This is a genomic window from Wolbachia endosymbiont (group A) of Phasia obesa, from assembly GCF_964028125.1.
Taxonomy (GTDB): Bacteria; Pseudomonadota; Alphaproteobacteria; order Rickettsiales; family Anaplasmataceae; genus Wolbachia; species Wolbachia pipientis.
The window spans coordinates 1-57,671 of the sequence record NZ_OZ034764.1 but is presented as its reverse complement, the minus strand read 5'-3'; the positions used below and the strand labels follow the sequence as shown (position 1 = coordinate 57,671).

The 57,671-nt window shown below is 34.7% G+C and carries 51 protein-coding genes, 3 tRNA genes and 2 pseudogenes; 20 read left to right on the top strand and 36 right to left on the bottom strand.

Annotated features, from left to right (window positions below):
* The first annotated feature begins 493 nt into the window (after positions 1 to 493).
* From ABWU29_RS00280 to petA, 3 genes are all read left to right on the top strand, one after another.
* A tRNA-Val gene (locus tag ABWU29_RS00280) sits at positions 494 to 566 on the top strand.
* A 52-nt stretch (positions 567 to 618) separates the two neighbouring features.
* Entirely contained in the window at positions 619 to 3,327 is a 2,709-nt protein-coding gene (gene gyrA / locus ABWU29_RS00275; protein ID WP_141456691.1) for a DNA gyrase subunit A, read from the top strand.
* Between the two features lie 86 nt (positions 3,328 to 3,413).
* On the top strand, positions 3,414 to 4,013 hold the full coding sequence (gene petA, locus ABWU29_RS00270) for a ubiquinol-cytochrome c reductase iron-sulfur subunit (RefSeq protein WP_015589439.1): 600 nt from the start codon (positions 3,414 to 3,416) through the stop codon (positions 4,011 to 4,013).
* 9 nt (positions 4,014 to 4,022) lie between these two features.
* Here petA and priA read toward each other — a convergent pair whose 3' ends face one another.
* Positions 4,023 to 6,365, bottom strand: a complete 2,343-nt coding sequence (gene priA / locus ABWU29_RS00265; RefSeq protein ID WP_015589438.1) for a primosomal protein N' — start codon at positions 6,363 to 6,365, stop codon at positions 4,023 to 4,025.
* A gap of 144 nt (positions 6,366 to 6,509) precedes the next feature.
* On the opposite strand from priA, the gene ABWU29_RS00260 reads away from it, so the two are divergent.
* Positions 6,510 to 8,294 (top strand): hypothetical protein, encoded by a 1,785-nt coding sequence (locus ABWU29_RS00260; protein WP_141456689.1) that lies wholly within the window; start codon positions 6,510 to 6,512, stop codon positions 8,292 to 8,294.
* Positions 8,295 to 8,366: 72 nt separating this feature from the next.
* Here the strand turns inward: ABWU29_RS00260 and thyX are convergent, their stop codons facing one another.
* From thyX to acpP, 6 genes are all read right to left on the bottom strand, one after another.
* Positions 8,367 to 9,221: an FAD-dependent thymidylate synthase gene (thyX, locus tag ABWU29_RS00255; protein ID WP_015589436.1), complete on the bottom strand. Its 855-nt coding sequence runs from the start codon at positions 9,219 to 9,221 to the stop codon at positions 8,367 to 8,369.
* Positions 9,222 to 9,230: 9 nt separating this feature from the next.
* Entirely contained in the window at positions 9,231 to 10,508 is a 1,278-nt protein-coding gene (gene murA / locus ABWU29_RS00250) for a UDP-N-acetylglucosamine 1-carboxyvinyltransferase (protein WP_353280029.1), read from the bottom strand.
* 155 nt (positions 10,509 to 10,663) lie between these two features.
* Positions 10,664 to 11,149, bottom strand: coding sequence for a CPBP family intramembrane glutamic endopeptidase (locus ABWU29_RS00245; protein ID WP_227738600.1), 486 nt, complete (start codon positions 11,147 to 11,149; stop codon positions 10,664 to 10,666).
* A gap of 461 nt (positions 11,150 to 11,610) precedes the next feature.
* Positions 11,611 to 11,736: a hypothetical protein gene (locus tag ABWU29_RS00240; protein WP_255324783.1), complete on the bottom strand. Its 126-nt coding sequence runs from the start codon at positions 11,734 to 11,736 to the stop codon at positions 11,611 to 11,613.
* A 3-nt stretch (positions 11,737 to 11,739) separates the two neighbouring features.
* Positions 11,740 to 13,011 (bottom strand): beta-ketoacyl-ACP synthase II, encoded by a 1,272-nt coding sequence (gene fabF, locus ABWU29_RS00235; RefSeq protein ID WP_015589434.1) that lies wholly within the window; start codon positions 13,009 to 13,011, stop codon positions 11,740 to 11,742.
* A 13-nt stretch (positions 13,012 to 13,024) separates the two neighbouring features.
* Complete coding sequence (gene acpP, locus ABWU29_RS00230; RefSeq protein WP_213863337.1) at positions 13,025 to 13,249, bottom strand: acyl carrier protein; 225 nt, start codon at positions 13,247 to 13,249, stop codon at positions 13,025 to 13,027.
* A 181-nt stretch (positions 13,250 to 13,430) separates the two neighbouring features.
* On the opposite strand from acpP, the gene ABWU29_RS00225 reads away from it, so the two are divergent.
* Entirely contained in the window at positions 13,431 to 14,222 is a 792-nt protein-coding gene (locus ABWU29_RS00225; RefSeq protein ID WP_141456688.1) for a polyprenyl synthetase family protein, read from the top strand.
* The gene (locus ABWU29_RS00220; protein ID WP_015589432.1) at positions 14,215 to 15,156 is read left to right on the top strand and encodes an FKBP-type peptidyl-prolyl cis-trans isomerase; all 942 of its coding nucleotides are present in this window, start codon (positions 14,215 to 14,217) and stop codon (positions 15,154 to 15,156) included. Before ABWU29_RS00225 ends, ABWU29_RS00220 begins: the two co-directional genes overlap by 8 nt.
* A 68-nt stretch (positions 15,157 to 15,224) precedes the next feature.
* Here ABWU29_RS00220 and hslU read toward each other — a convergent pair whose 3' ends face one another.
* Positions 15,225 to 16,715 (bottom strand): ATP-dependent protease ATPase subunit HslU, encoded by a 1,491-nt coding sequence (hslU, locus tag ABWU29_RS00215; RefSeq protein WP_006280200.1) that lies wholly within the window; start codon positions 16,713 to 16,715, stop codon positions 15,225 to 15,227.
* Position 16,716: 1 nt separating this feature from the next.
* Positions 16,717 to 17,271 (bottom strand): ATP-dependent protease subunit HslV, encoded by a 555-nt coding sequence (gene hslV, locus ABWU29_RS00210; RefSeq protein ID WP_006280198.1) that lies wholly within the window; start codon positions 17,269 to 17,271, stop codon positions 16,717 to 16,719.
* Between the two features lie 115 nt (positions 17,272 to 17,386).
* Between hslV and gshA the strand changes: the two genes are divergently transcribed.
* Positions 17,387 to 18,547, top strand: a complete 1,161-nt coding sequence (gshA, locus tag ABWU29_RS00205) for a glutamate--cysteine ligase (RefSeq protein WP_015589431.1) — start codon at positions 17,387 to 17,389, stop codon at positions 18,545 to 18,547.
* A 3-nt stretch (positions 18,548 to 18,550) separates the two neighbouring features.
* Here the strand turns inward: gshA and ABWU29_RS00200 are convergent, their stop codons facing one another.
* From ABWU29_RS00200 to ABWU29_RS00190, 3 genes are all read right to left on the bottom strand, one after another.
* Positions 18,551 to 19,348 carry a hypothetical protein gene (locus ABWU29_RS00200; RefSeq protein ID WP_006280195.1) on the bottom strand — a complete coding sequence of 266 codons (798 nt, stop codon included), beginning with the start codon at positions 19,346 to 19,348 and terminating at the stop codon, positions 18,551 to 18,553.
* 70 nt (positions 19,349 to 19,418) lie between these two features.
* Positions 19,419 to 20,366 (bottom strand): ferrochelatase, encoded by a 948-nt coding sequence (gene hemH / locus ABWU29_RS00195; RefSeq protein WP_010082099.1) that lies wholly within the window; start codon positions 20,364 to 20,366, stop codon positions 19,419 to 19,421.
* Positions 20,367 to 21,188, bottom strand: a complete 822-nt coding sequence (locus ABWU29_RS00190) for a hypothetical protein (RefSeq protein ID WP_015589429.1) — start codon at positions 21,186 to 21,188, stop codon at positions 20,367 to 20,369. It lies immediately after the preceding gene.
* Positions 21,189 to 21,301: 113 nt separating this feature from the next.
* On the opposite strand from ABWU29_RS00190, the gene ndk reads away from it, so the two are divergent.
* The 3 genes from ndk to ABWU29_RS00175 all read left to right on the top strand — a co-directional run bounded on the left by ndk (position 21,302) and on the right by ABWU29_RS00175 (position 24,458).
* A complete protein-coding gene (gene ndk / locus ABWU29_RS00185) occupies positions 21,302 to 21,721 on the top strand; it encodes a nucleoside-diphosphate kinase (protein ID WP_015589428.1) in 420 nt (139 codons plus the stop codon).
* A gap of 907 nt (positions 21,722 to 22,628) precedes the next feature.
* Positions 22,629 to 23,234 carry a recombination mediator RecR gene (gene recR, locus ABWU29_RS00180; protein ID WP_010963080.1) on the top strand — a complete coding sequence of 202 codons (606 nt, stop codon included), beginning with the start codon at positions 22,629 to 22,631 and terminating at the stop codon, positions 23,232 to 23,234.
* A 3-nt stretch (positions 23,235 to 23,237) separates the two neighbouring features.
* Positions 23,238 to 24,458 carry a P-loop NTPase fold protein gene (locus ABWU29_RS00175; RefSeq protein ID WP_015589427.1) on the top strand — a complete coding sequence of 407 codons (1,221 nt, stop codon included), beginning with the start codon at positions 23,238 to 23,240 and terminating at the stop codon, positions 24,456 to 24,458.
* 45 nt (positions 24,459 to 24,503) lie between these two features.
* On the opposite strand, the gene ABWU29_RS00170 is transcribed toward ABWU29_RS00175, so the two are convergent.
* Both ABWU29_RS00170 and ABWU29_RS00165 read right to left on the bottom strand, forming a co-directional pair.
* Complete coding sequence (locus ABWU29_RS00170; RefSeq protein ID WP_015589426.1) at positions 24,504 to 25,328, bottom strand: hypothetical protein; 825 nt, start codon at positions 25,326 to 25,328, stop codon at positions 24,504 to 24,506.
* A 69-nt stretch (positions 25,329 to 25,397) separates the two neighbouring features.
* On the bottom strand, positions 25,398 to 26,726 hold the full coding sequence (locus ABWU29_RS00165) for a pyruvate dehydrogenase complex dihydrolipoamide acetyltransferase (protein WP_141456686.1): 1,329 nt from the start codon (positions 26,724 to 26,726) through the stop codon (positions 25,398 to 25,400).
* Positions 26,727 to 26,796: 70 nt separating this feature from the next.
* Here ABWU29_RS00165 and ABWU29_RS00160 point away from each other — a divergent pair, with 70 nt between their 5' ends.
* Positions 26,797 to 27,288: an SH3 domain-containing protein gene (locus tag ABWU29_RS00160; RefSeq protein WP_015589424.1), complete on the top strand. Its 492-nt coding sequence runs from the start codon at positions 26,797 to 26,799 to the stop codon at positions 27,286 to 27,288.
* A 54-nt stretch (positions 27,289 to 27,342) separates the two neighbouring features.
* Here ABWU29_RS00160 and ABWU29_RS00155 read toward each other — a convergent pair whose 3' ends face one another.
* The 7 genes from ABWU29_RS00155 to ABWU29_RS00125 all read right to left on the bottom strand — a co-directional run bounded on the left by ABWU29_RS00155 (position 27,343) and on the right by ABWU29_RS00125 (position 36,438).
* The gene (locus tag ABWU29_RS00155) at positions 27,343 to 27,780 is read right to left on the bottom strand and encodes a hypothetical protein (RefSeq protein ID WP_242049510.1); all 438 of its coding nucleotides are present in this window, start codon (positions 27,778 to 27,780) and stop codon (positions 27,343 to 27,345) included.
* Between the two features lie 121 nt (positions 27,781 to 27,901).
* Entirely contained in the window at positions 27,902 to 30,688 is a 2,787-nt protein-coding gene (locus ABWU29_RS00150; RefSeq protein ID WP_353280028.1) for a hypothetical protein, read from the bottom strand.
* Positions 30,669 to 33,023, bottom strand: a complete 2,355-nt coding sequence (locus ABWU29_RS00145; protein WP_141456684.1) for a type VI secretion protein — start codon at positions 33,021 to 33,023, stop codon at positions 30,669 to 30,671. The genes ABWU29_RS00150 and ABWU29_RS00145 overlap by 20 nt, the downstream gene beginning before the upstream one ends.
* Before the next feature lie 44 nt (positions 33,024 to 33,067).
* A complete protein-coding gene (locus tag ABWU29_RS00140) occupies positions 33,068 to 33,442 on the bottom strand; it encodes a hypothetical protein (RefSeq protein ID WP_022626145.1) in 375 nt (124 codons plus the stop codon).
* A gap of 94 nt (positions 33,443 to 33,536) precedes the next feature.
* On the bottom strand, positions 33,537 to 34,760 hold the full coding sequence (locus ABWU29_RS00135) for a hypothetical protein (protein WP_015589419.1): 1,224 nt from the start codon (positions 34,758 to 34,760) through the stop codon (positions 33,537 to 33,539).
* 122 nt (positions 34,761 to 34,882) lie between these two features.
* Complete coding sequence (locus ABWU29_RS00130; protein WP_353280025.1) at positions 34,883 to 35,911, bottom strand: NAD(P)H-dependent flavin oxidoreductase; 1,029 nt, start codon at positions 35,909 to 35,911, stop codon at positions 34,883 to 34,885.
* 5 nt (positions 35,912 to 35,916) lie between these two features.
* Positions 35,917 to 36,438: a cytochrome b gene (locus tag ABWU29_RS00125; RefSeq protein ID WP_015589417.1), complete on the bottom strand. Its 522-nt coding sequence runs from the start codon at positions 36,436 to 36,438 to the stop codon at positions 35,917 to 35,919.
* Between the two features lie 1,011 nt (positions 36,439 to 37,449).
* Here ABWU29_RS00125 and ABWU29_RS00120 point away from each other — a divergent pair.
* From ABWU29_RS00120 to ABWU29_RS00100, 5 genes are all read left to right on the top strand, one after another.
* A complete protein-coding gene (locus tag ABWU29_RS00120) occupies positions 37,450 to 38,646 on the top strand; it encodes a phosphoglycerate kinase (RefSeq protein ID WP_015589416.1) in 1,197 nt (398 codons plus the stop codon).
* A gap of 49 nt (positions 38,647 to 38,695) precedes the next feature.
* Positions 38,696 to 38,983 (top strand): hypothetical protein, encoded by a 288-nt coding sequence (locus ABWU29_RS00115; protein WP_012673373.1) that lies wholly within the window; start codon positions 38,696 to 38,698, stop codon positions 38,981 to 38,983.
* On the top strand, positions 38,980 to 39,324 hold the full coding sequence (locus ABWU29_RS00110) for an EndoU domain-containing protein (protein WP_227738569.1): 345 nt from the start codon (positions 38,980 to 38,982) through the stop codon (positions 39,322 to 39,324). The genes ABWU29_RS00115 and ABWU29_RS00110 overlap by 4 nt, the downstream gene beginning before the upstream one ends.
* Entirely contained in the window at positions 39,302 to 39,490 is a 189-nt protein-coding gene (locus tag ABWU29_RS00105) for a hypothetical protein (RefSeq protein WP_041573545.1), read from the top strand. Before ABWU29_RS00110 ends, ABWU29_RS00105 begins: the two co-directional genes overlap by 23 nt.
* Before the next feature lie 97 nt (positions 39,491 to 39,587).
* Positions 39,588 to 39,938 (top strand): diacylglycerol kinase, encoded by a 351-nt coding sequence (locus ABWU29_RS00100; protein ID WP_007549043.1) that lies wholly within the window; start codon positions 39,588 to 39,590, stop codon positions 39,936 to 39,938.
* An 11-nt stretch (positions 39,939 to 39,949) separates the two neighbouring features.
* On the opposite strand, the gene ABWU29_RS00095 is transcribed toward ABWU29_RS00100, so the two are convergent.
* The 3 genes from ABWU29_RS00095 to ABWU29_RS00085 all read right to left on the bottom strand — a co-directional run bounded on the left by ABWU29_RS00095 (position 39,950) and on the right by ABWU29_RS00085 (position 44,797).
* Positions 39,950 to 40,894 carry an RluA family pseudouridine synthase gene (locus ABWU29_RS00095; protein WP_041573544.1) on the bottom strand — a complete coding sequence of 315 codons (945 nt, stop codon included), beginning with the start codon at positions 40,892 to 40,894 and terminating at the stop codon, positions 39,950 to 39,952.
* Positions 40,885 to 42,582 carry a hypothetical protein gene (locus tag ABWU29_RS00090; protein ID WP_141456661.1) on the bottom strand — a complete coding sequence of 566 codons (1,698 nt, stop codon included), beginning with the start codon at positions 42,580 to 42,582 and terminating at the stop codon, positions 40,885 to 40,887. The genes ABWU29_RS00095 and ABWU29_RS00090 overlap by 10 nt, the downstream gene beginning before the upstream one ends.
* A 61-nt stretch (positions 42,583 to 42,643) precedes the next feature.
* Positions 42,644 to 44,797: a ComEC/Rec2 family competence protein gene (locus ABWU29_RS00085; protein ID WP_015589413.1), complete on the bottom strand. Its 2,154-nt coding sequence runs from the start codon at positions 44,795 to 44,797 to the stop codon at positions 42,644 to 42,646.
* Positions 44,798 to 44,859: 62 nt separating this feature from the next.
* On the opposite strand from ABWU29_RS00085, the gene ABWU29_RS00080 reads away from it, so the two are divergent.
* A tRNA-Met gene (locus ABWU29_RS00080) sits at positions 44,860 to 44,936 on the top strand.
* Positions 44,937 to 44,939: 3 nt separating this feature from the next.
* On the opposite strand, the gene pdxH is transcribed toward ABWU29_RS00080, so the two are convergent.
* Together pdxH and mutM are read right to left on the bottom strand one after the other, a co-directional pair.
* Complete coding sequence (pdxH, locus tag ABWU29_RS00075; RefSeq protein ID WP_015589412.1) at positions 44,940 to 45,533, bottom strand: pyridoxamine 5'-phosphate oxidase; 594 nt, start codon at positions 45,531 to 45,533, stop codon at positions 44,940 to 44,942.
* A 16-nt stretch (positions 45,534 to 45,549) separates the two neighbouring features.
* Positions 45,550 to 46,365 carry a bifunctional DNA-formamidopyrimidine glycosylase/DNA-(apurinic or apyrimidinic site) lyase gene (gene mutM, locus ABWU29_RS00070; RefSeq protein ID WP_015589411.1) on the bottom strand — a complete coding sequence of 272 codons (816 nt, stop codon included), beginning with the start codon at positions 46,363 to 46,365 and terminating at the stop codon, positions 45,550 to 45,552.
* Between the two features lie 247 nt (positions 46,366 to 46,612).
* On the opposite strand from mutM, the gene ABWU29_RS00065 reads away from it, so the two are divergent.
* Positions 46,613 to 46,685, top strand: a tRNA-Thr gene (locus ABWU29_RS00065).
* A 53-nt stretch (positions 46,686 to 46,738) separates the two neighbouring features.
* On the opposite strand, the gene ABWU29_RS00060 is transcribed toward ABWU29_RS00065, so the two are convergent.
* From ABWU29_RS00060 to ABWU29_RS00050, 3 genes are all read right to left on the bottom strand, one after another.
* Entirely contained in the window at positions 46,739 to 48,265 is a 1,527-nt protein-coding gene (locus ABWU29_RS00060; RefSeq protein ID WP_353280023.1) for an acyl-CoA carboxylase subunit beta, read from the bottom strand.
* Between the two features lie 107 nt (positions 48,266 to 48,372).
* Entirely contained in the window at positions 48,373 to 48,675 is a 303-nt protein-coding gene (locus ABWU29_RS00055) for a hypothetical protein (RefSeq protein WP_231115838.1), read from the bottom strand.
* A gap of 24 nt (positions 48,676 to 48,699) precedes the next feature.
* The gene (locus ABWU29_RS00050; protein WP_227738564.1) at positions 48,700 to 49,056 is read right to left on the bottom strand and encodes a hypothetical protein; all 357 of its coding nucleotides are present in this window, start codon (positions 49,054 to 49,056) and stop codon (positions 48,700 to 48,702) included.
* A gap of 321 nt (positions 49,057 to 49,377) precedes the next feature.
* Between ABWU29_RS00050 and ABWU29_RS00045 the strand changes: the two are divergent.
* Positions 49,378 to 50,521 (top strand): annotated as a pseudogene (locus ABWU29_RS00045) (transposase).
* Between the two features lie 189 nt (positions 50,522 to 50,710).
* On the opposite strand, the gene ABWU29_RS00040 reads toward ABWU29_RS00045, so the two are convergent.
* The 7 genes from ABWU29_RS00040 to ABWU29_RS00010 all read right to left on the bottom strand — a co-directional run bounded on the left by ABWU29_RS00040 (position 50,711) and on the right by ABWU29_RS00010 (position 56,325).
* Positions 50,711 to 51,961 (bottom strand): citrate synthase, encoded by a 1,251-nt coding sequence (locus tag ABWU29_RS00040; RefSeq protein WP_264378162.1) that lies wholly within the window; start codon positions 51,959 to 51,961, stop codon positions 50,711 to 50,713.
* An 80-nt stretch (positions 51,962 to 52,041) separates the two neighbouring features.
* Entirely contained in the window at positions 52,042 to 52,311 is a 270-nt protein-coding gene (gene rpsT / locus ABWU29_RS00035) for a 30S ribosomal protein S20 (RefSeq protein ID WP_012673338.1), read from the bottom strand.
* A 51-nt stretch (positions 52,312 to 52,362) separates the two neighbouring features.
* The gene (locus tag ABWU29_RS00030) at positions 52,363 to 52,950 is read right to left on the bottom strand and encodes a lysophospholipid acyltransferase family protein (RefSeq protein ID WP_010081980.1); all 588 of its coding nucleotides are present in this window, start codon (positions 52,948 to 52,950) and stop codon (positions 52,363 to 52,365) included.
* A 193-nt stretch (positions 52,951 to 53,143) separates the two neighbouring features.
* Entirely contained in the window at positions 53,144 to 54,130 is a 987-nt protein-coding gene (locus ABWU29_RS00025) for a tyrosine recombinase (RefSeq protein WP_174516851.1), read from the bottom strand.
* Entirely contained in the window at positions 54,120 to 54,290 is a 171-nt protein-coding gene (locus ABWU29_RS00020; protein ID WP_007549057.1) for a hypothetical protein, read from the bottom strand. The genes ABWU29_RS00025 and ABWU29_RS00020 overlap by 11 nt, the downstream gene beginning before the upstream one ends.
* A 205-nt stretch (positions 54,291 to 54,495) precedes the next feature.
* Complete coding sequence (locus ABWU29_RS00015; protein WP_006280257.1) at positions 54,496 to 55,131, bottom strand: DnaA ATPase domain-containing protein; 636 nt, start codon at positions 55,129 to 55,131, stop codon at positions 54,496 to 54,498.
* Positions 55,132 to 55,260: 129 nt separating this feature from the next.
* Entirely contained in the window at positions 55,261 to 56,325 is a 1,065-nt protein-coding gene (locus tag ABWU29_RS00010) for an AI-2E family transporter (RefSeq protein ID WP_141456664.1), read from the bottom strand.
* A gap of 263 nt (positions 56,326 to 56,588) precedes the next feature.
* Here ABWU29_RS00010 and ispD point away from each other — a divergent pair.
* Positions 56,589 to 57,671 (top strand): annotated as a pseudogene (gene ispD / locus ABWU29_RS00005) (2-C-methyl-D-erythritol 4-phosphate cytidylyltransferase); the annotation flags it as partial.

The following is a 57,671-nucleotide window of genomic DNA, read 5'->3' as shown; positions in this document are numbered from 1 at the left end:
AATAGCTAAAGCATTGAAATTCTTGAATTTTAGCCGGATTGGTAAATGGTAGTGAAATTTCTTTTACTCAAATTTAGGTATTCATTGACCGTTCTTGTTATAAATACCAGAATAATAAGCTACTGATATTCGCTATCTTTTTTATCTTTAATCCATCATAGCTAGCGATGCAACAAAGCCCACTGGGATCCAGGAATTTTATTAAGTTGGCGAGCATAAAAATAGCTGTTTTATGTAAAAATACAACGTTTTAATGATTATGAAAAAGCTGGATTCCAGTGTCAAGCACTGGAATGACACCATTCTTTTTTCTGGATCCCAGTGTCGGCTACTTGGATGACACCATTTATTGTAAGGACTTACCTCACATTTACTCTATGATTATCTTTTTAGATCACCTTGTCTACCTATTTTGCCACTCTGCTGAACGGATACAATTTATTGCTATTTTTGTTTACAATAATAATATTGAGCTATAGAATTAGATCTAAAGGGGCAATTAGCTCAGCTGGTAGAGCATCTCGTTTACACCGAGGAGGTCGGCAGTTCAAGTCTGTCATTGCCCATTTGCTTAACTGAATGTTAGTATTATTAATTACTTCAATTAAAGTATAGAAAATGCAGGATAATATAGTACCAATCTCAATAGTAAAAGAGCTGGAAGATTCTTATCTTTCCTACGCAATGAGCGTTATCATAAGCCGGGCTATACCTGACGTGCGGGATGGATTTAAACCTGTTCACAGGCGCATATTATATGCAATGTCAAGAGCTGGATTCGATGCCGGTAAGCCATATAAAAAGGCAGCTCGTATAGTTGGGGATGTAATGGGGAAATATCACCCACATGGTGATGCAGCTATTTACGATTCCTTGGTTAGAATGGCCCAAGATTTCTCTCTTCTTTTACCACTTGTTGATGGGCAAGGTAACTTTGGTTCGATAGATGGAGATCCACCAGCTTCAATGCGATACACAGAAGCAAGACTTCAAAAAGTGTCGCACTTTTTACTGAATGATATTGATGAAGATACAGTTAATTTTAGGCCAAACTACGATGGAAATGAAACAGAACCAGTTGTGCTGCCTGCAGAGTTTCCGAATCTATTGGTAAACGGTGCAAGTGGTGTTGCAGTTGGTATGGCAACCAATATTCCTTCTCATAATCTTGGAGAAATAATAGATGCTTGTATATTATATGTAAATAATCCTGAAGTTACTTTGGATGAGTTACTTGAAGTGATGCCAGGGCCGGATTTTCCAACTGGGGGAACAATTCTTGGAAGGTCTGGAATAAGATCAGCATTTGCAACTGGTCGTGGATCAATTGTTGTGCAAGGCAAGACTCATATAGAAGATCTGCCACAAGATAGGCAAGCAATAGTGATTGATGAAATACCTTACCAGGTAAATAAAGTAAAATTAATTGAGAAGATAGGTGAGCTTGTAAAAGAAAAAAGAATTGATGGTATAACAGAAATTAGGGATGAGTCCGATAAGTCTGGTATTAGAGTAGTAATTGACCTCAAAAGAAATGCTGAAGCAAGTTTTATACTTAATCAAATATTGGGGCTAACTCCACTAAGAAGTAGTTTTAGTGTTAACACTTTAGTGCTCAATAACAACAGGCCTGCTTTGATGTCATTGAAAGAAATCATAGAGGCCTTTATTGATTTTAGAAAAGAAGTGTTAATCAGGAGAACAGAATTTCGTCTAAGAAAAACGAGAGAAAAAGCTCATATATATATAGGGCTCTACATTGCGGTCCTCAGCATAGATGAAGTGATAAAAATCATCCGCGGTGCAAAAGATCCTGCGGAAGCAAGTAGAGAACTTTTAAATAAAGAATGGAAAACTTCGAATGAAATCAACACTATTATCGAGTTGATTTCAGATAGCGCAAGTTTTTTGAAAGATGGAGTGTATAGATTAACTGAGCTACAAATTAAAGCTATCCTTGATATGAAACTGCAGCGTTTAACAGGCCTTGAAAAAGACAAATTAGAAGCTGAGCTAAGTTCAATGATCAACCTGATAAAAGAATATATCGCTTTTCTTGGCTCAGGAGAGAAGTTGATGAAAGAAATAAAAAACAATCTACAAGAAATAAAGAACAGATTTGCTGTGCCGCGAAAAACTTCAATAGAAGAGTCAGACGCGGACATTGAAGCTGAAGATCTAATTCCACAAGAGGATATGGTGATAACCGTAACTATGAATGGTTATATCAAGCGTGTAAAACTTTCTCACTACAGAACTCAGCGTCGTGGTGGAAAAGGAAAGCTAGGACAGGGATTAAAAGAAGAGGATGTAATCACAGAATTATTTGTTGGAAATACCCATACTAGCTTTTTATTCTTTTCTAACATTGGTCGAGTTTATAGATTAAAAGTTTATAAGTTACCTCTTGCAGAGCCAACCGCACGTGGAAGAGCACTTGTTAACATATTTCCGCTTAGCGATGGTGAAACTATAACTAATATCATGCCATTGCCAAGTGAAAATGACGAAAATCAAAACATAGTTTTTGCTACTGCCTATGGAAACATAAGGCGTAACTCCTTAGCGGACTTTCACTATATTCCAAGCAATGGAAAAATAGCAATAAAGCTCGATGAAGGAGACAAATTAGTATCGGTTAAGGTATGTAATGAAATTGACCATGTTTTACTTTCAACAACGCTTGGAAAAAGTATCAGATTTGTTGTAAGTGATGTGCGTCAATTTAAGAGTCGCAATTCAGATGGCGTAAGAGGTATCAAACTTGTAAAGAATGACAGCGTGATATCCATGACCATATTAAATGGGATAGGTGTAGCAACAGAAACAAAAGAACTTTACTTAAAAGTTCCACTTGCAAAAAGACTGGGGACTGCAATTAATAACTCCATTGATTCTAAATTGGAAAAGACTTTGAATGATTTAGGAATAGATAACGAATTATTCTTAAAACTTGCAGTGAATGAGGAGTTTATATTAACTATTACTGAAAATGGCTTTGGTAAAAGAACTTCTGCGTATGAATATAGAGTAACTAACAGGGGTGGTGTTGGTATCACCAATATTCTTACTACTAGCAGAAACGGTAATGTTGTTGCTAGTTTTCCAGTTGAGCAGGGTGATAATATAATGCTTATTACAGATAAAGGAAAGTTAATTCGCATTTCGGTCAATGAGATTAGAATTGCAGGACGCAGCACTCAAGGAGTCACTCTGTTTAAAACAGAAAGTAGAGAAAAAGTGGTGTCAGTAGCGAAAATTGAAGATCCTGATTCCACTGAAGATAGTATTTTTGAAGTTGAAAACTCTATCTCTTCTCAACCGTAGTACAGGTTAAACAAAAAGCGCAAGTTTTTGTTGATTAATACGCAGTATTTAAATTAAAATATATACTTATGGCTAAGTAAAGATCAATGGACAAAAATTTAACTAAAAATAAAAAACCACTGGCAAACAAAGAGGATAAAAAAACACCTCCTGTTAAAGACCTTACTAAAAATAAGAGTAGGAGAGATTTTATAACATTAACTACATGCGCTATGGCAGGTATAGGAGCTGCAAGCGGACTTTGGCCACTGGTTAAATCTATGAATCCTTCTGCTGAAGTTCTAGCAACTTCCACAGTGGAGGTGAATTTGTCTGGAATTCAGGAAGGACACGGAGTAAAAGTAAAGTGGCAAGGTAAACCAGTATTCATTCGTAGACGCACAAAGCAAGAAATTGAGGCTGCAAGAGCTGTGAATGTGAAGAGCTTGAGGGATCCTCAATTAGATGAGCAGAGAGTATACGAAGGAAAAGACGAATGGTTAATTATGCTTGGAATATGTACACATCTTGGGTGTGTACCGGTTGACCACGCTACAAGAGATGGTAATGGTTGGTTCTGTCCTTGCCACGGTTCATATTATGATACATCAGGCCGAGTGATTGGGGGTCCTGCACCGAAAAATATGGCTGTACCTGATTATTTTTTTCCCAGTGAGAATGTTGTGGTAATTGGCAAGAAGGCTTAACGGAACTCGTTAAAAAAAACTCACAGGATCAACATCTATTATCACTGCAATACTCGAATTCAAGTTACAATTTTTAATCCAATATTTCAGCTTTTTTTGTATAGATAAACTGTGTTTATTGTGTATTTTTAATAATACCCTATGCCGATACTTATTATTTAAAAAATTTATTGCTGCTGGTGATGGGCCAAGAATTTCAAATTCCTTTTTGTCTACACCTACATTTTTTTCCTGGATACAAGTAGTTAAGCTACTTGGATAACAAAGAAGAGATTTTACTATTTCATTCGCTGCTTTTTGTGTTGCAATCTGATTCTTACCACAAATTATAAGCGCTATTAATCTGCTAAATGGTGGCATTTTGGCTTCGCGTCTTGACTTAAGTTCGATTTCATAAAATGAGTCTCTTTTTTGATGCAGCAATGCTTTTATTATTGAACTTTCAGGATTATTAGTTTGCACTATTACCATTCCTTTTTCATTAAACCTTCCTGATCTGCCTGCAACTTGGTGCAATAATTGATACGTCTTTTCCGCTGCTCTTAAATCAGAATTTTCGAGGCTCAAATCTGCATTTATTACTCCAACCAAAGTTAATTTGGGAAAATTGTGCCCCTTAGCAATTATCTGTGTGCCGATTATAATGTTCACCTCTTCCTTTAACACTAAATCAATGATGTTACTAACCGACTTCTGATCGCTGCTTATCATCGCAGTTTTTGCGTTTGGTATTAATTTCACCATTTCTTCAAGTAACCTTTCAATTCCTATGCCGTAGAGGGACAATGGCTGTTCACTTTGGCAATTAGAGCATTTTTCTGGAAGTTTCAATTGATAAGAGCAGTGGTGGCACAAAAGAGCATTTTTTTTCTTGTGATATGTAAGCCAAACAGCACAATTTAAGCAGGAAATTTTATATCCACACTTTTTACAAATTGCCAGTTGTGCATACCCTCTGCGGTTTAGAAAAAGCATAACCTGCTGTTTTTTCTCTATGGTTTGTTTGATGCTTTCAAAAAGCTCAGAGGAGATCCATTGCTTGTTGTTCCTCATATCTACTACTTTAATGAGTGGCAATTCTGCACCACCAAATCGCTTAGTTAGCTTTACATGATTGTAATTCCCGTTTTTAACATGATGAATCGTTTCAAGCAGTGGAGTAGCTGATGATAAAATAATCGGAATATTTTCAAATTTGGCTAAGATTATCGCCATATCTCGAGCATTATATATAATTCCCTGTTCTTGTTTAAAAGATGAGTCGTGCTCTTCATCAACGATAATCAATTTTAGGTTTTTATAAGGCAAAAAAAGCGCTGACCGTGCACCAATAATTATCTGCGCATTTCCATTTGCTATATTGAGCCAATTATTCCGGCGAGTTTTTGGAGTGAGCCCTGAGTGCCATTCAACTAAGTTTTTTGATATCTGACCGCGAACACGATTTACCAATTGTGAAGTTAAAACAATTTCAGGTAGGAGGATTAAAATTTGTGTATTACCTTCTCCTGATGTCATTTCAACATATTCTGGTGTCATACTAGTACGTGGCAAAGACGGTATGCTAAATGTTACAGTGGGTTTTGCCTTGAGTATAAAGGTGTCATTCCAGTGCTTGACACTGGAATCCAGGAATTTTGATTGTAAATTAGGTATTGGTTTTAAGTTAAAATAAACATTTGTAATGAGGTTATATGAAAAACTGGATCCCAGTGTCAGGCTACTCGGATAACACCCTCTTGGTAGACCCAAATCACAATGTTCGTACAGTTGTGTCTCTGGGCACTGGGATGGTAAAGTCTGAGCAGCATTTGGAACGGCAGTGTAATTCTTAATCAATTGTGCAATCACAGAGAGATAAACTTCGGTTTTTCCAGATCCTGTCTCACCGTCAAGCAAAGTCACTGAATACTCGTTCAAATTGCTTATTATTTTATCACTAGCTATCTGCTGTTCAGGGCTTAATTGGCAACTTATTTCACTTGTTTCCTGCTTTTGTTCAACACAAACCAATTTATCTATGTGATTTACTTTTAACACTCCTCCCATTATCACTTTGGCAAGCATACCAATAGGTATTAAATTGTATTGTGCAACCCACTCTGCAAATGCAATCAATTTTGGTCTAATATTTGGTAAATCGATTTTTTGCTCAATAAATTTTAATTCTCGGTTACTTTTATCACTGTATTTCCAAACTATTCCGATTAAGCGTTTTTTGCCAAATGGCACCACTACGTAATCTCCAAGTAAAATCTCAGTATTTTCCTCAATTGCATATGAAAATAACTGATCAATTGGAAGTGATAGTAATACGTCAACTGTTTTTGCCATAGTGATTGAGTTTAACATTGTTTTAAAGAGCTTGTAACTTTATTAAGCCTGGCAATATAGATGAATCGGTACAGAGAAAATCTTAACGTTTAACACATTTTTCATAGTACAGACCGTATGATTGATAAATAAAATGATTTATAGAATTTGTGGAGGCTACCAATGGTCAACGACAAGATTACTTTGAACTTTGAAATAGAAAAAGGCGAACCTATAGATCGATACTACTTTTCTGCACATATAAAGCTTACAGATGAAAGCAAAAATCTTTTGCGGGAGAAGCTTGGCAGTACAATTCAATTCGATAATCTAGATGATCACTTCAATCTTAACCATGAGAATTTTTATATCTACTACAACAAATATAGTGAGCACAATGGTAGAAGTGAGCTACACGTTAGGGATGATAACGGTAAATATTTAACCTCCAATCTTCCACTTAATTACTATGGATTCTCAATGGAACTATCACCTGACGGAGCGTCAATTGCAGATTATGGTTTTTATCCTCTGTATGCAATCTATAACCCAAATCACTATAATAAAGCAAAGGAAAAAGTATTTGATGATCACGGTGAATTGTCACCAATTGCATCAAATGTGTTAGATAATTTTTTAAGCAACACAAATAGCTTAACCACACAAGATATATTACAAAATGTATTCTCACAACTGCAGAAGAAAGCTGATGAAGAAGCAGAAAGATTGGCAAGAGAAAGAGAAGCAGAAAGACAAAGGGAGGAAGAGTTAAATGAAAAGAACGAGGAGTTAAAAGAACTTGTAGAAAAGGATGAGATTAAAATATTCAAAGTGGTAAAAGGTAATGATTTAGGTAATGGGCATTCAGCAGTAGTTTTACAACTTGATGGGGAAGAAGGTGACAAGATACCTCTCGACTCTAGTAAATACTACATAGCAGAGTATAGACACCACCCAGAATGGGAAGGCGATGAATATTTAAATTTTGTTAGCCCTGATAGTGATATGCTGGTTAATTATGAAAACTTATTTTTTGTGCTCAATCAAAGCTCCTACTCAGACTTTGAAAGTGGGTTTTATTCAGAAAACAGAACCGATCCCCATAATTATGCTAAATATTCAAAGGAACCATATTTGAGTGGTGACCAGCTATCTGAAAAATTATCTAATGAATTGGAGGAAGATAGCAATCAGATAGGTACTGAATTTACAATTGATGATGAGCAAGTAGACGAAGAAGTTGTGGTAGAGAGTGAAGCCAAGTCTGGGGAGAAAGGAACGGTTGGTGAGGATAACGCAAAAAATACTATACAGGAAGAAGAATCTAACTATATAGATCAAATGCAAGCGGATGATAGCAGCAGTTATAAACCAGCTTTGCAAAGCAATCGTGATGATTATGCTGATACGAAAAAAGCTCTGCAGGAAAAATTGCATGGAGATGAAATACACAAGCAAAGTAATGAGAAAGCTCAAAAAGATATAGAAGTAAAAAAAGTAACTGTGGAAACTGACAGTAGCAGTAATAAGACTGAAAAACAAACAAAACCAACAGAAGATGAACAAGAAACTGTTATGGCAAGTGTGATAGAAAATATGGATAAAAATTCTGATATTGAAGCAGAAACTTCTAACAGTGTTGCAAATTCACAACATCCCTTAAAAATAAAGACAGGAAGTCCTCTTGAAGTGGGAAAGTATAAGGTGGAGCTGCAAGTGACATATGATGATGTAAAGAATTTTTATGATACCGTACGTGGTAAATATCATGCTGGCGATGGATATAACTACGAACAAGTAATGGTTTTATATAATGAAATTGTTAGGCCCGCTCACAATCATCATTACGAGCTGTTTACTCTTGATGAAGCACATGTTGCTAATGATCACCTGTTTATCAAGGGTCAGGATTTTGGAACTCTAAATGATTTTAATGAGATGTTCTATAAAAGTGATGAGTTAATGTGATGTAAAAAGCAAGATTCAATCTGGTGAACGAGAGTTAACTGACAGAGGAGATTGACACGTATGCCTTTATCTTTAAGATTGTTTATCAAGTATAGACATCAGCTCGCCCCATTCTCTTTTACCAATATTACTTTCTTCTCTAGTAACGTTTTCCCCTTTAATTAATTTGCGAATTATTTCTAGACCAGTTCTTGAAATACAGGCTGATTCTAGGCAATATTCAACAAAGGCATTGTAGGCCAGTGGAACCCATTTTTTTATTATATCCAGCATAACTTCTGCATAAACTCTGATTTCATATTGGGCATGCTTATCAGCTCTAAGCTTCAAAAAATGAAGGAGATTATGCAGATCTATTTTCCAATAAAATTGCGTGTAGTAATTAAGCATTAGGTTAGTTCTGGCAATTTCTCTTGCAAGCCCCTGCTCAATAAATTTTTCATAATGAGAATATACTAAATTAGAGTCATTTGTTAGAGAATCTATTATTTCCTTTGAGGTATCTGGATCAAAAGCTTCCCCGCTACCTTGTTTATTATTGTCAGATTGTTTTGCAACTTGTTCTGGTTTAGGTGTATAAAATTCATTATCAAGTATTGAATACCTTGCTGAATATTCATTCACATTTGCAGTTCTATGCCTTATCCATTGCCTTGCAACAAAAATTGGAAGTTTCACGTGAAACTTAATTTCACACATTTCAAATGGAGTTGTATGATGATGTCTCATTAAATACTTTATAAGTGCTTCATCCTGACTTATCTGTTTTGTTCCCTTGCCATAAGAAACACGAGCAGCTTGAACTATAGCGCTATCAGAGCCCATATAATCCACTACTCGAATAAATCCATGGTCTAATACCTTATGTTCTTCATATAAGATTGCATCTATTTCTTTTACTATAGTTCGTTTGGTTGCTTCATTCATAAAATATCCTCAAGACGAAATGGAGATATCAGCTCCACATGAATTGAGTTTTTCATGCATTGCTTCATATCCTCTCCATAAATGATGTGAATTGTTTATTATAGTTTCTCCACCGGCTACCAAAGAAGCAAGCACCAAAGCTGCTGTTGATCTTAAGTCAGTAGCATATAGATTAGCTCCAGATAAGCTTTTTATTCCACTTATAGTAGCTTTGCTTTTCTCGATGCTGATATTAGCACCTAACTTTCTCAATTCATCTGCATGTGTAAATCTGTTTTCAAAAATGTTCTCTTCAATTACTGATATCCCATCAGCGATGCACATTGCAGACATCAGTTGTGGTTGCATATCACTGGGAAAATTGGGATATGGATCTGTCGCAACGTTAGCAGACTTAATAGAGCCATTTTTTCTGGAAATAACAATGCCTCCATCATACAGTTCAACCATAGCTCCTATAGTCTCCAACTCATTTGTAATACACCTTATATCAGATAGATTTATTCCTTCCAACTCCAACTTACCACCGGTTATTATAGCAGCTAGTGCATAGGTGCCTGCTTCTATGCGATCTGGTATTATTTTATGAACACATCCATTTAGTGCTTCAACTCCTGTTATTATGACCTTTGTATTATCAATTTCAATATCAGCACCCATTTTCTTCAGAAAATCTATTAAATCAAGAACTTCCGGCTCAGTTGCAGCATTGTTTATTGTTGTCACTCCTTCTGCAAATGTTGCTGCCATTATTACATTTTCTGTTGCGCCAACACTTATTTTCTCAAATGTGATTTCTTTTCCTTGTAGCTTTCCTTTCACTGTTGCAATTATATTATAGCCGTCAATTTCAATTTTAGCTCCCATTTCTTCTAATGCTTTAATATGCATATCAACGGGACGCTTTCCAATGTTGCATCCACCAGGAAATGCTGTTCTCGCTTTGCCAAATCTGCTAAGCATTGGACCCAATATTAGAAAAGAAGTTCTTAGCTTACTTGCGGTTTTATATGGCATCACGTGATTGTTGATATTGCTGCAGTCAATTTTCAAAGTATGGTTCGCTTTATAATTTTTATTGTGCATAAAGTTCACTTCTGCTCCAAGACTTTCAAGCAACTTAGACATTAGATACACATCAATTAAATCAGGTACATTATGCAAAATTACCGGGGAGCTACTTAATAGACTTGCTGCCATTATTGGTAAAACAGCATTTTTTGAGCCATTAATCTTGATTTTTCCGACCAAAGGTTTGTAGTTATTTCTTATTAATATCTTGTGCATTTAATTAGATATAAAGTATAATTCATTAGTTTATTGAAGTCTTACTAAGTATAATAGATTGACCGTAAAAGGCAAAATTTGCTTTTTCTTCCTCATCATCCCAGTGTCATGCTACCTGCATGACACCTGATGCGAATTGCCCCCGAAATTTTATACTATGAATTACTCAAATGACGCTCTCGAGCTTTATCAAACCAAATAACACCAATTGCAACAATGAAATAACCAGCTGCTCCTAATGTAAGGCGAATTACTGCATCGAAAGTTGACAGAGGAGGAGACGGCATTAGAATGCTCAAAACACTATACACAAGATTATTTGTTGCATGAGCAATAGTTACTGGCCAAATCGAGTTGTCTTTTTCAAACAACCAGGTAAACATTATAGACATTGCACAAATATAAAGGGTATAAGCACAAATAGTCGGGAATGTAAAGCCATCCTTCCACAAAGCTGAGCCAGCAACCACATAAGTTGGTATGTGCCATACTGACCAAATAATACCGACAATAATTGCTCTGATATAAAAATTTGATATTTTGCTTTTAAGATTTTTCAAAAGATAGCCACGCCAACCGATCTCTTCACCAAGAGACATAATGATCCACATCACAAAGGTTGATAATAAAACAAATAACATCACTAATGGACTCAAAACTGCACTCAAATCCTTTACACGGTCTAACGTAAAAGACTCTCGGAAAAATGAAAAACCGCAGTAAATTGACAAAAGACCATTGGAAATTAGCATACTTACCAGAATAAGTATAAACCCTAATAGACAGTTTTTTGGCGAACTAAGTTTAAAAAGATCCCTTACCTTCTGTTTATTATAAATGGTTAGCAAAATTGCAACTGAAGCCGGAACAAATGTTGTTAATAATGTTATGTCTTTGAAAGGTAAGCACCAAGCTATAATGCACGTCAAAAAATATGTAATTACAACAAATAATGTACAATTAATAGTGGTTAAATTCATGCATACGCCCATCAATTCCTTTTCTGCATTATTGATCTTTATTCATAAATTGTCAATAAAATACTTCTTCAGGGATGAATAGAATATTTTTTCTTTTTGAATTGCTATTGATAGTTTAATTTTTATATGTATTCCATTTCACAACCGTTTGTCATCCCAGTGTCACGTGCTGGGATGACAGTAGGAGAGCTGCTTGCATGACAAGAGGAGGGTACTGGAATGACAAGAGGAAGACACTGGGGTGACATCAACTAAACTTGTCCAAATATGAGCGATGCATTAGTGCCACCAAAACCAAACGAATTAGAAAGTGCATATTGAATTTTATGCTCCTGAGCTTTAAACGGTACAAAATTTAAATCACATCCTTCTGAAGGCTTGTGTAAATTTAAGGTTGGTGGAATAATCCCATTATTTAATGCAAGAATACTGAATATTGCCTCAACGCTTCCTGCAGCACCAAGCAAGTGCCCTGTAGAGGATTTAGTTGAAGAAACGGGTATTTTATAAGCGTAATCGCCGAACAACTTTTTCATTGCTATCACTTCGATTTTATCTCCAAGTGGTGTTGAAGTTCCATGTGCATTGATATACCCTACTTGATTGGGATTAATTTGTGCACTATGAAGAGCAAGTTGCATTGCTTTAAATGCGCCTCTTCCTTCTGGATGCGGTGCAGTGATGTGGTGTGCGTCTCCTGTGAGTCCATATCCATTCAGTTCAGCATATATTTTTGCTCCCCTTTTTTTTGCATGTTCGTATTCTTCCAACACCAATATACCTGCTCCTTCACCCATAACAAAACCATCGCGTTCTGCATCCCATGGTCTGGAAGCTTCTTTGGGTTTATCATTGAATTTAGTTGATAACGCTTTCATAGATGCAAAACCTGCAATTCCAACTCTACACAGTGCACTTTCTGCTCCACCTGCAATCATCACATCCGCTTCACCAAGTTTTATAGTTCTTGCTGAGTTTATGATTGCATGCGCACCTGTTGCACATGCGGTTACTGCTGAATCGTTTGGACCTGTAAATTCGTATTTAATAGAAATATGGCCAGATATCAAATTTATTAGACTTGCAGGGACAAAAAATGGACTGACACGTCTGGGCCCTTTTTCCTGCATGGTAATAACATTTTCCTGAATTGACGGAAGACCACCTATACCAGAGCCAATAGTCACACCAACACGTTCCCGATTGATATTTTGGCTTTCCAAAATTAATGAATCATCTACTGCCTGAATAGCTGCTGCAATACCGTAATGGATAAAACGATCTGTCCTTTTTGAGTCTTTCTCAGAAATATAATCTAGTGGATTGAAATGGTGCTCAATGTTGTCTGATTGCAACGGCACCTGCCCTGCAATTTTGCAAGCAAGATCAGAAGAGTCAAATCTATCCGTATTGATTGCTTTTATGCCGGATTCACCTTTTATTAGCCTTAACCAAGTGTTGTCAACATCTGCTGCTAGTGGAGTGATTAAACCAACACCAGTGACTACTACTCTTCTGCTCATTTAACACTAACTATTAGCCTTTTTTATTATTAATGTACTCAACTATTTGCTCCATAGTTTCCATTTTTTGTGCGTCTTCATCTGGAATTTCTATCCCGAACTCTTCTTCTGCCGCCATGATGATTTCAACTGCATCTAAACTGTCCGTACCATGCTCCGAAAGCTTTGAAGAGCTGTTGAATTTCTCTACATCCTTACTAATGTGCTCTAGTATAATCTTTTTCACTTTTTCTTCTATGTCTTCTCTAGTGCTCTTTGCTAGTTCGCTATTCACATTTCTTACCAAAAAAATAACCTATTCTTTGATGTTATAAAAAATTTTTATGTTTGCAATATCTTTTATAACTGGTAAACTACAGCAAAGTTTTCTACTGCCCTAGCTGGCTAGCGTTACGTGCTAAACAATTAACAATTCAAAAATGCTAGACGAAACAACAAAAAATTTGCTTATTGTAGAAGTAAACAAACTCTTACCCGAAAATAGCGAGAATAAGCTTATATCAGCTATGCGTTATATACTCCTTGCTCCTGCAAAACATATACGCTCCTTTTTAGTCATAGCTTCATCGCAAGTGTTTAACGCGGAAGCTAAAAAAGTAATATCAGTTGCTGCAGCAATTGAATTTGTTCATGCTTACTCTCTAATTCACGATGATTTACCGTGCATGGACAACAGTGATACTCGCAGAAGCCAGCTAAGCTGCCATAAAAAATTTGATGAAGCAACAGCAGTGCTTGCCGGAGATGCACTACTTACTCTGGCTTTTGAGGTATTATCTTCGTTAAATGAGAAACGCTGTGAGATCATAAAAGTGCTCTCTCAAGCAATAGGAATTAGGGGAATGGTGGGAGGACAGGCTTTAGATATTGACACAGATTTTAACAAAATAAAAGAAATTCATTTGATGAAAACCGCAAAACTATTTGCAGCTTCATGTGAAATAGGTGCTATAATAGGGGGTGCTACAGATGAACAACGGAGAGCGTTATATAACTACGGGATAAACCTAGGGCTTATCTTTCAAGCTAAGGATGATATTGAAGACTACGAACAAGATAAAACAAATAACCTAATGTCTGTGCTTGGTAAAAGTGAAGTAGAGGACTATATAGACGGCCTCTTTAAACAAGGCTTGGATAATTTGAGTGCGCTTTCAGGGGATACTAATTATTTATATGATTTATTGAATCAAGTAAAGAAAGATGGTTAGAAAAATTATATTACAAATGCTTATTTCCGTAGTAATGATTCTCACTTTAACTTCTGCTTTTGTGTTTACTATTGTCTATATAAACAAAGGTAAACCGGAAAAAAAGGACAAGCTTTATGAGATAAATGCCACGCATGGTGGTTTGATACAGACGATAGCATATTACCTAGTGAAGCCAATACTTGAATCAGCACTTGACCGCTATATTGAAAAGCATGGGCTAACAGAATATTTAGAAGAAATGACGCAGCAAAAAGAAGAGGATTCGATAAATTTTTATGAAATTACTGAAGGCAGTGGCAGCAAGGCTTTTTGTGGCCTGGAAGTCCTATTGCAAATATATAAAATTTCTAATAATAACTCAGCAACACTCCCTAGCAAAGTTTCTGATGTTACTTTGAAAATAGGTCAAGATGACCTAAAAGAAGTGAGTTTAGGGGCAATAGGTATGAAAGAAGGCGGAGAGCGTGTAGTTACTATTGCCAATGAGAACAAAATGAATTTTAATTCTTATTACGTCAAACTGATCGAAGTAAAGGATAAATATCCCGACTCAGTAAATAATCTGATGGTTTTTAATGACTTAATTAACAAGACTGGAAAACAAGTAAGGTGCGGTGATGAGATATCGGTTAAATATAGCGTAAAGGAGCATAATGGGGAATATATAGTCAAAGATCAAACAGTGCAATTTAGGGTTGGCGATAAAAAAATACCACTTGCTATAGAGCTTGGAGTTGTGGGAATGAGAGCTGGTAATAAAAGAACTATTCTTTCTCCGCCTGACCTTTTGACTATTACTGACGATATGTTAATAAAAGACATAGATTATGATGAAAAAAATATCTCAATAATTGACTTAAGCTTAGATGTTAAGCAAGAGGTCGCAGCACACCATTCTACTGTTGAAAAACAGCCTAAAGAATATAGCTGAAATTTTAGGTCTACTGGCTAATCTTCTGAACACTCTCTATACTACTTAAAGTAGGCTTTTCGTTTTTCCTAAAGTATAAACTTAGATAAATCAAGCTGCTTCGAAATTGACTCAAGTTTATCTTTTACATACTTGCTGTCTATAATGAATTTTTCGCTATTTTTCTCAGAAGCAATGAAACTTATTTCATCTAAAAGCTTCTCCATGACAGTGTGAAGCCTTCTTGCGCCTATATTTTCCACTTGCCTATTAACTGTAAACGCTATTTCAGCTATGGTTTTTATACCATCATCAGTGAACTCAAGTGTCACATTTTCTGTTTTCATTAAAGCTATGTACTGCTTTAACAAACTAGATTCTGGTTCCTTTAATATTCTTATTAAATCCTCTTGAGTAAGTGCCTTAAGTTCTACCCTGATCGGTAATCTGCCCTGCAATTCCGGTAAGAGGTCAGATGGTTTAGACTGATGAAAAGCACCAGATGCAATAAATAATATATAGTCTGTTTTTACATGGCCATACTTAGTTGTAACAGTTGTTCCTTCAAGTAATGGTAACAGATCGCGTTGCACTCCTTCTCTGTTTACTTCACCTTTTACTTCTGTACGCGCTGCAATTTTGTCTATTTCATCCAAAAATACTATACCGTCATTACTAACAAGATCAATGGCTTCTTTGATTATCTTATCTTCATCCATTAGCCTTTCACTTTCTTCATTAATTAATATTTCACGCGCTTCTTTTACCTTCACCGTAATAGTTTTTGTTTTTTTGCTCCCGTTAAACATCTTGCCCATTATTTCTGTTACATTCATCACACCAACTTGCCCACCTGGCATGCCTGGTATATCGAAAGTAGGTAACATACTCTTGCTCTCTCTGACGTTAATAGAAACTTCTCCGTCCTCAAACTCTTTATTCCTCAACCTTTCTCTAAAAATTTTTTTACTCTCTTCGGTTGCATTTTCGCCTACCATAGAGTTTACTATTGTTTTCTCAGCTAAAATTAAAGCCTTTTTAGCTAAGGCTTTACGGGCTTTCTCTTTAACTAAAACTATTGCTGCATCAACTAAATCGCGTATTATCGAATCAACGTCACGTCCAACGTACCCTATTTCAGTAAACTTCGTTGCCTCAATTTTTATGAACGGTGCACCGGCAAGTTTTGCTAAGCGACGAGCTATTTCAGTTTTACCAACCCCTGTATGACCGATCATCAATATATTCTTAGGTATGATTTCATCACGCAATGGAAATGGAACCTGATTGCGACGCCAACGATTTCTGAGCGCAATAGCAACAGCACGCTTTGCATCATCCTGTCCGATTATGAATCTGTCCAATTCTTTAACTATCTTCTGTGGTGGCAGGTCATCTAACAAAACTTGAGTGCTGTCATTAACTTGAACATCGCTGTCATTTGAATCAAAACCACTCTTAGTATCTTTATAGAGGTTATCTTTTTCATCGTAGGTGTCACTACTACAAGACCGCCCTTCTGAAAGGGTTATGGGCTGATTGGAAAAATTGGTGCATAAAGTTTTTTGCTTGGAAGACATATCACTCCTCTATCTTTTCAATAACTACATTATGATTTGTATAAACACATATATCGCCAGCTATCTTCATAGCCTTTTTCGCAATTTCCTCTATTGATATTCCTTTAATGTCAATTAAAGCTCTTGCTGCAGATAGAGCAAAATTTCCCCCAGAGCCAATAGCTGCGACTCCATCTTCAGGTTCAAGAACATCACCTGTTCCCGTAATTACTAATGAAATAGATTTATCTGCAACGATCATCATAGCTTCTAATTTCCTCAGATATTTATCCATTCTCCAGTCTTTTGCAAGTTCAACACATGCTCTCATTAATTGCCCTGGGTGCTTGTCAAGTTTAGATTCTAATCTTTCAAAAAGAGTAAATGCGTCGGCTGTTGCCCCGGCAAATCCAGCAATTACGGAATCACCAGAAAGACGCCTAACTTTTTTTGCTCCAGATTTTATAACAGTGTGGCCCAGTGAAACTTGTCCGTCACCTATTACTACTACACTTTTATCTTTTCTAATTGATAATATAGTAGTGCCATACATTTTATTGTTATCGTGTTGAATCATTTTTCTATCACTTTAAATAAGAATCTCATTATACTTTAATCTTTAGTCAAATTTACTAAATATGTTCAACTATAGCTTATAATATAATACCTTCCTTATAACATTTAAAGTGCAGATGCAAAACATAATTCACCCAGATTTGGAAAAAAGTATAAATAATTGGTTCGAAGCAAAATTTAATGGCCTTACATCGCCATTTTATAGCTCTATAGATCTTAGAAACTCTGGCTATAAAATCGTTCCAGTAGACGCTAATTTATTTCCTGCGGGGTTCAATAACTTAAGTGAAGAATCAAGAACGATGGCAGCAAGATTGATAAAAAGCTATTTTAAAAGACATCAATACAAAAAGGTTCTTATAATACCGGAAAATTATACACGCAATAAAATGTATATAGAAAACGTATTTGTTATAGAGAAAATACTACAACTCGCAGGTTTTGAGACTAGAATTGGCCTTTTATATAATGAAGTATACAATTTAATAGAACAGTATGAAACTGTTGTGAAAGAAAACTCTCTGCTAAAGACAACTTCAGGATTTGTGCCTGATGTTATTATACTGAACCGTGATATGACGAGCCACATTCCAGACACGCTGAAAGACGTAAAGCAAGATATAGTACCAAGCCCACTATACGGTTGGCATAGCAGGCAGAAATTTAAGTATTTTGAAATCTATCAAGAATTAGCATCTGAGTTTTGTGGCGAATTTAAAATAGACCCATGGCTAATTTCTGTGCTTACAGAGAGCTGTGATGGAGTTGATTTTGATGATGATTTGTCACTAGGAGCAGTAGCAACTAAAGTTGACCAAATATTATCTCTAGTGCAAAAAAAATATGAGGAATATGAAATAAAAACACAACCTTACGTTTTTATCAAAGCAAGCAATGGCACATATGGGATGGGCATTATAACAGCAACAAGTGGAGAGGAAATATTAAACCTCAATAAAAAAAAGCGTCATAAAATGAAAAAGATAAAAGAAGGAATAGCAATCAATAGCGTTATTATACAAGAAGGTGTACCAACCATTGACATGTTTAAAAGCAGTTCTGCAGAACCGCTAATATACTATATAGGAGATACTCCAACATGTTACTTATACCGATGTAATAGCAGAAAAGATGTATATTCTAGCTTGAATGCCACTGACTGTGAGTTTCATGATGTTAGCCAGGTTGTAGAAGGTAAAATTCTATCACTTTGGAGTATTGTTAGCAAATTAGCAGTACTAGCGTTGGCAGTAGAAATAAAATCTTTTCATCCCTAATTCTTATACCTCTACAGTGCTGTCATTAGAATGACCGTTTATATTATGAACATCATCAAGTTCAGTGGAAGGATCATCATTGACAGGTTGTTGAAACAATTTGTCAAGCTGAACTGCAAGAAATACTGCACTATATATTATGCTGACTGTTACGCTTAAGTTGAAATTATAGATTATACCATTACCTAAGTTTATTGGTATAGTTGGAGTCTCTATCCTTCTTAATATGAAGTTTAATAAACCTAACGACAAAGTTAATGTGCTAATAATAAGGTCCTTCTTACACTCAGCAGACTTTTCAGGATCCTTATTATCCAGATATTCCTTGCATGTATAATAATAGCTTATAGGTTCTGAAATGAACAAAAATAGGATCGTTGAGGTTAAGTTAATATAACTTATTATGTCTGTATTGCTTCCAGTGCAAAAATGGATGATTTTCAACATCATTAGCGCTTCTATGGTGCTGCTTGCAAGATTAGCCGATTTACCCACAATTTTTGCCAGCTCTTTTTTACTCTCAGGGTTTCTGTAATCCTTAATTAGATCCTGTAGAGTAAATGCAGAATGGGCAATGTATAGAATAGATGTCGGAAACTTTACTAGTCGAGCAACATTCCGTATAAGAAAGATATTGGATCTATTATTGTCAATGAACTCGCAGCAAAATTGCAGTGAAATCTTACACAATAGGGCTGTTAAACCTGTTGTGATGCAGATTACCTTCCTGAAATCATGATCATAAATATCATGCACCCTTTGTGCGAGTATGTTAGATTTCTTTTTTAGCTTGTTTGGCATGAAATAGTTAATAACTTCCTGTTATTCTATCACATAAAATCCTAAAAGAAAAGCCCTATGAATCAGGACTTTAAGGGAGATTTATGCACAAATCGGCTAAGCATTTTATAAACAAGGGATCGGTACTGAGAGTTGGCACACGAAAGTAATATCCATCCTTGATAATTGCTTTATATTCTATATCAAGTTCAACTAGAGTTTCTGAATGCTCAGAAACAAAAGATATAGGTGATAGAACTACAGGTACACCATCAGCTTTTGCGCGTAATAGCTCACTTTCAGTGCTTGGCTCTAGCCATTTTACAGGACCAATCTTACTCTGATAACATATTGACCAATCTAAGTTATTGATAGCTAACTTTTCTACTATTAACTCTACGCTTCTTTCTACCTGTGAAGCGTAAGGGTCGCCCTTTTTAATGATACTAAGAGGTAAGCTATGGGCTGAAAATAGGACTCTTGGTTTACCGATTTTTCTAGCCAATTTATAGTACTTAGCTATCAGATTAGTGTGAGCTTCAATAAAATCTTGGTTATCATAATAACGGTGAATCATTTTTGTATTGCATTTTAGGCCATACCGTTTAGCATTTTTTTGCCAATTCTCGATGGATGACAGAGTTGTGGTAGTTGAATATTGTGGATACAGTGGCAGCAGAATTACTTCGTCAGGATCAAACTGTTTTACACTTTCAATAACTTCGTCAGCAAATGGACGCCAATAGCGCATGCAGATGAATACCTTGTGTACATGGTTTCTATTTTCGTTTAATTTTAGTTCTGAAGCATTAGCTTGCATTTTTGTATTCTCTAGAATTGGCGATTTACCTCCAATTTCCTCGTATATTTTTCGTGCAGTATTTTCTCGTTTCGCAGATATAAACTTTGCTAAAAGAAACCGAAAGGGATTCGGTAGATTGATTATTCTCCTGTCATAAAAAAGGTTGAATAAAAAAGGACGGACCGCATTTAGTGAATCAGGCCCGCCAAGATTAAATAAGATAACTGCCTTTTTCACCTACGCACTACTACAACAAGTTACTTCTGGGGTGCCTATAAAATTAGCTACACACTCATCAAATTTAGTTATAGGCACTAAATTTCTTACACTGGCATACAATAAGTGGCCTGATCTCTTCAGGTTACTCTTGGTAGATGTGAAGTTCCAATCGAAAAATGTATCGACAAAAAGACTTGGTACCGTTTCAAGAAGTTCAACAGCAGCTAAAGATAGCATTATACAACTTTGCAGGACATTCAGAAGAACCTTGAGGGGAAAAAGTAAAACTTTAACGAAAAGAGAGGTGCTACTTGTTTCATCCAGTAGTCGCCCTGAGTTAGGCGAATTATACTCGGTGTGTTTTCTATTTTGATCAAAGATAGGAAATTTTATAGTATCTTTCTTAAATTCCGCGTCTATTTCTTTTCTACTATGGTTAGTGATTTTTTCCATTAACTTCTCACGCAGATGAAAAGTTCTGACAATAAAACATGTGGCAATCATTAAGGAAGCACATAAAAGTGCGCATTGCATGAGGCTCATACTGCCTAGCATAGCTGGCAGTGCAAAACAAACAAATGGCACTATGATAGCCATTTCAAGAAATGGAATAGTGTTTCTTTTCATTGCAAAAGCAGCACCTTTTTTTAATTCTGTATTATGATGTAAGCTATATTCCAAAAAGCTTAAAAAGGCCAAATTAAAAGTTAAAAATCCTTTTGTTCCACAAAAAAGTGATGACTTAAAGTTACTTACTAATTTTTTAGTAGTAGATTTAGCTTGTTTTTTAGTGGTAGGCTCAGCTTGTTTAGTAGTGTTATTTTTACAACATTCACCCATACAATACCTCCTTGATGGTTTATTCTTAACTATAAATAAAAAACTACTTTTATCAAATCAAAATTTGCAATAAAATGAATCCATAAATATACAATCTTATATAAGGGAATAATATGGCAATTGAGAAGACACTTTCGATATTAAAACCTGATGCAGTAAAAAATAATATTACAGGCAATATAAATTCCTACATCGAACAATCTGGGCTGAAAATCACAGCACAAAAAATGATGTTACTAACAAAAAAACAAGCAGAGCTGTTTTATGAAATTCATAAAGATAGGCCTTTTTTTGGGGAATTAGTAGAGTTTATGACCTCTGGTTCTGTGGTAGTTCAAGTTTTAGTTGGTGAAAATGCAGTAAGTAAATACAGACAAATCATGGGAGCTACCGATCCAAAGCAGGCAGATAAAGGCACAATCAGGGGTGATTTTGCTGATGATATTAGTGAAAATAGAGTTCACGGCTCAGATAGTCTAGAAAATGCTCGTAAGGAGATAGCTTTCTTTTTTGCTGAATGTGAGTTGGTGTAGTCAACTCAGATTGGCGTCATCCAAGTAGCTGACAACATAGAAACGAAAAAACTTGCTTGACACCCTCCGCCAGCCCCCTTATCATGAAACTGAAGCTATTGTATTTGCTTTCGCCAATCTGCAGATTAAAAGGTAAGGATTACTTAATGTATCGGCGTCTTATGTTCAATTTTTTGCAGTATATAGATACTGTATGTCTTTACAAAACTTCATCTACATCTAGGTTTTTATCTAAATAAGCTGAACGCGCTTATAAAGCGTTACAAGACATCAAAAAATGCCAATACTCGACAGAGATAGTAAAAGACTAGCTAACTCGGGGATTCTTTGTCTTTTTTTCTGCTTAGTAAATTTCTTAAACATTTGCAGCGTAAGTTAGTTGCAATTAAAAGCGGCTGAATCTCGCTTGTCAAGCGTTTAAAACATAAAAAACGCCAATATTTTAAAGCGGATAATAAACCCAGGGCTTCTTTTGCCTTTTTTTTCATTTGGTAAATTTCTTAATGTTTATGGCTAAACGACAACCGTCATCCCGCTGCTTGTTAGCGGGATCTCTTGTTAGCGGCTGAGATACCGCGAATGAATCGCGGTATGACGGTTCGCGGCAGTATGACGTAGAGCTCACGTTAGCTATACTTTTATGCTTACAAACTTAATAAAATTCCTGGATCCCAGTGTCTGGGCACTGGGATGACAAAGGAGAGCTACTCGGATGATACCTTTTTCTACTTAGTTTGGGTTATGCAAGAAGTCTATTATAATCAGGCTTTAAGTGTGCGGAAGTAATTTTTTGCGTTAGAGTAAAAAATTTTTTCTATAGCTAATCAAAGTGGATCAAGAGAAACTTACCACTTTCTTTACAAAGGGTTTGATGTTACCATTTGACTGCCTATTCTGAATTTATTGAATGAACGTTAACATAAAGAATCTAGTTCATGCTTTCTCTAAATTGCCAAGTTTAGGGCCATCATCATCACGCAGGTTAGTTATACATTTACTCCAAAACAAAGAAAAAGTTATGCTACCACTTGCATCTTTGATTAAAGAGCTAGCAGATCTTATAATAGAGTGTGAAGTTTGCGGAAATCTAGATACTAAATCACCTTGTTCTATTTGTACTAACCCAAAACGTGACACTAAGTTACTGTGTGTAGTAGAAGAATTGGGTGATTTATGGGCGTTTGAAAAAGGAAATATATATTCAGGTTTATACCATGTTTTGGGGGGCAGATTGTCTGCGATAAATGGCATAGGTCCAAAAGAACTCAACCTTGATACTATTCTGAAAAGAGTGACAGAGTCTAAAATTGAAGAGATAATTATCGCAATTAATCCGACATTAGAGGGTCAAGTTACTGCACAATATATAATTGAATTGCTAAAAAATTTGGATGTGAAAATATCACGTCTTGCTTGCGGCATACCAATGGGCGGAGAAATTGACTATCTTGATGAAGGAACGCTGAGGATAGCACTTACTTCAAGACAAGAATATGAGTTAAATATAAAATAAGACATGTGCTTAAAAAAACTTATATCGCTAATAACATTCAAAAAGAAAGAAATAGCGCCACCACTTAAAGTGGTGGCTTGGGAAAATGACCGTCTAAACTATAAGCAATTTTCAGGTAAATTTAACAATATAATTAAAACAATTGATCAGTCTTTTACAATAATATCTTTGGAAGGATATGATGGATGGGGCAAGACGTTTTTTTTGAAAGAATGGGTAAAAGAGTTAAAACAGCAAAATGAAATTGCAGCTTATTATAGTGCATGGGATATCAATGCATTGGACCAACCACTGCCTTCTTTTTTAAATTTCCTATTTGAAGATTTATTTGTATCGTATAAAGTAAAAAGAAGTGTTATACAACAGTTCAAGAACATAAACCAAGAGCTATTTTCTCTAAACACACTAGGAAAGCTGATCAGTAAATCTCCACTTGCTATGCTTTCAGTATTTCTTGATGCTGCAAAAGAGGCTGATAAAAAAGACATAGGTTTTGTCTTGAGTGAATTAAGTCTTCTCCAAAGAAGAAAAGAGAGTACTAGAGATTTTAAAACACAGTTAGCGGATGTGGTTAATAAAATCAGAAAAGACAAAAACATTTATATAATGGTGGATAATCTTGATGTGTGCCGTCCTAAATTCGTTGTCGATTTTTTGGAATCTATAAAGTATATGCTTGATGTGGAGGGGCTGGTTTTCATTATTCCTGTAAGTAAAGATAAGAGTAATGTACAAAGAGCAATCAGCACAATACTTGGACCAAATTTTGACCTAAAATCTTTTACTGATCTCTCTTTACATTTGCCAAAACAACCGATAGAAAAATTTACAAAAGAACTATTTGAAAATATTAAATTACCGAAAAAGTCAAAAAATTTGATTGTAGATAGTTTTATATTTTATGCAGAAAGCCTGTCACTATCGTTAAAAACAATAGAATACTGCGTAAAAAAAATAAAGCTGTGTCTTCTGAATCACACAAGAGAAGAATTACCTGATCCGAATTTGTTTTCATTTTTGGTAATACTGCAATCGATAAATATTGATATATATGAGGAATTAGGTTTTTCATATCAAAGAGCATTGGAAAAAATTGAAAATGAATATAAATCTTTAGTTCTAAATGGTCAAGAAGAATGGGAAAAACTTAAAACCTCTCTAGAAACTGCTTTTGCAGAGAGGGAGTCAAAAATTAACAAAGCTATAAAGGATATACTATTTTGAAAAGATACCCTACCTTCACATATACAAAGATAGGGTAACATTTGATTAACGCCCTTTTACTATGTCATTACCTTGTTCAAACTTTCTGATTAATTCGCTTACATTGACATTAGATAATTTTTTACCTGCAGATTTGTCATTATGTGAAGCATCAGGTTTACGAAGGTCTTCCTTACTGTTACTCCTAGTAATATTACATCTAACAATGTTTGAATTATTAGACTTATCGCTTACATCTGAAATATTGCTTTTTTCACTACATGAAGACGAATTACTCGACATATTGCCTAAGCTAAAGAGCTTTTTACCTTGATAGATTGGATTCCAATCAAGTGGATTATAAGTTTTTTTGCTAGTCTCAACCTTTTGGTTATTTTGCTGTTTAGGAGAAAAACCAAGTTTTTCTCTTTCTTTCTTGCTTAGCGTTTTGAGAAATTTTACGGTTTCTAATTCATCAGTTGCTTGTACTTTATGTAAATCAAAGCTTTTTTGATGGTTATCCTGCTTAACATTTTCCATCATTTTATCTTTTATTGTTCTATCCTCATCATCAGAAGTGCTGCTACTAATATCACTGATACCACTATCCCCTGAATTGCGGCGTTGTTTGTTAGGAGTGCTATGAATGTTGTCTTCCATGAGTTTTTGCATTGTTGGGCCAAATGTTCTTCCAAGATTGCTACTCACTGTTTCATTACTATCATTTGCTTGAGAATGAGGTACATTTCGCTCAAAAATTGCTTTTATTCCAGCAAATTTAGCTTGGGAAGATTTCGGAGGAACAGGTGGGGCAACCATGCCTTTTGAGTTAATCTTTCCTTCATTTTGAGGAAAAATTTTTGGATTATTTTTTTCTACTGTAGTATTCATTTTTTTACCTCTAAACCTATTAACTAATAAAAGTATAAACTTAGAGGTATTAATTTTGTAATAACAATGCTAATAGATTACCGCAGTTTCAATAAGCATCACCAGAGGATTCTCTATATAATGCTTAAAGGCATTTAAAAACTTTGCTCCGAGTGCCCCATCAACTGCTCTATGGTCAACAGAGAGCGTTACTGTCATTATTTCTGCTGTTTCTATTTTCTCATTCATAACAATTGGTTGTTTTTTAGATGCACCAACTGCCATAATGCAAGATTGCGGCGGATTGATTATAGCACTGAAGGCTTTTATACCAAACATCCCTAAGTTGGAGATAGTAAACCCTCCTCCTTGAAACTCTTCAGGTTTCAATTTTCCAGATCTTGCTCTGCTTACTAAATCTTTCACTTCTTTTGATATAGATAAAATACCCTTTTTATCAGCATTTTTTACTATAGGAGTAATTAGCCCATCTTCAAGTGCCACAGCGATTGAGATATCTACATTCGAGTATTTAAGTATTTTATTATCTATCCACGAAGAATTTATATCAGGAAATTTTTTCATGCTAAAAGCCACAGCTTTGATAATTAAGTCATTGATTGTTACTTTATTGTTTTCATCTGCTGAGTTAATCTCGTTTTTTAACGATATTAACTTATCAACCTGGCAGTCTACAGTTAAATAAAAATGTGGAACATTCTGTTTGGATTCAGTCAGGCGCTGTGCTATCACTTGGCGTATGTTGCTTACTTCAACTATCTCAGGACTTTCAGTATGTATACCACTGCCTAAAAACTCCAACACATCAGCCTTAATTATGCGACCGTATGGTCCTGTACCTTTTAATTGCTGCACATTAACCCCTTCATTTTGAGCTATTTTCTTAGCTAATGGGCTTATTTTTATTCTACCTTCTGTTGTCTTAGTATCTTCTTCTTTTCTAGATCCCAGTGTCAAGCACTGGGATGACATTGAGAGGTTGGATTCCAGCGTCACGCGCTGGAATGACACCGAAGAATGACTTATTGGCTTTCCGTTTAAATCTTGGTGTTCTGATTTTTGATTATCAACAGCACATTTTGTCACTTCCTTTTTAACTGCACTATTGATGGAAGTTGAGGTATAGTTGTTAAGTGCATTTTCATCCTCCCCTTCTTCCAGCATTAAAGCTATTGGTTGATTTACAGGCACGCCACTTGTTCCTTCTGTTACTAAAATTTTTGCTACAACTCCTTCATCTACAGATTCAAACTCCATTATGGCTTTATCAGTCTCTATCTCAGCAATTACGTCGCCTACTTCAACTTTGTCTTGTTCTTTTTTATGCCACTTTACAATTTTTCCTCCAGTTTTGCTCATTGTCGGTGAAAGAGCAGGCATTAATATTTCTATAGGCATTGATTTTGCATTTAAAGATCTATTCAATTTTTAATTTACTCTTTATCTTATGTCAACCTAATCGTGAATTATGATGAATAAGTCTGTTACACTATCCCTCACGTTATCCCAGTGCGTGACACTGGGATCTTGGTTCAGTACTATTATCCTATTGTTTTTATTATTTAGCCATAGCTTGTTTGCTAACAACTTTGTTTCAACCAAATCAAATAAGATCAACATGAGAACGGGGCCAGGGTTTCACTATCCTGTAAAATGGATATACACTTGCAAAAATCTGCCCCTGAAAGTGATAGAAGAGTTTGAGAGTTGGAAAAAGGTCTGCGATATAGATGAAGACTGCGGATGGATAAAAGGCAATCTTCTTAGTGATAAGCGCTACGCGATTGTAAAAGAAGATACTTATGGATATCAAAAACAGAGTGTAGACAGCAAGATTACTATAAAAATAGACAAATTTGTTGTAATGAAAATAGAAAAGTGTAACGAAGAGTGGTGTTTTCTTTCTACCCCAAAACGCAAAGCATGGGTACAAAAAAAACATATATATGGGGTTGATTAGGTTGACAAAAGATCTGAATTAACACTAGTTTCTAGGCCTTCTGTAGCATGCTCTTCATGTGAAGCAGAGGATGGCACTGACTTCTTCATGCTCTGGAGACTGTACAGGGCTATCACAGAAACTCCTTAACATCTCCTCAGCGGATGAATCTAAAATTTGTACAATAGACTTTTCACTTTGTTCTCTTAGCGATTGATCCACTCTAGAAATCAACTCAGAAAACTCGCTACCTGATTTTTCAGCTTCACTTTTTATTTTACTTTCTATGCTTGCAATATTACCTTGTTCAATTTCTTCTTTTGTTATGTTGAACGAATTTGCAGCATCTTGATATCCAATCTTGCAATTTCCACAACCAATTATGCAAAAAGCAATGGAATTAGATATTTCGCTTGCAGCCCACTTATGTATAGCGTAAGCCAAATAATTGTCATGGTATTTAATGCTAAATTGTTGTTCTATTAGCTCAGAAATTTTATTCTTTAGAGACATAAAGTACCCTCCTTACATTCGTTATACCTTTTTGTTAAGATACAGCAATTACACCATTTACTACATGCTTTACTTTAATTAATTATTAAAACGAGAGCATAATTTTCAGAGTTATATCTTTTTACCTTAACAATTCTTTTTTGAGTTCCTCTTCAATCATCTTAGTTAAACTCGTGTCAAACTCACTCCTCGAAAAATCCCTAACCTCCCCGGGATCATATCGATTTCCTATCATTTTTTCAATAGCATCATTTATTATGTTTATGTCAAATCCCTTTATAATAGGCGTTACCTTCACCTGCCCTGCAGAGCCTTTACCATAAATTCTTTTGCTTTTATCAATGCAACCACCTGCACCAGGTTTACTGCTTCCAAAACCCTTGCTACACTTTACTGTTTCATGCTTGATTTCACCATTTTCTATATATATTATTTTATTATCTTCAGTAACCCGCAATCCTGTTGTTGTGGTTTTTTCTTTTAATTTTACACTATCATCAATTATTGGTTCGGTATAATCCTTATACTCATATATTTTATAGATGCCTCCGCCTCCCATAGTGATTAAATCCTTGCACTCTTGTTTACCTAAACGACACTTTCTTATAAAAATAGGACCCCCATCCTTATCTGTATATTCCTTTTCCCTGTTACCTCCTCCCTGTTCAACTTTAATGTTAATTATAGGATAATCAAGATCAATTTCCAATTCAGCTTTAATATAATCTCCTGGCATTCCTACTCTACTTTCAGTGGAATTAGGTGTGTAAGTGTAAGGTGTATCTTTTATGTGACCTGCTTCACCACATCCCCACACTTCTATTTCAACACGGCTAGATGTTATTTGTGAGCCATCCACATCATAATCTCCACTTCCAAAAACATGGGACTTTTCGCTCTTTTTTTCCGGTTCTTGTTTCTCTTTTTCCAGTTGTTTCTCGATTATCTCTTTTAACTTCTCTTTGAGACCTTCTAAATCGAACCTACACAATTTATCAGCGTAAAAGACCTCCGTTCTGTTTGCTTTAATTGGTGCTTCTTGTTGTGTGACAACGCCATTTGTATTTTGTGAAATCTTTGTATAAAAAGGTTGAGTGTTTTCTTTGTCTACATATCGTGTTGAACGGCTGCATGTTCCAGTAAAGCAGATACAACCATCATCACCTTGATTACATTTTTCTCTATGCTCTACATCCGTCAATTTGTATACTACTTTCAGTCCTTTACTAGATTTAAATGTATCGTCTATCTCATCATTTCTTTTTACACAGTAACTGCATTCTCTCTTCTTCTGCTCATTTTCATCAGGGAAGAAAACATACCCTTGTTTATTGAATATTATTTTATCTAACTCACTCTGATCTTTGTTTAAGAGATCGGCTCTTTTATTTTCCTTGCTTGGAAGATAATAGAACTGATTTGATTCCTTGGAGTAAACAGCATTGTATTTAGTATATCTTGTTCCCATTAATTTTAGTGGTATTATTTTATTTTCTCTTTTAAGAACAAACTCCTCTGGTTCTGGCTGCCATCCAGAAAGACAAAGCATTTTACTGTTAGAATTTCCTTTATACTTTACTTCTATTTCCGGCTGCCCAGAGTTATTAAATTCACATTGAATAGATTTGTCTTTTAACTTTTTCTCAAAATCATTAAAACTATAAAAACTTCCGCCTTTAGAACATTTAATTTGCACATCAGGAACATAGCCATATTCTTTCAGAACTTTAAATTGTTGCGGATTACTTTCTAATATACCTTCTATAATATTATCAATATTACTATCAGTTGTTTTTGCTACTATTGCTGGTTTTACTACTTTTAAAGATAGGGGGCCAATGTTTATAGGATGGTTGAGGTCAGTATTAACATTAAAAGTACAGGAACCATTACTATAGGTTCCATGTGCTTTAGCACAAGTGCTCTCACTCATCTTCATTTCTACTTTCAATGTATTTTTATTTACTATCTCCACTATCTCAGGTTCTGGAGCAGGTGGTGCAGGAAAACAGCGGACGAACTGTGGATTTTGTTCATTTATACTTTGAGTTCCAAGGTATTCAGCACAGAGCTGGCCCTTTTTTCTATAGGTTTTGAAGTAATAGTGAGTATCCTTATCTGTAACAGTATATGAGTGATTTGGAATGTTCTCATTATTTGAAACAACGTGTGGAAAACCTAACTCTTTTCTTTCCTCCAGTCCGCTAATTATCACCCCAACTCTTGGATCGAAGTAATCATTATCTTCATTTGTTATAGGAACAATTCTAACTTGTGGAGGTGACATCGCAAGTTGTTCACAGAATGGAGGGGGGCTAGGTGCAAGTGGCACAGGAGCACATTTTACTGCCGTTTGGTAGCAGGTATCACAGACTTTTTCCATCTCCCCAGGACGGAAAATATTCTCACCCGAAAATACTCTAGAACCCCATGAAGAAATTCCTGACATACAAGCCCCTTTTTGACTGCAAGCACATATTTTAGGAGAGTTAGCGAATCTTCTTTTTTCCTCATCAGTAACACCGTCTGCCCATTCCCATTTAAGACCCCGAGCAATTTCTCCTCCAGCTTTTGTTTTATCTCCTTCCCAGTCGATAAAAGCTGCAGCAGAAACTCCAGCTCCTGTACCTTGCGTTCCATATATCTGGCGGCAGGATTCCCCACTTTGTAAGTCATAACAATAACTTTGTCCATCATAAGCACATACTCTAATTTTGGGATTAAAGTAACCATCAACTCCTTGATCTTTTATTGCTTGCACCTTAATTTCCTTTACCCAATCTCCACCAACTATTGCTTCCAACCAAGTATTACTTTCTACAAATGTTGGACAATCAGCATATCCTTGATACGAAAGACCAAGTATCAAAAAAAATATCAATAAGAAATTAAGCCTTACACTTCTCATAAAATACCGGTAACCACTCATTAACTTCTTCTCCTTTTTCCTTTATTGCCTCGTACATATACTTTATCGTCTCTTTGTTAGCTGAAAGTACATGTATTTCTTGCATATTCTTTAAATCTAAATTTAAAGTTACTAATCCTTTATACTGTTTTATCAAAAATAAACCTTCCTGCGTTGGCGTCTGCAGAATTATATTCAGCTCCTCTTTTGATAAAGAAAATGCTTTCATGTATAATCTATTTGCATTGACGTTCGGCATCAAGATTCTTGTATCAACATGTTTATCTAAATATTGAGTAAATTTGCTAGCAAATGCGAGATTTAAATTTTCAGTACTTAGGATTACTACAACATTTAGTTCCGTCATTCTTTGCATCCAGTTATCAAACTCTTTCTCTGTAGGAAAAATATTACTTATCTCCCATGCTTCATCCAAAACAAGTATTGCAGGCGAGCCATCACATTTTGCCTCAAAAGAATATAAAAAATAGTAAAGTATCACGGACATACATTCCTTTTGTTTTGTAAGGTTTGCGGTGTTGAGAGATATAATTTTTGTTTCCCAGTCAATATCTGATTCATTACCATCTTGAAATAAGTAAGCAAAGTCACCATCGTCACACCATCTACTTATCTTACCCCCAAGGAGCAAGAGCACCTCAGAAATTTGTGAAATAGAACGTGATTCCTTGGGTATAGCAAATATAGAATCCACAATTTTTCTTATCTTTTCTTCTACGTCCACCAAGCTCGTATCGGCTACCATTCTTCTGATCAGTTCAACCAACATATTGCGATTGGAAGCACTATCTTCAATGTTTAGTGGATTAAATTTTAGGCTTTTGTCCTTATATTTTGGATCGATTATGTAATATTTACCACTCACTGCTTTAGTAAAAATTATTGATTTTCCAGTGTTATCCAATATGACAATTCTTGGGTTAAACTTTCTTGATTCTGATAATAGAAAATTAATGAGTGAAGTTCTGCCTGAATTTGGAGCTCCGAGTATCGTAGTATGGCCATTATTTCTTTTTCCATGAAAATTAAAGAAGTAAGGATTTCCTTTTTTTGAGAAAAAAATCATTACCGCTTCTTTCCACCTTCTTCCTTTTAATGTACCTGACGTAAAATCGTGCAGCATAGCAAAGCTGCAAGCGTATTTTGTTAAGATATTTTTCGGTTGCGTAATAAAAGCAAAATTGCCTGGAAGTTGTGCCCAAAAATGACTTTCCATATGTAAATCAGTTCTAAACATCATGAAGCCAACTAATGACATTATAGAAGATAAATCACTAATACTTTCAGCTAACTTATTCCTATCATCTGCAAATATTGTAAAAATAATTTTCTGTTGGCAGAAGTCTATACTAGAGGTCTTTTCAAGCTCTATTATTTCTTCAATTCCTGAGCTTTTAAGTAAGGTATTATCCTCACTAATTTGCAGCATGTTGATTTGTTTTTTAAATTCTTTTATTGCTTTGTTATTACTAGTAAATATCATTATTTCTGTAATGATAAATTCAGATTCAAGCTGCAAGCATCTATCTATATTACCTAAAGAGATTTCCCGGTATTCTTTTATGCTGAAAATAGAGCCAAATTTCTGTTGATTTTCAAATATTGTTTGAAACGTATTGAAACCAAAAGCTATTTTAAAATTTCTAATATATTGCGACAGGTCCCTTTCATGTATTGGATAATCTTTGTGCGTTAATGTAACAATATAGTGGAGAAATTCTATCATTTCAGAATATATTTTACCTTCACTAAACCTTAGACTCAGTTTTTTAGCTCCAAAAGGTCCTAAATCATTTTGAATTACGTCAGTTATCTTTTGCAACTCCTGATGGCTTTCTTGTAAAGACAACTTATGCTTATTCTTTATTCTATTGAAAAAAAACGAATTATTAGTATGCTTGCCAAAATCGCTAAACAATATTACAATGTATAGTTCATTTATATACTGTAATTTACTATCAGTTAGTTTATTAAACCACGTTGAATGTAGGTTGTCAGAGAAGTCTTCAGTTTTATTCCATTTCAAGCTCAGTTTATTGCGCTTTCTAACGGTATGAATCCAAACGGTAAAACACAGGCTATTAATATTTTTTGATATGCTTTTTCTAATTTCAGTTCTGAGGTCGCTGTAGTTATCAACAGAAGAATAATCTTCTAACTTGATTATTTTTAACAATTCTCCCTGTTTTGTTAGTATGGTTTCTTCATCGTAATGACAAGCATAAGGAACAAAATCTAAATCAATGCTTTCTAGTAATGCTAAGTTGTTCTTTTTTTTAAGCTTAGAGTTAACTGTTGGTACTTTTAACTGCATATGCGTATTCAATAAAGATAATTAAAAAAGATAAAAATACTATCTTAATTTTTATCTTTTTTTTCGCTATCGGATTGTAATTTTATATCTTTTGCAAAGTTAAATTTTTCTTTTAAGTAGTCTGTTGCCTTTTCTGTACTACCGAACATCAGGACCAGTACACCAAACATTATCATAAAAAAGATTAGACCTCTGAACACTACTGCAAGTATCACTGCAGCTATACACAACCCTATGATTGTTGAAGGACTCATATTTTCTACAGTATCTTTAACTGAAAATGAAGAAATAAAATTTTTTACCGTTTCTTGTATACCCTTTAATTCATCACTCGCCGAACTTGCTTCGCTAGAATATGATGCAAAAATGAAACTTAATAAGGCTATAAAAACCAAAACTTTATTCAATTGAATGCGCATCAACTAAACACCTTTTAAACATTCCTCAAATATAACAACTTTTATATCAATAGGCAAGAACTGAATTCACTTATCCACTACAAGTAACACATATTTAATTTTTACCGCTGTGAACATGCTGTAAGCTCTTATCATCAACAAGAGGACTCACATTAATGGATGTTAATTTACTTGATAGGAAGTTTGAATGCAATTCAGCTACTGCTGCTATAGCAAGCACTGCAACCATAGCAAGTAGTCCTGCTCCTATCAATCCTGATGTCATTGCTCCTGCAACAATGCACCCTATTGTGGAGAGAGCACAACCTGCTACAAGTGCAACGTGAAGATTTCTGTTATTGGGTTGGTTTTTAAGTAGGATATCTTTCTTAACTTGATCTGGATTTGCTTGACCATCTGAGTTTTCATTTTCTTGCATTTTTGGCTCTTTTTTTACAGTCTGCTCTGGCTGCACTTGAGTCTCGTTTTCTTTTGGGGATTCCAAATTTGATTCTAATAACTCAGTTTTTTCTCCACCCTCTGGTTGTAAGCCATTATCTCCTTCAACAGAGCTCAATGTTGAGTTTAAACTTTCCTCAGATGAAGTGCTTGTTACTAAAGTTAAACTGCTCCTTCTGCTACTTACTGGTGATTTCAAACTTTCTTTACTCGTTCTAGGTGAGTCTATTCCACTATCTGAGTCATTGCCACTACTGAGTTTAGAAGTTTTCTTCTCCTCTATTTCTTTCACAACCTTGCTATATTTTTCAAACACTTCCTCTGCAACATCTGAATTACTAAGTATTTTATTATCACCACTTTTTTTCTCAGCTACATTCAAGGGTGTTTCTTGTGTGTTGTTTTGCTCTTCAATATGTTTTAGCTGCATTTGATCTTCAATATTTTCTTCAACAGCATTTGGTATTGAGCTTACACTGCTGCTCCTGTTAGTAATATCCAAAATTGTTTTTACTATTTTTCCTCTTATTGTTTGTGGTCTTTGTGATTGTTCTCTTTCATTGTTAAATACTGTAGGTACAGCTAGTTCTTCTGATTTTATTACTTCATCTTTCAATGCAGGAAGAAAGTTTTCGATATAATACTTATAATGTTTTTGATATTCCTCTTGTTTTTCTGGTGATTTTTCTAATTGTTCTCTCAGCGATTTTTCTAATTCAGTTAATACCTCAGGACTAGCTCCTTCCTTGAACAACTCTATGCATTTTTTGATAGTTCCATCTCCCTTTTGTGGGCTTCCATATTTATGATTTTCTTTTGTTACCTTTTTGTATATAGTGTCGTGCAATTGTTGGTTAATATCTTTTTTAGAACTTAGCATAGACTCCTCCATACATAACAAAATGTATAGATACCTCTTTAGCGTTAATTTTACATTAAAACTGGGCAATTATGCCATATTATAAATAATTGCGGCAACTTGCTTATTGGAAGGTCGCTTAACTATTTGCTTTCTGGGCTTTCTACTTCTACAGATTTGCTATTAATATGATTCTTTGCTTGTTGAACTAACATATTCACTACTTCTTTTACAGGCTTTTCCCTATCAACCATGCCAACACTTTGGCCAGCCATTAGAGATCCTGTTTCAACATCTCCATCAATTACTGCTCTTCTTAAAGCTCCAGCCCAGAATTTTTCTATTTCAAGCTGCCCATCTTCTTTTGAGATCTGGCCCTTTTGGTATTCATCAATAACTTCTTTTTGACGCTTCATGAAGTCATCACTTGCTTTGTTGGCTATAGCTCTTACAGGAATTACAGGAAAATCAGCACTTATCTGTACAGAAGGTATTGCATTACGTGCGGCCGATTTAATAAACACTTCCTTAAAATTTTTGTGGGCAATTGACTCATTAGTGCAGACAAATAATGTGCCTATTTGACAGCCACTTGCTCCCATTTCTAAGTAATTAACTATCACTTCGCCTCTGCCTATTCCACCTGCAACAAACACTGGTATTTGTTCATTTTTAAAATGAGGCAATATCTCTTGTGCAAGAACAGAAGTGCTCACTGGACCTATATGCCCACCTGCTTCCATTCCTTCTATTATTAATGCATCTACTCCCATTTTTACTAACCTTTTCGCAAGGCTTAATGCTGGTGCAAAGCACATAACTTTAATGCCTGCACCCTTGATTTTTTCTATATTAGGCTTTGTTGGCAGTCCACCGGCAAGCACTACATGGCTCACTTTCGTTTCAATACACACATCTATCAACTCACTCAACTTTGGGTGCATAGTAATTAGGTTTACACCAAATGGCTTGTTAGTTAATTTTTGTGTCTCTATGATTTCTTTTTCCAGTAAGTCTGGGAACATTGCACCACATGCAATCACACCAAAACCACCAGCGTTTGAGATTGCTGAGACCAAGTTTCTCTCTGAAACCCAGCTCATAGCACCACCCATTATAGCAAACTCACTGCCAAGAAAATCTGTTCCTTTTTTCCAGAGGCTACTTAACATATAACCTATATCATACGTTTAAAAATGTTTTGCTTATCTATAAATGTGTGCTTCAAAGCGCCAAGTATATGTAAGATTATAAAGAGTACCATAAAATATGCAAGCATCGAATGTAGCTCGTTAGCCGTGTTAGCTAGATCTTTGTTTTGATTAATCAACAAAGGGATATGGAAAAAATATTTGATCTGTTTGCCAGAAGCAGAAGACATGACATAGCCAGATAGTGGCATTAGCACCATTAAAGAATACAAACCAAAGTGCACTGCTTTACTTATATTGATTACAAACCGAGAAAAATTTGCTGGAAGTGGTGGAACATAAGTAAAGACGCGAAAAAATATGCGTACTATGATTAATCCAAGAATAGTGATACCGCAAGCCTTATGAATAGCGTATATGTTGAACTTAATTTCATTGCTAAGTGGTAAGCTTTTCATATAAAGTCCAGAGCAAAGCATACCGATAATAAAAACAGCCATCAACCAATGGATAACTCTTAAACCTAGGCTATATTTATTGTCTTCCATTTTGATTACTCTAAAGTAGCATTTATATAATAGAAAAACTATTTTTCAATCAAAATTATTAAAGCAATTTAGATTTACCAACAATGTAGCTATACAAATTCGACCCAGCCGGAAGTCAAGGGCACCTAAATCAAGAAACGGATTAAACGAAAAACTTACTTGACACCCTTCGCCAGCGCCCTTATCATGAAACTGAAGCTATTGTATTTGCTTTCGCCAATCTGCAGATTAAAAGGTAAGGATTACTTAATGTATCGGCGTCTTATGTTCAATTTTTTGCAGTATATAGATACTGTATGTCTTTACAAAACTTCATCTACATCTAGATTTTTATCTAAATAAGCTGAACGCGCTTATAAAGCGTTACAAGACATCAAAAAATGCCAATACTCGACAGAGATAGTAAAAGACTAGCTAACTCGGGGATTCTTTGTCTTTTTTTCTGCTTAGTAAATTTCTTAAACATTTGCAGCGTAGGTTAGTTGCAATTAAAAGCGGCTGAATCTCGCTTGTCAAGCGTTTAAAACATAAAAAACGCCAATATTTTAAAGCGGATAATAACCTCAGGGCTTCTTTTGCCTTTTTTTTCATTTAGTAAATTTCTTAAATATTTATAGCTAAACGACAACCGTCATCCCGCTACGTGTTAGCGGGATCTATGTTAAGGTATAGTAGGGGATCTATGTTAAGAGATACCGCGAATGAATCGCGGTATGACGGTGTAATGATGGTTAAGTAATTCGTCATCCCGCTGCTTGTTAGCGGGATCTCTTGTTAGCGCCGCGGCAGAATGACGGTTCGTAGCGGTATGACGGTTAAGCAATTTGTCATCCCACTACGTGTTAGCGGGATCTCTTGTTAGCGCCGCGGCGGTATGACGGTTCGTGGCGGCATGACGATAAGGTTCCAGTGTCAAGCGTTTGGCATGCAAATTTCCTTAAACGTTCGTAAGCTTAAAACTTTACTTTAGATCAAACTGCTGTATAGTGACTTTATAGCTTTAGTTTTACAATGAGTATACCTAGTATAGAAAATTGTGATCTTCACAATAAAGCCGTCTTACTCAGAGTTGACTTCAATGTTCCTATAAAAGATGGAGAAATTCGTGACGTCACTCGTATTTTGAGAGCATTGCCTACTATTCAGTATTTAGTGAATGCGAGTGCAAAGATTATTATTATATCACATTTTGGACGCCCAAAGGCCAGAGACAATAATCTGTCGCTAAAAAATGTAATTGACACTTTATCGCAGTTACTAAATAAAAAAGTGAAATTCATTGACGATTGCTTTGGTGAAAAAGTACAAAGAGCAGTAAGTGTTATGGATGCAGGAGATATAATATTACTAGAGAATCTAAGATTTTATAAAGAGGAAGAGCAAAGTGACTCAAATTTTGCCAAACAACTAGCATCTCTAGCGGATATATATGTAAATGATGCATTTTCTTGCTCTCACAGAGCTCACGCTTCTATTTCACGCATTACAGAATTTTTACCTTCTTATGCGGGATTTTGCTTGCAAGATGAGCTAAAGTATCTTGAAAAAGCTGTATCATTTAAAGCTAAACCTATTACTGCGATAGTTGGGGGAGCTAAAATATCAACTAAAATAAAAGTGCTTATGAAGCTAACAGAAAAGGTTGATTACCTAGTTCTAGGTGGTGCAATAGCCAATAATTTTTTGTCATTTAGCAAAGTAAATATAGGGAAATCTTTCTTTCAAAATGGTGTTGACGACCTTCTACATAATATTGTTGAAACAGCAAATAAAAACAATTGCAAAATAGTTGTGCCAGAAGACGTTCTGGTTGCAGTAAACTCTGATTACAGCACTAGTATTTCAAGAAGAACTGAGTCCATTTTGGACGGTGATATAATTTTGGATATCGGACCACAAACTTTGAGTACAATAAGCAGTATAATAGCAAGCAGTAAGACTCTGCTGTGGAATGGACCTATTGGTGTTTTTGAACATTCAGCTTTTGCAAGTGGTACAATAGGGGTAATGAAAATCGTAAGTGACTTAACGCACAAAGGAAAGTTAACCAGCATAATAGGGGGAGGCGATAGTCTATCTGCAATAAGCGCTGCAGGCCTTACCGATAAGGATTTTACATATGTTTCCACTGGTGGAGGAGCATTTTTAGATTGGTTAAGTGGCGATGAAATGCCGGGAGTTGCTGCTCTGCAAAAACGATTAGATTAAAACTTTTTTAAATTATTTCTTATAGGCTAGCTTTTTTGTGAACGTGATTATGTCGAAGACAGTTAAACTAATTTTGTGTTTAATAATACCAATAATAGGATTTATTTTTTATATTAAGGATCATTATTTTCACACCGGCTATGTAGAAGAAAATGTTGAAGTCAATTTTGAACCATTTTTCAGTTCACAACCAGCCACCGTTTCAGAATTAACTGACTTCGATAGAGGAGTGTTGAAAGTTTGTGGAGATTGGGGAGCACATCCAGATAAAGAAGATTTCAAAATTTTACTTAGTTGTCCGCAGCATCAAGAAGTAGTGAAAGGAATATATAAGTGATTACGCCAGATGCGGATTTGGAGTTACTTAAAGATGAACTGGCTAACATTTGGTTTACAAATAGTGAAAGTGAAAAAGAAACTATAGGGTTTGGACATATTTTTTGTGGTGAGCCAAACGATAAACTAGGTGGTATGCATTTTGTAGGTAGATATGTTGAAGCTCAAGAAGATAAATGGGCAGGTGCAATTTGGAATGATAAGTCCCTATGCAATAAATCAGATATTAAGCCGCCAGTTTATACATTTGGAATGAAATATTTAGGTAAGGATGGGGAAGTGAAAGTTAAATGCCCAAATGGATACGCATATAACCTTCATGCCGATAATTTCTGCAACTAAGGCGTTTAAGGAATTAGGAAAAGATGGAATGTGTCTATATGAAATGGAAGATGACGATTATCAATCAGTGTTTGTAAGAAAGAATGATGCTATACTCACGTTCTATCCTGACTTAACACCAAAATGTGATGATAAGAGTACTTATTGTAGTTGCGGTAAATCTTAATTTCAAAACCAATAGGGTAAACAAATGATAAAAATGCTATAGGGTGTAGCAAATCCAAATGAGTTAAAATTTTGATTAAAGGGTTTTGTGAATAATAATGAAGAAGGGCATTATTCGTCTAATAAAAGCAATTCAATACTCTTGTGAAGGAATAAAATCAGCTTTTATATCAGAAATTGCGTTCAGACAGGAGTTACTGCTTTTTATAGTATGTGTCTCAATTTTGTTTGTTTTGGATGTAAGTAATCTAGAACGTGCAGTAATGATAAGCAGCCTATTCCTGGTGTTAATTGTGGAAATTGTTAACACTGCTTTTGAAACGACAATTGAGCGTATTTCCAGTGAACAACACATACTTTCAAAAAAGGTGAAAGATCTAGGTAGTGCAGCAGTTTTTCTTTCATTAATTAACTTCCTGATAACATGGATGATAATATTGATAGGTTAATACGAATGTTATTAAGATATGTTGTCAAACTCACCAATTAAAGTTTTTATATCTTGCGGTAAATCAGAGACAAATTCCATGTATCCCTTACTTTTGGGGTGATATAAGCCCAGTGTATAAGCATGTAGTGCTTGTCTATTGAAATTACGAATAAAACTAGAGTTTTTAGCATATTTTGTGCTTTTACTACTATTTTTTCCATAAACTTGATCACCAACTATGGAATGTCCTATGTGGCTCATGTGGACTCGAATTTGGTGTGTTCTGCCTGTCTCTAAAGTGCATTTAACGAGGCTTACTTGTCCTATAACTTTTTGCACTAAATAGTGAGTGATTGCTAATTTGCCTGTGATTTTTGTTACACACATCATTTCTTTATTACCGCGTTTGGGAGCAATGTTAGTTTTTATCGTGCCTTGCTGAGAAGATAATGTTCCCCAAACTACTGCTAAGTATTCCCGCTTTATTTTGCGATTCGATAACAATTCAGACAAAAAACTATGGGCTGCTTCATTTTTTGCAATTACCATTAGCCCACTAGTATCTTTATCGAGTCTATGAACAATTCCTGGTCTTACATTAAGGTGAGCGATAACTGCGTTCAAAAGCGTATCATTGTTTGTCCCAGCACCTGGGTGCACTGTTAATCCACTTTGTTTACTCAGAACTATAATATCCTCATCTTCATAGACGATATCAAGTTTTATGTCATAATTAGGCTCAATTGATGTGGATATGTCAGGTTGAACGAGATGTACTATATACTCTTCACCTGGTTTTACTATGTGATCATTATTAATTATCGGTATGCCAAGTAATTTCACCTGCTCATTTTGTATCAATCTTTGAGCTTTACTGCGTGATATGTTGCATTTTTCAGCTATATAGGTGTCTAACCTTAATTTCTCTTTATCATTATTAACACTTAAGGTTATTATTGAGTGATCTATAGTGATTTACCCCGCGCCATTTCCCATGCTGCTTGAACATTTGGGTCTGTAAACATTGTTGCACTAGACTCAATTTGCAGATCACCTTGTTTTTTAATATGGCAAATTGTTTGAGAGCCATCTTTCCAGTAGATTGTAACTTTATTATCAAAATCTCGTAATGTTGCCTCAACCTTTTTTTCTTTATTATCTTTTTCTTCCAGCTTAATAGATTCTAATAAATAATATAGAAAGTCACTTGGTTTGCCGTTGATTTTTTCTTTCCATTCATCTGTTTTTTCTTGTTCAGATTTTTTTTGCTCTAACTTTTCCTTCTTTTGCTGCAGCTTATTTTGTTCTGCTTCCAGCTCTAACTTTCTAACTGTGTCACGTAGTTCTTTGACTTTATTTTCTAATACTAATAATTTATTAGTATTATTTCCATTGTTAGCTTCTAAATCAGGCGTACTTGGTTGAGCTTGCTTCTTTTTTATTTCTTCTAATTCATTCCTTACTACGTTTAATTGCTTCTTCAATTCCGTTTTTTCCTTTTCTGTATCCTCTTTTAACTTTTTTAGCATGCTAAGGAACTCGTTATTATTAGACTGCGTAGTTGATTGAAGCCAGCCTACAAAGCGGCTTGGTTCAAATCGTTCAATTTTATCTTCAGCAATTTTAATAGCATTCTCTAACCTAGAAAAAGTACCTTCAATATCTAGTGAATGTGCTTTTTTTGTCAATTCTTTAGTGTTATTTAAAACTTCTGAAATTTCTGCATGTAGCCAATCTAAATCTTTTTTGATGTCTTCTCTGATTTTTTTTAGGTGATCAAGCGTTTCTTTAATGTTAATATTTGCAGGCTTTAAAAGACTATTATCAAGTAAATCGCAAGCTTTTTTAAGGTTACTGTCAAATGAGTTGCAAAGCGGACTAAGTAGTTTTTTCATTAGAGATATTAGTTCATTTTCCCTTTTACCAAGCTTATTTTCTACTACTGATACAATCATGCCCTTTCCAGACCAGTATGGAAATAGAAGACCTAAAGAACTGTGTTTTCTAATAGTATGATTTTCATGATCCACGCTATTACTTATTAGATTGCTAAGTGTTGATATGATGCATAAAAGAATAGCGACTAATAAAGCTATTAATATTATTGGAGCATTAATGGATTGTGATATTGCTGAAACTACTATAATAGTACCAAATACATATGATCCAGTAAACAAGAGAATCCTATTTCTATTTTCTGCTTCTATATCTTCTAGTATTTCTCTCTGCGTCTTAGAAATTGGTAAAACTATTGAAAGCTTTTCCCCCTTTTTATCTAAATTTGTTACAATTTCAATTTTTTCGGCTTCTTGAACAATCTGGCTGTACTGTTCATCAACTTGATAGTTTCCTACTTTTTTATCTATCTCATTCTCTTTTATTTTTTGTGTATTTATAAAGTTTATAACAGCAGTAAATAAGAGAACTATAAGAGGAATAAAGGCAAGAGGTGCTGGCGTGAACGCAAACCCAGCAATACTTACTGTAACAGGCTGAATAGAAAAGGCAGTAAATGCTATAAGAGTAGCAATGGTACTTGCTATCGATATAGTACCAGAATACTTTCTTATAGAGCTCAAAATTCTACTGGGCTGGTCAGAAAGTTTTCTAAATCCTAAAAAATCAAAATAGTCTTTGAAAGGATCTTGAGTGTCTGTAACCATAACATTTTTCTAGTTTAAACTTATTTAGGTATACATTAACCAAACCTTAAAATCAAGTTTCTTAATTTTTCAACATGTGCCAAGGCCTATTGGAGCGCACTGTATTAATCTTTACGTAACGATTTGTTAACCAAACAGAATGTGTGCCATACGTTTCTAGATCAGCATGTTTAATAATTTTAGCGTTGCAAGCTGAATAGTCAAACTCACTTAATTGAATTGTTAAATCAACTTTATCACAATTTTCTGAAATATCTTCTTTTTTATAAGCTAGCAGCACTAATTTATTATTTCCTTTATTATATATGCAGCCATACTTTAGTCTTTTATCTGGATTGCTATATTTTGTATGATTCAAAATTTGGTTCTGTCCGTTTTGCTTTGCCCACGTTTTGATAACAAAATTTCTGCTTTTTCTAGTGAGAGAATATAGTAAGTTATCACTCTCCTTTGCAGCAACATTATCAGCATTTATTAGGATGTCGGGGGTTTTATATGCAGCGCTAAAGCAAATACCTAGTACAATAAAAAAAAATCCCAAAAAACGCCAATTTCTTTCCCACAAGCACAGCCACAATAACCCAAATGTTATTATAATAATTGATGAGGCAGGAAAAGTACGAATGGGAATAACCAAATACTGAAGACTAGCGATAGCGTTTGTTATATACAAAATGCTGTCAATTGGGCGCTCTATAAGTGGCGCTATAATCCACTCAATACCCAAAGGAATCAAAAAAACATAGATTATTCCAAGTGGAATAATAATTAATGTAACTATCGGTATAGCAACTAAATTTGTGATAATGCCACTAATTGAAAAATAATTAAAATTATATATCGTATACGGAACAGTTGCTAAACTTGCTATTACTGAGCTGATCATTATCGACACAAAATATTTCATTATTTTTATTTTGAATAATTTGTTGGCATTGATCTGATAACTGGCAACCAGTGCCAAAACAGCAGAAAATGACATCTGAAAGCCAGGCTTTAAAATTGCTTCTGGTTCTACTGAGAGTATCACTGAAGCAGCAAACGCAATTGCTATTAACCCTCGATATTTTCTCTCTATCATTATTGCAACGAGTACTAAAATCACCATGATGTAGGCACGCTGAGCAGAAATTTGCATACCGGTAATCAACAAATAAAACGTGGTTGGCAAGATAGTAAGGAATGCAGATATTTTCTTGGTGTTATACTTAAGAGTCAAAGTTTCAGATATTGCGAATAAATTACGAAACACTACAAAAAACAGACCAGCAACGAATGATAAATGCAAACCAGATATGGCAAACAAATGTGCTATACCTGAATCTCGTATCGCGTCCATAGTTTTTTGATCTATGCCATCTTTTTTACCGATCAGTAATGCAGAGATTATATCCGCATGTGGTTTCTTGATATTTTGCTGCAGGTTTTCATAAATGTATTGACGGAAAGATTCTATATATTCTTGAAATTTCCTTGCTTCAGCCTTTTTGTGCAGGGCTATTTTGCTTGTTGCAAAGCCTGTTGCACTTATTTTCTGGTAATATGCTATTCTTGCAAAATCGTATGCATACTCCGAGGGCGCAATCTTTAGAGGGAAGAGTTTTGCTGATAATTTTACTTGATCGCCTATTTTAATGCCTTTTTCCACTTTGGTTCTAACTGATATTCTGATGTTATCTAGAGCTCTATCCGGTGTCATTCCAGCGCGTGACGCTGGAATCCATATCTTTTTTTTCTGGATCCCAGTATCAAGTACTGGGATGACAAAAGGGGGCGCTGGGATGACAGGAGAGGATTTTGAGATAGTAGGGGATTTTTCAACAGAAAGCAGAAATTGTTTATATGAGCCCCTGTCGTTAATATCCTTCACTGTGGCAACGATATCTTTTACATATCTCTCTTTATCAAGAATTTGAGTATCAACTAAAGCTGTTCTTAATTTACTAGCTGTAAATCCTATGAGCACTGCAATTAAAGCGATACACAATATCGCGTACCTTTTATACAATATTGCAATCAAAATTAGTGTGGGTAAAAGCAAAAGAAAAATAGATATGCAGCTTGGTTCAAAACTTAGGGAAAAATAGGTTAGAATTCCTACACACTGAAAAACAGGAAACCACAGTATCAAGTTATATTGTTCATTGCGCAGATTGTTACGTATATAACTAACTATTATGTCAAGAAAAGTTAATAAGTGTGTCGATATTTGCATGTGGTGAAATTTTATTTTTCTTTTTTCATTATTTGTATATATAATAACTAAATAAGCAACGACGCGGGATGGAGCAGCTCGGTAGCTCGTCAGGCTCATAACCTGAAGGTCGTAGGTTCAAATCCTACTCCCGCAACCATTTTTAAGGATATAGTTGTTCCACTTTCCAATCGCTTCCCTCAACAAGAGTGTATCTGAATCTAATATGCTTCCTATATTCACCTTCTTGCCAAAATTCAATTACTTTTGGGATTACGCAAAATCCCACCCAAAAATCAGGACGAGGGACCTTTTGATCATAAAATTCTTTATTCTTCAATTCAATAGCTTGCTCAAAATCTTGCCAATCTTTCAGAATGCTCGATTGTTTTGAGCACCATGCGCTAATTTGACTATCACGTGCTCGAGAAGAGAAGTATTTGTCAGTTCTTTCATCGTTTAGAAGTTTAACCTCTCCTTCAATTCTTACCTGCCTAGAAAATTCTATCCAGTGAAACACTAACGCAGCTTTGGGGTTCTCAGTCAATTCTTTCCCTTTTTTACTGTTTACGTTAGTGAAAAACACAAAACCTTCTTTGCTATATTCCTTTAGTAATACCACTCTTGCAGATGGAATACAGTCTTTGCTACAAGTTGCTAGCGTCATTGCAGTTGGTTGTTCACACGGAGAATTAAGTACTGCTTTGTACCACTTTGAAAACAAATCAAATGGATCTTTTTCAAGTGAAAATATCATATCAAAAAATAAAATCTTAATTCTGGCACGCGTTGCAAAAATAAGTGCTACGGCCATTTTGTCGTATAAGTGTTATGATATTATTGCAAATCTTGCAAGGTTTTTGAACTTTACCATATACGTAAAAGTTATTTTGAAAGTATCCAGCAGATCCAGATGGCTGTGCATAATCTTTCAGTGTTGAACCGCCTGCAGCAATTGCATCACTCAGAGTATTTTTTATTTCAGCAGCAAGTTTTTCGCACTCTCTATAGGTCAAGTTTTTTGCTGACCTGAGTGGTGATATACAGGCTCTAAACAAGCTCTCAGAAGCATATATGTTGCCTACGCCAACTATTGATTTATTGTCCATTAACGCTGATTTGATATTCACTTTTTTGTTTTTCAGCAACTCCTGTAAATAGTCTCCACTGAATTCATCCGTGAGGGGCTCTATTCCAAAATCGCTAAAAAAATCCGTTTCTTGTTCTTTATTTAAAACGATAACTAATCCAAATCTTCTTGGGTCATTAAAAATTATTGAAGTATTGTCAGAAAATAAAAATACCACGTGATCATGCTTATTCCGCATTTGATCGTGGTCAGCATATATAAGCTTTCCGCTCATGCCAAGATGTATGATTACAGCCACACTACCATCTGTATTCCAGATGGTATACTTACCTCTACGCTTGATGTTGCGTATGACTTTGCCCTTTAGCATATCATCAATATTTTTTGTTATTGGGGCACGTAAATTCCAATTATTCACTATAACATTACTGATTTGCTTGTTTTTAATTTTATCAAGCAAAAAATTAGAGATTACTTCCACTTCCGGTAGTTCTGGCATGATACCTCCTTCAAAACTTAAGTTTCTGATGGTAATTTTGTCGTTCTCAAATACATTCGAGTATTCTGCGGTGCTTTCTCCTAAAAATTCCTCACCACAAACGAGTTTTGAAAGGGTTCTCTGTCTACTCTGTTGCTGCTTTTTTCTTTTCAAAATATTTTGCTTTAAAGCTTTCGCTAATCTTTTTTTCTCCTCTTCTTTTTCCTTATTCTTTTTTGTGTTATTCATTATCATAATATATAAACTTGCCGTTGTAGCTCAGGTGGTAGAGTACGTCATTGGTAATGACGAGGTCCCAAGTTCGAGTCTTGGTAACGGCACACTGATTATACTTATAATATTGCATAACTTGTAAGCAAGGCTTAGAAGAAAGTTACAGAGGTAAGTTGTCATGCTTTTTCCATATCCTTTCTACCTTCTTGTTTTTGAGTAGCTCTAATGCTTTACAAAAGTGATACCTTGTTTTACTTGGCACTATAATGTCATCAATGTATCCATATGATGCAGCAAAAAATGGGTTAGCAAATTTTTCTTTATATTCTTTAATTAACGTTTGCTGATCTTTTTCGCGTCGAAATATAATCTCAACTGCACTTTCAGGGCCCATCACAGCTATTTCAGCAGTTGGCCAGGCATAATTTATATCACCTTTTAGATGTTTCGAATTCATAACAATGTATGCACCACCATACGCTTTTCTAGTGATAAGGCTAATTTTCGGCACGGTCGCTTCAGCGTAAGCGTAAAGCAGTTTCGCTCCGTGTTGTATTATATTATTGTATTCTTGATTTGTACCCGGCAAAAATCCTGGAACATCAATAAGTGTGATGATCGGAATGTTAAATGCGTCACAAAACCTTACAAACCTCGCAGCTTTTCTTGAAGAATCAATATCCAAACATCCTGCAAGGTGCATAGGTTGATTTGCAACAATACCGACAGTATTTCCTCCAATTCTACCAAAACCAGTTATGATATTACGAGCAAAATCAGGTTTCAGTTCAAAGAAATTCCTTTCATCACAAACTTTTTCAATGAGTTCATACATATCATAAGGAGTATTAGGATTGGTAGGAATTAGAGTGTTTAAGGATTCATCAATGTCGTCAACATCATTACAGATTGGTGCAGATTTTGGTGATTCTTGATTATTTGCTGGTAAGAAAGTAAAGAATTCACGCATTTTTAGCAGCATTTCAACATCATTATTGAATGCAAAATCCGCTACTCCTGTTTTGCTTGTATGAATTTTTGCTCCACCGAGGTCTTCGAAACTTACATCTTCGTAGGTAACCTTTTTTACTACATCTGGCCCGGTTATAAACATATATGAACTGTTTTTCACCATGAAAGTAAAGTCAGTTAATGCTGGGGAATAAACTGCACCTCCTGCACATGGGCCCATAATTAAAGAAATTTGTGGTATAACACCCGATGCATTTACGTTTCTTTGAAAAATTTCTCCATAACCAGCAAGAGAATTTACTCCTTCCTGAATTCTGGCTCCACCAGAATCATTTAGTCCGATAATTGGAACTCTGGCATTAATTGCCATATCCATAATTTTGCATATTTTTTTTGCATGTGACGCACCAAGTGAACCACCAAAGACAGTAAAATCCTGAGAATAAACAAAAACTTTTCTGCCATAAATAGTACCATGACCAATCACTACCCCATCACCTAAAAAATTAGCATTTTGCATGCCAAAATCATTTGCATGATGTTTTACGAATTTATCGTATTCTGCAAAAGAACTTTCATCGAGCAATATACTGAGCCTTTCTCTAGCAGTTAATTTCCCTTTTTCATGTTGTTTGGTAATCCTGTCAGAACCGCCTCCTTTTTCAGCTTCTAGTGCTTTGGTTTTTAGATTTTCTAGTATTTTAAAGTCTTGCATACAATAAAGTAGTTTTCAAATTAGTTGTAGACTTTATTAAGTTTACAAACCCTACTAACTATACACATACACTATTGCTATATGCAACAATGTATGTATGATAATTGTTAATGCTCTGGTGATTCATGGTCACTACTTTGAAAATGTTGCGATGTGTCAACACTTTTCATATTAGAAAGAGGTGGACTAACTGCACTGCTTTTTGTTTGTGCAAAACTTTTAGCAGCTTCAACAACCTTGCTTATACGAGGTTCTTTTTCTAGCTCTTTTAGGTACTTTGAGAAGATTTCACAACTTTTGTCATCCATATGTACCATTATTTTACCAAAACTTTCAGCTTTTTCAGAAGATAAAATCATTTCGATCTTTTCATCGCCTACCCTAAAGGTCATTTTTACTTTGCCTTGCATATCATGATATTGCCAGCTTTTTATTCAGATTAGATTATCTCCTTCTCCTATTCGCAATGCACCATATTCTAAGTCCTTAAATTCCGGGGAGTTCATAAATTTTGCAGGAGTGATCACACTTTTTTCTGGACACTGTACATAATAAAATTTATTATCTCTTTCTACTACAATTTCTTTTTTTTTGTCATTTTCAATACTATCACTTACAATTTGTTTTAGACGTGACAAATATTCGCCGCGTTCTTTCAGTATATCTTCTGGCAATAATCTCCGAACTTCTTGGCTCACATCAGTGCCTGTTGAAACTAGATTAAACATTTCTAACATAAGAGGCCGTAGTTTTTCTTTTCCAGTCTCAGTAACATTTTTATCTTGCTCCATGAGGTGGTATAAGATCAGTATCGAATAATCTATTATTGATGACTTTTTTCTCCTTGGAATACATCAACACTAAACATGACCTTGTGCTTTTTTGCATCGTCTATAGATTTTTGAAGTCTCTTTGCTATGTTTTCGATAGCTTCATCATTAGGTAAGTGTTCAGGCAATGGCGTCAACTTAAGGAAAAATATCAGCGATAGTGTATAAAATTTCTCTCTAAATTTTTTATCATTAAATTATCCAAAGAGTGCAAGGGACAGCACTTTTGTTTCTGTTTTATTTCAACAAAGAAGTCTAAAATGTGTCCTTTTTAGGTGAAATATGCAAAAAGGAAAAAACCTTATTCTACAAATTAAAAATATAATATACTCGAAAACTTTTCAGAAAATCCATTGTGTTGAGTTTTACACGAACAAGAAAACTTCCTTTTTCGACAGTATTTTCTATGATTTTAAAGTTAGTTAAAAAAAGTTTGGGAATAGAATGTGAACTTATGGAGCCATTGACATGTACCCTCAAAGCAAGCTTTTTCTAAAGCAAGGTATAAGATTTGCCATACAGGCTTTCAAGAATTTAAGCATCCAAACAGCCTATCAGGATGAACCTGAGTTGGAGAGGCTATAGACTTATTGCAGCAGATGGTTCTGGTATGAGATTACCCAGCTCTGGGGAAATTGTATCCGAGTTTGAACCAAATGGAACAACAGGCACCATTGGCAATTTGTTTGTTGATTTGTGTACTTCGCTAATTTGTAGTGCTCGTCTTGCAGCTTGGAATATAGGTGAACAAACGTTGGCGGCAGAGCAATTACCCGAAGTTATCACTCAAATGCGTTTATTAAATCAAGAGAAATTATTATTTATCTATGATCGTCTTCAGTAAAATTCATTCAGCAGCATTATGATTTGGAAGTAGATTTTATTTTTCGCTTGCAAAAAAGAAATTATAGTAAGCTATGGGAACGCTGGCGAATTAGATTTTGATTTTATATTAGAAAATGAAAAGCTAAAAAATAAAATGAAAGGACAGAAAGTAAGAGTTATAGTGCTGACATTAGCCAACTGAGAAACAGAGTTTTTGACCGAGACTTTGGAGCAAAGCTTATGTGTTAAGGTGGCACATAGAGGAGTGCTATAAACGACTCAAAGTAGGAGCAGAGTTAGAGAATTTTTCTGGAGAGGCTGTATTACAAGAATTTTGGGCAAACTTGGTCATGTGCAATATATTATCGCTTCATATATGTGATGCACAAGGGCCTTGGAACCCAGATCAAATTACTGAGTATCGTTTAAATTTTTCAGTTTTATTTGGTGTAATGAGGCAGAAACTCTATCAGGTACTTATTGCGCCAAAAAACTTTCAAGCCCTTTTTAAGTATACGCGCTAAAGTTAAAATCCGACCGGGACAGCCGCAATAAAGTAGATAAGCCTAAACGCCATCATGTCTTTAGGAGAGTTTGCTAATGAAAGTTCTTAAGTTGACGCCATTGGCTGAACGGATACGGAATGACACCATCCTTTTTTCTGGATTCCAGACTGGAATGACACCTCTGGACACTTCCGTCGTAAAGGAACCAGTGTCAGCTACTCGGATGACACCTTTTTTCTACTTAGTTTGGGTTATGCAAGAAGTCTAATGAAGTGAAAATAAATTTATTTACCAAAATAGAGTTGCCTTGGTCTACAGATCTTAGTTTCTTTATCATTTATCATTTCATACCACTGAGTAACCCAACCAGTGGTTCTTGCAAGTGCAAAAATAGGCGTGAACATATTTGAGGGGATATCAATAGCATTCATTATTATACCTGAGTAAAAATCAACATTTGGATATAACTTACGCACGATAAAATATTCATCCTTTAAAGCTATTTCTTCAAGTTTTTTTGCAATTTTAAGCAGTTCATTATTTTGTTCTAGTTTACTTAGAACCTCATGGCAAGCGCCTTTCAATATACGCGCGCGCGGATCATAATTTTTATAAACACGATGTCCAAATCCCATCAATTTAAATGGATCTTTATCATCTTTAGCTTTTTCGATGAATTTATCTATATCTCCACTTTGCTCTATCTCTTTTAGCATATTTATAACTGCCTCATTAGCTCCACCATGTGCTGGTCCCCAAAGTGTAGCAACTCCTGCAGAGAGGCTTGCAAACAGATTAGAACCAGCCGATCCCACCAATCTGACAGCCGCCGTAGAAGCATTCTGTTCATGATCAGCATGGAGAGTAAATATTTTATCCAGAGCTTTTGCAAAAAGGGCGCTTTTATCATTATCAACAGCATCGCCAAATATCATCTTTAAGAAATTTTCACTGTAACTTAATTCATTGTTAGCATTTATGAATTCCTGATTGTTGATATGCCTATAAATCATTGCAATAATTGTGGAAACTTGCGCTATTGCAGAAATTCCAAAATCTAGGTCTTCACCATTGACATTGTTGCCATGCTTTTCATGATAAGATGCTGACAAACTTGCAAAACATGCAACTAAGATTGACATAGGGTGAGCAGTTTTTGGAAATGCTTTAATTACATTTGTAACTTGCTCTGATACTTTGGATGATTCTTGTATTTTGAGAAGAAATTTTTTGTGTTGCTCTGAACTGGGTAATTCACCATAGAGCAATAAATAAATCACAGCAGTAAAATTATTATTCTCTGCCAAATCAGCTATATTATGTCCCCTATATCTAAGAACTCCTTCATCTCCATCAATGAATGTAATTGTAGAAGAGCATGAAGCTGTAGAAACAAACCCTGGATCGTAAGTGAATAATCCTGTCATCTTATATAAATCCTTGATATTTAACACATCAGGACCTGTTGTTCCGCTTAATACAGGTAGCTCGATTTTTAATCCATTACTTAGTTCTAATAGCACTTTTTTATCCATCACTTAAGCTACTTAAATTTTATACAGAATATACAAACTGAGGAGTATATATTAATACAGTTAACTTTACATTAACCGTATTAAGCGGTCATCAATGCTTTTACTTTTGCATTTAAGCGACTTATTTTACGCGCAGCAGTATTCCTATGAATAACACCTTTATTCACACACTTGTGTAAATTAGATTCAGCATTCCGAAATGCCAGAACAACATTTTCTTTGTCGCCAGACTTGATTATATCAACCAATTTTCTAATAGAGGTGCGAGTTTTACTTTTCCGCATCTTATTTATTAAAGTGCGCTTTGCTATTACCTTTATCATTTTTTTAGCACTCTTATGATTTGCCATATATTAATACCTAAAATACTGTACTTTTCTTTTAATTATAAAGTTTTTTTGTTAATTTGCAATATCAGTTTTTCCTATGGTTAATCTACTGCTTCTCTCTTCAATAATTTTTTCTAAACTTTGCAAGAATTCATTTTTGTTTAACCCAGGATATATTGGGGGCAATATTTCTATTACTGCCTTTCCGGGATTCTTTCTCAGAGAAAGTATGCTTTTTGGCCAAAACAAACCAGTGTTTAAAGCAACCGGTAACACAGGAACAGATAATACGCTATATAAAGCAGCAATACCTGGTTGATATTTTATATTTTGGTTTATAGTTGTTCTTGTACCTTCAGGAAATATTATTATGCTTCTATTTTCTTTTATACGCATTTTTGCTAGTTTGATTATATGGCGTATAGAACTGATACCATCTGAACGGTTAATAAAAATCATTTTCAGCGCTATAAGATGCAAACCAATGAATGGAATCCATTTCAATTCACGTTTTAAAATAAAAACCGCTTTTCTAAATAGTAGTATAAAAATAAATGTTTCAAATGGAGATTGGTGTTTAGATGCAATGATAAAAGGTTGCTTAGGGATGTTTTCCATTCCCCTCACTTCATATTTAATGCCACATAATAAACGCAGCATGAATAATACAACTCTCACCGAACAGACGAGGAAAATGGTTATTACACACTCAGAAAAGAAAATTACAGGGAGAGTAATGAAAGTATAGAATACCTCCCATAATATAAGAAAGAAATTAAACAATAAACTTGAAATCACAAACTCACATAAATTTATTTAAATTTAACTTTATTACAAATTAAAAACAATAAATTTAATTATTGATCATCTGAGTAATAGGATGCGAATCAGCTAATTTGTCCTTTAACTTTTCGTTAGCAATATGAGTATATATTTGTGTTGTAGAAAGGTTAGTATGGCCAAGAACTTTCTGTATCAACACAATATTTGCTCCGCTATTTAGTAGATGGGTAGCAAAAGAATGCCTAATCACGTGTGGAGAGATCTTATTTTCATCAATATTGCATTTTCTTGCCAACTCCTTCATTAATTGACCGAGCCTCTGCCTTGTAATTGGTTTATTAGGTTTATCACCTGGGAATAGCCAATCGGATTCCTTTTCTTTAGAGATCAGATTATCACGAACTGATAAATAATTTCTAAGGCTCTGCAATGCTTGTTCATTAAAAAGAATTTGCCTCTCTCTACCACTTTTTCCTTTTATTATTATATAGCATTCTTTGTTATTACTGTTTATTAAATGTGACACTTCACATAATTTCATACTAATTAGTTCAGAAACACGCATTCCAGAAGAGTAAAGGATATCTAAAATCGCACATAGCCTTTTACTGCTTATCTCTTTATTCGATTCGCTTGCTGATTTTCTCACTGTGTCCATTAGCAAAAATATTTCTTCGACACTTAAATACTTAGGCAAAGGACGAGAAACTTTTGGATTCTTTAATTCAGCATCATTAGCCGGCGCTGGATTAAAATCTATTATTCCGTCATTAAATAGACACTTGTAAAAATTTTTCATAGCGGATATTTTTCTTGATATAGAGCTACTTTTATATTTTTTTTGTGTACATAAAGATTTCACATAATCTTTAATATTGGTTTTGTTTACACCAACCAAGGTAGTGCCGCTTTCCAATAAAAATTCTTCAAACTGGTGTAAATCCGAACGATAACTTTCCAGAGTATTTTGTGCAGCGAACCTCTCTGAAGCTAAAGCATCTATGTAATATGTTATGTAAAGATTTTCTTTTTTATTTTGCGACTGTTTATTTTTCATTATCAGTTCCTATATTTATTTCTTTGGCTATAATTTGATTAGAAGTGTTCCCTGTGTTTCTTATGAGAAAATATGAGACAAATAAAGCATTTATCAATAGAGTGAACATCACAAACTTTTGCTTTAACCTTTTTCTTAAATTTAATCTTACTCTTATCATAGTTAAATTATAACGTTAAATCTATAAAAAACACCTTATAAAGTGAGCTCTACTATAAATATAGAATACTTCTTAGCTGTATCTATCTATATTTATTATAACATAACATTGATTATAATTCTAACATGGACAGATAGAGATTCCAATTACGTTAGTGTTATGGGTGTTAATAAATTTTTAATATACACCTTTACAAAAGAAGAAATCAAATGGCATCTTTTTTTAATAAAGTGCTAATAAAAGGAACGGTCACATTTGACCCTATAGATTCATTATCTATCTTTTCTATAATTTTATCAATGCTATAGAAAGAACGTTCTATTCTTGCTAAAATATAATTAATCACTTTTAAATCAATTTTTAACTGTTTATCTGAAAATCGTTTTATTAGCATAATTCTTAATAATTCCTCGCTTGCAGGCAAAATTTTTACGCTGATAGTTGATAATATTCGAGAACTTAAATCTCTTAGTTTGAAGTTAAGCTTTTTTGGTGAAATTGAAGAAGTGATTAGCAGCCTCTTGTCGTTTTCTTTCATGTAATTGTAACAATGTAATAACATTGCTTCATCTTTAATGTTTTGTACGTCTTCTAAAATAAAAGCATCGCTATACCTAATCTCGCTTACGAAGTTATTCACATTGATAAAGATTGCATCGTTTATTGATTGCCAAATATGAGCAAGATGAGTTTTACCGGAGCTTTTAGGTCCAAAAAGAATCAGACATTTCCAAGATAAATCATTAACTACCGAATTATATACGTGCTTATTTTCATCTAAGATGATGTAATTTTGCCGGCTATAATCAGCTTGATTGTTGTTAAATAAATTTAATTGCACGTTGAACCTCTTACGTAACCTCTTTCTGGTAGTAATTTTTGCGCAGAAATTTACTTACGCTCCTCAAATGTGTCAGGTATTCTGGGCTCATTTCTCCTCTTACCATAAATTGATTATGCAAAAGGTCTGTTAGCCGTTTTTATAAAGCTCACTTTTAAAATATTTATTGATTGCATATTCTACTGATACATTGAACATTGCTATTATTGGAATAAAAAGTAATATACCTGTAAATCCAAAATATGAAGCGCATATAGTAATTCCCAGAATAATTACAGTTGGATGTATATGAACTTTTTTTCCTATTAATAAAGGAACTAATATATTTGAATCTATTAATTGTCCAACACCAAATAATAGCAAAACGGCAGCACTTTCAAACCATCCACTAAATTGAGTGATAGCGCTCAAAAACCCAATAATGGTATATAATAATGGCCCTACGTAAGGTATGAACGTTAACATTCCTGATAAAATTCCAATAACAATAGAGTGTTCCAATCCGATTATGCTCAGGCTCACAGAGTAAAAGACCATCATGACAATACATACATTTACCTGCCCCTTTAGATAATTAGATATAATGAAATCCACTTTGGAAAAATAATCTGCAATTTTTCCTCTGTAAGGAATAGGGATTAATTTATTAGCTTTTTCTATAATTAAAGGCCAATCACGTAATATGTAGAAAAACACTACAGGAGTAATCACCATTAATGATACCGTGTTAAAGCTTGAACTTAACACTTGGATTATAAAGTTACTAGCAATATCAAGAGCATTCATGAAATAAGATACATAGTTGCTGTAATTTTCTGCTAGATTTTTAGATAAGTGATCAAATAAGCTATCCTCGATTTTTATATTAAGAAATTCTAATACAGAGGGGATTACTTTAAGCTTTAATGAAGGCACTTTACTCACTAAGAAATTTAATATTGAAGTAATTTGAACATATATAATAGGTAAAACAAATGTTATGACTAGTATAAAAGCTATTAATAAAATAAGTATTATAAAAATTACAGAACATGAACGCGGTATTCTATACTTTTCAAACTTAACTACTAGCGGATTAAACAAATATGCAATAATAATAGATATTAAACATGGAAAAATCATAGGACGCATCAGGAATAACATCCCTATTATAAAAAGCAGTATGAAACAAATAGTTATATGACGTTTTTGCATGTGTTTAGCATAGCTAATTTACTGAAAAATATGCAATTTATTTTTCCTATGTTGAAAGTATTTTACGATTTGTAATACTATCGTTTTTTACTAAAATTTAGTTGTTTAATCCGCAGGCAAAGATAGATTTTGAGCTCTCTAAATATCTCTTTTGCTATTATAATTATGCTAGTTAATAGGGGAAGTAACTTTTATATGATGTCAGAAATTTTATTTTTCGGAAAGAATCTTGGATAGAGAGGAAAGCTTCTACAAAAAGAAATATGTGCGCTAAGAAATACAAAATAGCAGCATTAATAGTTGCAGCGGGAGTAGGCAGTAGATGCAATTCTACGATTCCTAAGCAATATATAAAACTGGCAGGTAAATCTGTTTTATTTCATACAATTAAAAGATTTCTGGCTAACCAATATATAGATTACATAAGAATAGCAATTAATAGAGACCATGAAAGTTTCTATGAGAAAGCTATATCACTAATTACAGACACTAAATTACTAAGCCCTGTATACGGAGGAGAAAACAGGCAAAGTTCAGTTAAACTAGGGCTTGAAAGCTTACAAAAAGTTAACCCAGATTTTGTAGTTATACACGATGCTTGTAGGCCTTTTGTGTCAGATGTTCTGATAGATAACTTGGTTGAATCTATGATTAATGATCAATATACAGGAGTAGTTCCAGCAATAGAAGTTGAAGACACTATGTCATTGGTGAGTAATAGTTTTATTGAATCTACGATTTCAAGAGGAAAGCTCAGAGCCATACAAACCCCTCAAATTTTTAATTTCAAAGAATTATTATCATGCCATCAATCAGTCAAAGAATTTACTGACGATTCATCACTAATGGTAGAGCACAAAAAACATGTTGCGATTATTAAAGGTGAGAAAAGCAATTTTAAGTTAACCACAAAAGAGGATATCAATATGGCAAAGCTTCTTTTTGAAGAGCCAAAATTTCGTGTCGGAGCCGGTTATGATATACATAAGTTCATTAAAGTTCAAAACGGTGCTGAAAGCTTTATAAAAATTTGCGGTGTGAAAATTGAACACAACATGGCAATAGAAGCGCACTCTGATGGTGATGTTGCAATACATGCAATCGTTGATGCAATACTCGGAGCACTGGGATATGGCGACATAGGAGAGCACTTTCCTCCTAGTCCTCTGAATGGAAAGATTGCAATTCATCTCACTTCCTTGACTTTGCTGCTAAAAAAGCAAAAGAAAAAGGGTACAGCGTATCTAATTTAGATATTACTATAGTTTGTGAAGAGCCTAAAATATCGCCTTACAAAGTAGAAATGAAGAAATTCATATCAAAAGCATTAGAAATTGATGATGAAT

What these genes read in the sequence shown, in the direction of transcription:
- gyrA (WP_141456691.1), top strand. Translation starts at nt 619, where the DNA reads ATGCAGGATAATATAGTACCAATCTCAATAGTAAAAGAGCTGGAAGAT.
- petA (WP_015589439.1), top strand. Translation starts at nt 3,414, where the DNA reads ATGGACAAAAATTTAACTAAAAATAAAAAACCACTGGCAAACAAAGAG.
- priA (WP_015589438.1), bottom strand. Translation starts at nt 6,365, where the DNA reads ATGTTAAACTCAATCACTATGGCAAAAACAGTTGACGTATTACTATCA.
- ABWU29_RS00260 (WP_141456689.1), top strand. Translation starts at nt 6,510, where the DNA reads ATGGTCAACGACAAGATTACTTTGAACTTTGAAATAGAAAAAGGCGAA.
- thyX (WP_015589436.1), bottom strand. Translation starts at nt 9,221, where the DNA reads ATGAATGAAGCAACCAAACGAACTATAGTAAAAGAAATAGATGCAATC.
- murA (WP_353280029.1), bottom strand. Translation starts at nt 10,508, where the DNA reads ATGCACAAGATATTAATAAGAAATAACTACAAACCTTTGGTCGGAAAA.
- ABWU29_RS00245 (WP_227738600.1), bottom strand. Translation starts at nt 11,149, where the DNA reads ATGTTATTTGTTTTATTATCAACCTTTGTGATGTGGATCATTATGTCT.
- ABWU29_RS00240 (WP_255324783.1), bottom strand. Translation starts at nt 11,736, where the DNA reads ATGTCACCCCAGTGTCTTCCTCTTGTCATTCCAGTACCCTCCTCTTGT.
- fabF (WP_015589434.1), bottom strand. Translation starts at nt 13,011, where the DNA reads ATGAGCAGAAGAGTAGTAGTCACTGGTGTTGGTTTAATCACTCCACTA.
- ABWU29_RS00225 (WP_141456688.1), top strand. Translation starts at nt 13,431, where the DNA reads ATGCTAGACGAAACAACAAAAAATTTGCTTATTGTAGAAGTAAACAAA.
- ABWU29_RS00220 (WP_015589432.1), top strand. Translation starts at nt 14,215, where the DNA reads ATGGTTAGAAAAATTATATTACAAATGCTTATTTCCGTAGTAATGATT.
- hslU (WP_006280200.1), bottom strand. Translation starts at nt 16,715, where the DNA reads ATGTCTTCCAAGCAAAAAACTTTATGCACCAATTTTTCCAATCAGCCC.
- hslV (WP_006280198.1), bottom strand. Translation starts at nt 17,271, where the DNA reads ATGATTCAACACGATAACAATAAAATGTATGGCACTACTATATTATCA.
- gshA (WP_015589431.1), top strand. Translation starts at nt 17,387, where the DNA reads ATGCAAAACATAATTCACCCAGATTTGGAAAAAAGTATAAATAATTGG.
- ABWU29_RS00200 (WP_006280195.1), bottom strand. Translation starts at nt 19,348, where the DNA reads ATGCCAAACAAGCTAAAAAAGAAATCTAACATACTCGCACAAAGGGTG.
- ABWU29_RS00190 (WP_015589429.1), bottom strand. Translation starts at nt 21,188, where the DNA reads ATGGGTGAATGTTGTAAAAATAACACTACTAAACAAGCTGAGCCTACC.
- ndk (WP_015589428.1), top strand. Translation starts at nt 21,302, where the DNA reads ATGGCAATTGAGAAGACACTTTCGATATTAAAACCTGATGCAGTAAAA.
- recR (WP_010963080.1), top strand. Translation starts at nt 22,629, where the DNA reads ATGAACGTTAACATAAAGAATCTAGTTCATGCTTTCTCTAAATTGCCA.
- ABWU29_RS00175 (WP_015589427.1), top strand. Translation starts at nt 23,238, where the DNA reads ATGTGCTTAAAAAAACTTATATCGCTAATAACATTCAAAAAGAAAGAA.
- ABWU29_RS00170 (WP_015589426.1), bottom strand. Translation starts at nt 25,328, where the DNA reads ATGAATACTACAGTAGAAAAAAATAATCCAAAAATTTTTCCTCAAAAT.
- ABWU29_RS00165 (WP_141456686.1), bottom strand. Translation starts at nt 26,726, where the DNA reads ATGCCTATAGAAATATTAATGCCTGCTCTTTCACCGACAATGAGCAAA.
- ABWU29_RS00160 (WP_015589424.1), top strand. Translation starts at nt 26,797, where the DNA reads ATGATGAATAAGTCTGTTACACTATCCCTCACGTTATCCCAGTGCGTG.
- ABWU29_RS00155 (WP_242049510.1), bottom strand. Translation starts at nt 27,780, where the DNA reads ATGTCTCTAAAGAATAAAATTTCTGAGCTAATAGAACAACAATTTAGC.
- ABWU29_RS00150 (WP_353280028.1), bottom strand. Translation starts at nt 30,688, where the DNA reads ATGAGAAGTGTAAGGCTTAATTTCTTATTGATATTTTTTTTGATACTT.
- ABWU29_RS00145 (WP_141456684.1), bottom strand. Translation starts at nt 33,023, where the DNA reads ATGCAGTTAAAAGTACCAACAGTTAACTCTAAGCTTAAAAAAAAGAAC.
- ABWU29_RS00140 (WP_022626145.1), bottom strand. Translation starts at nt 33,442, where the DNA reads ATGCGCATTCAATTGAATAAAGTTTTGGTTTTTATAGCCTTATTAAGT.
- ABWU29_RS00135 (WP_015589419.1), bottom strand. Translation starts at nt 34,760, where the DNA reads ATGCTAAGTTCTAAAAAAGATATTAACCAACAATTGCACGACACTATA.
- ABWU29_RS00130 (WP_353280025.1), bottom strand. Translation starts at nt 35,911, where the DNA reads ATGTTAAGTAGCCTCTGGAAAAAAGGAACAGATTTTCTTGGCAGTGAG.
- ABWU29_RS00125 (WP_015589417.1), bottom strand. Translation starts at nt 36,438, where the DNA reads ATGGAAGACAATAAATATAGCCTAGGTTTAAGAGTTATCCATTGGTTG.
- ABWU29_RS00120 (WP_015589416.1), top strand. Translation starts at nt 37,450, where the DNA reads ATGAGTATACCTAGTATAGAAAATTGTGATCTTCACAATAAAGCCGTC.
- ABWU29_RS00115 (WP_012673373.1), top strand. Translation starts at nt 38,696, where the DNA reads ATGTCGAAGACAGTTAAACTAATTTTGTGTTTAATAATACCAATAATA.
- ABWU29_RS00105 (WP_041573545.1), top strand. Translation starts at nt 39,302, where the DNA reads ATGCCGATAATTTCTGCAACTAAGGCGTTTAAGGAATTAGGAAAAGAT.
- ABWU29_RS00100 (WP_007549043.1), top strand. Translation starts at nt 39,588, where the DNA reads ATGAAGAAGGGCATTATTCGTCTAATAAAAGCAATTCAATACTCTTGT.
- ABWU29_RS00090 (WP_141456661.1), bottom strand. Translation starts at nt 42,582, where the DNA reads ATGGTTACAGACACTCAAGATCCTTTCAAAGACTATTTTGATTTTTTA.
- ABWU29_RS00085 (WP_015589413.1), bottom strand. Translation starts at nt 44,797, where the DNA reads ATGCAAATATCGACACACTTATTAACTTTTCTTGACATAATAGTTAGT.
- pdxH (WP_015589412.1), bottom strand. Translation starts at nt 45,533, where the DNA reads ATGATATTTTCACTTGAAAAAGATCCATTTGATTTGTTTTCAAAGTGG.
- mutM (WP_015589411.1), bottom strand. Translation starts at nt 46,365, where the DNA reads ATGCCAGAACTACCGGAAGTGGAAGTAATCTCTAATTTTTTGCTTGAT.
- ABWU29_RS00060 (WP_353280023.1), bottom strand. Translation starts at nt 48,265, where the DNA reads ATGCAAGACTTTAAAATACTAGAAAATCTAAAAACCAAAGCACTAGAA.
- ABWU29_RS00055 (WP_231115838.1), bottom strand. Translation starts at nt 48,675, where the DNA reads ATGCAAGGCAAAGTAAAAATGACCTTTAGGGTAGGCGATGAAAAGATC.
- ABWU29_RS00050 (WP_227738564.1), bottom strand. Translation starts at nt 49,056, where the DNA reads ATGGAGCAAGATAAAAATGTTACTGAGACTGGAAAAGAAAAACTACGG.
- ABWU29_RS00040 (WP_264378162.1), bottom strand. Translation starts at nt 51,961, where the DNA reads ATGGATAAAAAAGTGCTATTAGAACTAAGTAATGGATTAAAAATCGAG.
- rpsT (WP_012673338.1), bottom strand. Translation starts at nt 52,311, where the DNA reads ATGGCAAATCATAAGAGTGCTAAAAAAATGATAAAGGTAATAGCAAAG.
- ABWU29_RS00030 (WP_010081980.1), bottom strand. Translation starts at nt 52,950, where the DNA reads ATGCTGCGTTTATTATGTGGCATTAAATATGAAGTGAGGGGAATGGAA.
- ABWU29_RS00025 (WP_174516851.1), bottom strand. Translation starts at nt 54,130, where the DNA reads ATGAAAAATAAACAGTCGCAAAATAAAAAAGAAAATCTTTACATAACA.
- ABWU29_RS00020 (WP_007549057.1), bottom strand. Translation starts at nt 54,290, where the DNA reads ATGATAAGAGTAAGATTAAATTTAAGAAAAAGGTTAAAGCAAAAGTTT.
- ABWU29_RS00010 (WP_141456664.1), bottom strand. Translation starts at nt 56,325, where the DNA reads ATGCAAAAACGTCATATAACTATTTGTTTCATACTGCTTTTTATAATA.